This window comes from Streptomyces shenzhenensis (assembly GCF_021462265.1).
Classification (GTDB): domain Bacteria; phylum Actinomycetota; class Actinomycetes; order Streptomycetales; family Streptomycetaceae; genus Streptomyces; species Streptomyces shenzhenensis.
The window spans coordinates 57,339-113,426 of the sequence record NZ_JAJONF010000030.1; the positions used below are offsets into that span (position 1 = coordinate 57,339).

The window sequence follows — 56,088 nt, forward strand, 5'->3', positions numbered from 1 at the left end:
GATCGCGGCGACCGTCTCCCCCGGCAGCTCCGGGAGCCTCGCCGCGGCCGCGTTGGCGCGGGCCTGCTCCGGGTTGCGGGCGCCCGGGATCACCGTGGTCACGCCGGGCTGGCCGATGATCCAGCGCAGGGCGAGCTGGGCCGGGGTGTATCCCTCGGGGGCGAGGGCGGCGAACTCGGCGGCTGCCTCGACGCCCGTGGCGTAGTCCACGCCGGAGAAGGTCTCGCCCTGGTCGAAGGCCTCGCCGTGCCGGTTGTAGGTGCGGTGGTCGTCGGCCGCGAAGACGGTGTCCTTGGTGTACTTGCCGGACAGCAGCCCGGAGGCGAGCGGCACGCGCGCGATGATGCCGACGCCGGCCTCCTGGGCGGCCGGAAGCACCTCGTACAGCGGCTTCATGCGGAACGGGTTGAGGATGATCTGCACGCTGGCCACGCCCGGGCGGCCGATCGCGGTGAGCGCCTCGGCGCTGGTCTCGACGCTGACGCCGTAGGCCGCGATGCGCTCCTCCTCGACCAGGGTGTCCAGGGCGTCGTACACCGCGTCGGACGAATAGACCGGGGTGGGCGGGCAGTGCAGCTGCACCAGGTCCAGGCGGTCCACGCCGAGGTTGCGGCGCGACCGGTCGTTCCACGCGCGGAAGTTGTCCAGGACGTAGTTCTCCGGGATCTGGTCGACCCGGCGGCCCATCTTGGTGGCCACCAGCACATGCAGGTCCGGCCTGCCGCGCAGGAACGTGGCGATGGTCTGCTCACTGCGCCCGTCGCCGTACACGTCGGCGGTGTCGAAGAAGGTCACCCCCGACTCCGCGGCCGTCTCCAGGACGGCGAGCGCCTCCTTGTCGTCCACCTCGCCCCAGTCGGCGCCGAGCTGCCATGTGCCCAGGCCGACGACCGATGCCCGCTGTCCCGACCTGCCGATTACGCGTTCTTCCATGGCGCCAGTCTGTCATCCGCCACCGACATCGGTGTCAGGGGCCGGTTCGTCGGCGTGCGCCCTGGGGATCCTTCACTCCGTCCACCGGCCGGGGTGGGGAGGGTCGTGCCGGTCAGGCCGAGGCGAGCCACGTGGTCCCGGCGGCCCGCGCCGCGGGACCGTCACCGGCCGCCGGCGTCCTCGGCAGGCCGCCCCGGCCCTGCTGACGGACCCGGAGCCGGGTCAGGGCGTCAGCTGGGCCTGGACGGCGGGGCCGTAGCGGTCGGCGATGTCGGCGGCCTCGGAGTCGCGCAGCCGGGGGCCGCGGGCGATGCCGTACATCACGCCCAGGCCGATGAGCTGGGCGACGGCGAGTTCGGCGCGCAGGCCGGGATCGGGGCCGGTGAGCCGGGCGGCGAGGGCGTCGACCACGTGGGCGCGGAAGTTGGCGCGCAGGATGTCTCCGTGGTCGCCGTGCAGGGGGGCGAAGGCGATCCGCAGCAGTGGGTCGGCGCCGCGGTCGCGCTGACTTTCCAGGACGTGCCGGACCATGTGCCGGCCGAGGTCGTCCAGGGGGGCGTCGAGCAGGGCGGCCGCGTCGGTGTCGAAGGACATGACGCGGGCGAACAGGCTGTCCTTGTTGCCGAAGTACTTGAGGATCAACGGCGCGCTGACCCCGGCGCGTTCGGCGACGTCCTTGAGGGTGATGTCGGCGTGCGCGTGCCGGGCGAGGAGGTAGCGGGCGGCCCTGAGAATGGCCGCCTTGGTGGCCTCGGCGTCCCGGCGGGCGGGGGCGGACGCCGGGACGGACGGGGTGCCGGGTGGGGTGCTCACGGCACTCATGCTCCCTCCAGTGCGTCGTCCCTCGCACTCTCGGCACGGCCTCCGGCGCGCGGGCCGCTGCCGGGGGCCTTGTCGCCGGGTATGGAGAGGGCCGCGGCACTGGCGGCGAGGGCGACGGCGCCGGCCATCGCGAAGGCCAGCAGGTAACCGTGGAGCGTGGCGATCGGGACGCCGCCGACCAGGCTGGTGTGGTGGGTGAGGACGGCGGCCACGGCGGCGCTGGAGGTGGCCTGGCCGATGGTGCGCATGAGGACGTTGACGCCGTTGGCGGAGGCGGTCTGGCCCGCCGGGACGGCCCGCAGGATCAGCGTGGGCAGCGCGGAGTAGGCGAGGGTGGTGCCGGTGGCGACGACGGTGGCGCCCAGGATGATCATCCAGAGGTCGCGGCTGTCGGCCATGCGGACCAGGTATCCGCAGGCGATCACCGCGGCGCCGAGGGCCAGGGTGACGCGGGGGCCGCGGGAGGCGGAGATCCGGGCCGAGACCGGCGAGAACAGCAGCATGGTCACGCCGCCGGGGAGCAGGCACAGGCCGGTGGCCACGATCGACAGGCCGAGGCCGTATCCGGTGGCCTTCGGGGCCTGCACCAGCTGGGCGGTGACGAGGGAGTTGGCGTAGAAGGCGAAGCCGGTCAGCAGGGCGGCGACATGGGAGAGGCCGACCCGTGGCCGGGTCACGAGGCGCAGGTCGACCAGCGGCTGCGCGGTCCGCAACTGCTGCCACCACCACAGGGCCAGCACGAGGACGGCGGCGCCGAACAGTCCGAGGACGCGCGGGCTGCCCCACCCCCACTGCCCGCCCTGGGAGACGCCGAGCAGCAGCGAGGTCAGCCCGGTGGCCAGCCCGAGGGTGCCGAGCACGTCGAACCGGCCGGGCTCACGCACCGGCGACTCCCTCACCGCCCACCAGACGGCCGCGACGCCCAGCGCGCCGAGGAGGCCGGTCAGCCAGAACATGGTGTGCCAGTCGTAGTACTGCACGACCAGCGCGGCCAGCGGCAGGCCCAGGGCGGCTCCGATGCCGACGGTGGAGCTCATCAGCGCCACCGCCGATCCGCGGTGCTCGGGCGGGAGTTCATCGCGCAGGATGCTGATCGAGAGCGGTACGACGGAGGCGGCGGCGCCCTGCAGCGCGCGGGCGGCGATGAGCACGGCGATGTCCGACGACAGGGCGCACATCACGGAGCCCACGGTCATCAGCGCGAGCGCCCCGGTGAGCACCCGGCGCTTGCCGTACATGTCACCGGCCCGGCCGAGCACGGGGGTGAGGACCGCCCCGGCGAGCAGGGTCGCGGTGACCGTCCAGGAGACGGCGCCGGCCGAGGAGTGGGTGAGCCGGGGCAGGTCCGGCAGGAGCGGGACGACCACCGTCTGCATGACGGCCATGAGGATCCCGCCGAAGGCCAGCACCGGGATGGTCAGCCGTTCCCGCAGCGGGGGCGGTGCGGCGGGCGGTCCCGGGCGGCCGGCTGTCGGGGCGGGCTGGTCCATCGGCACTCCTGCGGGCGGCGCGAATAAACAGGTGAATATCAATTCACCCTATCGGGTGAATTGCCTTTCACCCAAGCCGTTCCGCGGCCGTACCGGGCCTACGACCGCACGTGCAGGGCGCGCGCCGCCCGGGGACCCAGCCACCGCTTGAACCTGCGCAGCACCTCCAGCCGCCCCGCGGCCCTGTCCAGGCCGTAGTAGAGCTGCGGCGGGACGTACGGCAGCAGGGGCGAGTGCCGCTGGCCGAGCAGGGCGAACATGCGGTGCGGGGGCAGGCCGATGTAGCGGGGCAGGTTCTCGTACCACTGGGCGCTGAGGCGGGCGGCGCTCTGGGCGGGCACCAGTTCGGCCCTGCGCCGCCGTTCGTAGGCGGCGAGCGCCTGTGGCAGGGCGGCGTGCTCGCGCAGTGCGTCGGCGAGGCACATCGCGTCCTCCAGGGCGAGGGTGGTGCCGGCGCCGATGGAGTAGTGGGTGGTGTGGGCGGCGTCGCCGAGCAGGACGAGGTTGCCGTGGTGCCAGGTCCGGTTGGTGAGGGTGCGGAAGGCGGGCCAGGCCGCCGAGGAGCCGCCGGTCAACGGGTGGCCGTCGAGGATACCGGCGAACAGCTTCTCCAGCAGGGCCAGTTGGCCGGCCTCTTCCATCGCGTCCAGGCCGAGGCCGGCGAGGGTGTCCGGGGCGCACTCGATGACGCAGGTGCTGTGCCCGGCGTCGTACGGGTAGCCGTAGCACCAGACCCAGCCGTGGCCGGTCTCGACGAAGGCGAAGGTGAAGGAGTCGAAGACCTGGGTGGTGCCGAGCCACACGTAGCGGTTGCGGCCCACGGTGACCTCGGCGCCGAACTGGTCGGCATGGTGGCCGCGCAGGGCGCTGTGGACGCCGTCCGCGGCGACCACCAGGTCGGCGTCGGGAAGGGCCTCGGGCGTGATCTCGCTCTCGAACTCCAGCCGCACACCGAGGGCACGGGCGCGTTCGGCGAGGATCTCCAGGAGGCGGTGGCGGCCGATGCCGTGGCCCGCGTCGCCGGGCTGCCGCGTCACCAGGTCGCGGACGTGGGCGACGCCCTGGGTCCAGTGCACCGAGCTGTCCTCGACGGCCCGCGCCGACTCGGGGTCGTACGTGTGCAGCCGGTCGAGCAGGGCGCGCCAGTAGGTGACGCCCCAGCCGTAGGTGGAGCCCTCGGCGTCGCGTTCGTGGACGGTGACGTCGTGGGACGGGTTCTGTCGCTTGAGCAGGATCGCGAGACACAGGCCGGCGGGCCCGCCTCCGACGCAGACGACCTTCACGCACACACCTCTGGAATTCACCGAAAGTGATCAATTGGCATCGGAGGGTAGCAGCGCCGGGGTGTCCGGCCGGGCTCTCGGATCGCGCCGGTCCGGCGCCGTGAGCCACGCCACCCGGACGGCGGACGGCCGCGGGCGATCCCCGGGAGGCCGCGTACCGGTACCGAGCTGACAGCGCCTCGGACGGCTTCCGGAATCATCTGAAGGGCTGGCGCGGGGCCGGCCTGCGCAAGGCCCGCACAACCGGGTCGGCGGCCAGACGGCCGCCGGGGTTCCCCCCGACGGCCCGGTGTTCCGGCGGCACCACGCCTTCCTCGACGAGCTGTGGGCCCGGTGGCGGCGCCGGCGCCCGGAGCCGCCCGCGGGCCGGGCGCCCGACGCCGGACGCGGTGGACCGACGCCGGACGCGGTGGACCCTGGATGAGACGACGAAGCCGGTGGAACGACGTGCGGCCGGCGGATCCGCTCGACCACACGTGGCTCCGCACGTTCGCCACCCTGGAGCCCTGATCGGGCCCCGGCCTCAGGCCCCAGGCCTCAGACCTCAGCCATACGGCATTCCGGGTGGCCCCAGCCCTGCGCGTTCTTGGTGATCGGCTCGCCGGCCGCGTAGGAACGGCCGCACAGGCAGCGGCCGGGGAACTTCGCCTTGATGGTGCGGGACGAGGAGCCGCCCGCCGCGCTCTTGCGGGGCGCGGACTTACGGCGCGGGGCCGTGGCGGAGGCGGCGGGCGTCGGCGACGGCGGCGGTGCCGGAGAGCCGAGCGCGCTGCCCGCGGCCTCCTGGACCGTGGCCGCCTGGCTGGCCGCGCGGTCGGCGAAGTCGTTCAGCGGGTCGCCGTCGACCTGGTGGGCGGGGACGTACCGGAAGTCGACAGTGCGGCCGTCGAGGAGTTCGTCGATGCGGACGACCAGGTCCTGGTTGGCGACCGGCTTGCCCGCGGCGGTCCTCCAGCCGTTGCGCTTCCAGCCAGGCAGCCAGGTGGTGACGGCCTTCATCGCGTACTGCGAGTCCATCCGCACCTCAAGCGGCACGTCCGGGTCGACCGCCGAGAGCAGCCGCTCCAGGGCCGTCAGTTCGGCCACGTTGTTGGTGGCCTTGCCGAGCGGCCCGGCCTCCCAGCGGGCCGGCGTCGCCGCGTCGTCGGACACCACCCAGGCCCAGCCGGCCGGTCCCGGGTTTCCCTTAGAAGCCCCGTCGCACGCGGCCACCACTCGTTCACGCATGGGCCCGATCATGCCACGGCCGGGCCGGGCGCCCGCCGCGGACCGGGATCCGCCCTGGTCAGAGCTCCGTGCTCGACGGCATCTCGCCTTCGGTGGGGGTGCCGCCGAGCACCCGAGCCGTCCGCGCCCCACCGGTGGGAGCCCCGCGATGCCGGCACCTCGCCGCCGTCCGCCCGGATCCCCTCGGCGACGGCGGAGCCGCCCGGCGAGGCGAGGCGAGGCGAGGCGAGGCGAGGCGAGGCAGAGAGAGGAAGAGGAAGGGGCGCCACTGCGAGTGCCCTCCTGACCGGCATGGGCGGTACGACGGCGCGACGGCCGTGCCGTTGGCGTGCGCCTGGGGGTGATCGCCTTGCTCCGATGCGCCGGCCACCAGGCGGTGCGCCCGCGCGCCGAACGCCGGACTCCGGCGGACACTGGGGAAGAGAGTCGGCGGCCTTCGGCGGACGGGGCGCGGTATGGCGGACGTGATGCGGGCGTGGTCGGTTCAGCGGCCCGGACCGGTCGAGGCGGATCCGCTGCGGCTGGTCGAGCGGCCGGTGCCGGTGCCCGGCGCGGACGAACTGCTGGTCCGGGTGCGGGCCTGCGGGGTGTGCCGCACCGATCTGCATGTGACCGAGGGTGACCTGCCGGTGCGGCGACCCGGGGTGACGCCGGGGCACGAGGTGGTCGGCGTGGTCGCCGGACTGGGCCCCGGGGTGGCGGACTTCACGGTCGGCGACCGGGTCGGGGTGGCCTGGCTGCGGCATACGGACGGGGAGTGCGCGTACTGCCTGCGGGGCGCCGAGAACCTGTGCCCGCGTTCGGAGTACACCGGCTGGGACGCCGACGGTGGTTACGCCGAGTACACGACAGTACCGGCCGCTTTCGCCTACCGGCTGCCCGGCGCCCTCGCCGACGTCGCGCTCGCGCCGCTGCTGTGCGCCGGGATCATCGGCTATCGCGCGCTGCGCCGGGCGTCGCTCCCGCCGGGCGGGCGGCTCGGGTTGTACGGCTTCGGGGGCAGTGCCCACCTGTGCGCGCAGGTGGCGCTCGCCCAGGGCGCGCGCGTGCATGTGCTCACCCGGGGTGCCGAGGCGCGGCGGCTGGCCGTGGAGCTGGGCGCGGCCTCGGCGCGGGACGCCTACGAGGCGCCGCCGGAGCCGCTGGACAGCGCGATCCTGTTCGCGCCGGTCGGCGACCTGGTGCCGGTCGCATTGCGCGCCCTGGACCGGGGCGGGGTGCTGGCGGTCGCGGGCATCCACCTCAGCGACGTACCGCCGCTGAACTACGAGCGCGAGCTCTTCTATGAGCGGGAGTTGCGCAGTGTCACCTCCAACACCCGCGCCGACGGGCGGGAGTTCCTCGCCCTCGCCGAGCGGCACGGCGTGCACGCGACCACCCACACCTACCCGCTGTCCCAGGCCCCGCAGGCGCTGCGGGACCTGAAGGCCGGGCGCTTCGACGGGGCCGCGGTGCTGGTGAACGACCTTTCCTGAGCCCCGGCGGCCGGCCCGGGCACGTGAGCGGGCGACCGGCGCGCGATCCGGGAACGCAACCCTTTCCACCCCGAACACGAGGTTTGCGCAACTACGCCACGCAACCGCCCCTTTCGCGCCGTACCCGTAGATCACGAAGGCTGTTTGGCTTGTCGGTGCGCACCACCACCCCGCACACCACCGACCTTCCCGGTCACCGTTGTTCACCTCTTAGCTGGAGGGAATGTGTCCACACCGGACAGCGTCATCGGTTCCGCCGTCGACGAGCCCGAGCCGGATCCCACCACCGACGGACAGCTCACCAGCCTGAGCACCCGGGCGGCACGCCAGCTCGCCACCACCACCAAGTCCGAACCGCAGATGCAGGCCATCACCTCCCGATGGCTGCTGAAGACACTGCCGTGGGTGGACGTCAAGGGCGGCGCCTACCGGGTCAACCGGCGCCTCCAACTGCGCACCGGGCGGGGCCGGGTGAGCTTCGAGCAGAACGGCGGGGACGACATCCGGGTCATCCCGCAAACCCTCACCGAACTGCCGATCCTGCGCGGTTACGACGACCTGGACGCGCTGACCCGGCTCGCCGACCGGTTCCTGCCCCGCGAGGTCCGCGCCGGGCAGGTGCTGTTCGAGGCGGGGCAGCCGGTCACCGAGACCTACCTGGTGGTGCACGGCCGGTTCACCCGGTACGCGGCCGGCAAGTACGGCGAGGAGGAGGTCGTCGGGGTCGTCACCGACGGCGACCAGATGGGCGACGAGGCGCTCGGCCAGACCGATCCGCTCTGGCTCACCTCGGTCCGGGCCGAGACGGCCGGTGTGGTCCTCGCGCTGCCCTGGGCGGTCGCCGAGGAGATCATGGACCGGGTGCCGTCGCTCGGTGCCCATCTGCAGGCCTATGTCGACCGGCAGCGGCTGCCGATGAACCGCAAGGGCGAGGCCGAGGTGCCGGTGCAGGCCGGCCACACCGGCGAGCCGACCCTCCAGGGCGGCTTCGTGGACTACGAACTCGCACCGCGCGAGTACGAGTTGTCGCTCACCCAGACCGTGCTGCGGGTGCACTCCCGGGTCGCCGACCTCTACAACCACCCGATGGACCAGACCCAGCAGCAGCTGCGCCTCACGGTCGAGGAGATCCGCGAGCGCCAGGAATGGGAGATGGTGAACAACCGGGAGTTCGGGCTCCTGCACAACGTCGACTACGGGCAGCGGATCAGCTCCTTCACCGGTCCGCCGACCCCGGACGACATGGACGAGCTGATCTCAATGCGCCGCAAGACGAAGGTGATCCTGGCGCACCCCAAGGCGATCGCGGCCTTCTTCCGGCAGTGCAACCGGCGCGGGCTCGTGCCCCCTTCCACCCAGGTCGACGGGCACGAGATCCCGGCCTGGCGCGGCGTCCCGATCTACCCGTGCAGCAAGATCCCGATCAGCGACGACCACACCAGCAGCATCATCGCGCTGCGCACCGGCGAGGCCGACCAGGGGGTCATCGGCCTCCACCAGACCGGTATCCCCGAGGAGTTCCAGCCCGGCCTGAACGTCCGCTTCATGGGCGTCAACGAGCAGGCCGTCATCAGCTACCTGGTCACCGCCTACTACTCGCTCGCCATCCTGGTCCCCGACGCGGCCGGGATCCTGGAGAACGTCCAGCTCGGCCGCACCGCCGACTGACGGCCTGGAGCACATCCATGAGCACAGCCAGCACCTCCTCCCACGCCCTGCCAGGGCCGCCGAACATCGCGGAGCGGCTGCGTCCGGCCCGACGCACCGGGGCGGTCCCCGCACTGCACTACCGGCCTGCCGTGCCCGCCGACCCGGAGAAGGCGGCCGAGCTCGACCGCCGGCTGGAGGCCTGGGCCCGCGAGCTGGACCTGTTCCCCGCGGCCTGGAAGGGGGACTTCTCCGGCTTCCAGTTCGGCCGGGCCGTGGTCCTGCAGCATCCGGGCGGCCTGGACCTCGACCGGCTCACCGTCGCCGGCAAGCTGCTGCTGGCCGAGAACATCGTGGACTCCTGCTACTGCGAGGAGGACGAGGGGCGCGGCGGATCCCGGCGGGGCCTCGGCGGCCCGCTGATCATCGCCCAGTCGGCGCTCGACCCCTACCACGGCATCCCGGAGCTGGAGGAGGAGTGGCGCGAGGGCATCCGGGCCGACGGTCCGCTGCGGTCGTACCACTTCGCCCTCACGGACTTCGCGAGCTTCGCCACGCCGAGCCAGACCGACCGGTTCGTGCACGACATCGCCCGGCTGCACCTCGGGTACCTGGCCGAGGCCGCGTGGATGGAGACCGGGTACCTGCCGCGGGTCTGGGAGTACCTGGTGATGCGGCAGTTCAACAACTTCCGGCCGTGTCTGTCGATCGTCGACGCGGTGGACGGCTACGAACTGCCCGAACAGCTCTACGCCCGCCCGGAGATCCAGCGGATCACGGCCCTGGCCTGCAACGCCACCACGATCGTCAACGACCTGTACTCCTTCACCAAAGAGCTGGCGAGCGACCCGGACCACCTGAACCTGCCCCAGGTGGTGGCCGCCAACGACCGGCGCGGGCTGAAGGCGGCCTATCTGAAGTCGGTCGGCATCCACAACCGGATCATGGACGCCTTCGAGGAGGAGTCGGCCGCGCTGGCCGCCACCTCGCCACTGATCGCGCGCTACGCCGAGGGGCTGGCCGCCTGGGTCTCCGGCAACCACGAGTGGCACGCCACCAACACCAACCGCTACCACCTGCCCGACTACTGGTAGCCACCGAGCCAATCCGAGACAACGTCAGACACACTTCGAGGAGAACCTGTTGACCACCGCCCCTGTCACTCGGAAGACCACCACGTCAGCCCCGGTGCCGACCCAGTCCAGGTACCAGAACAGCGTCGCGGAGTACTGGAACGCCGAGGAGAACCCGGTCAACCTCGAACTCGGAAAGATCGACGGCCTGTACCACCACCACTACGGTATCGGCGAGGCCGACTGGTCGGTGCTCGACGAGACGGACCCGGCGCTGCGCAGGGAGCGGGTCACCGCTGAGCTGCACCGCCTGGAGCACGCCCAGGCCGAGCTGCTCGCCTCCCACCTCGGCGCCCTCACACCGGCCGACCGGGTCTTCGACGCGGGTTGCGGCCGCGGCGGCGGCAGCATCGTGGCGAACCTGCGCTACGGCTGCCACGCCGACGGGGTGACCATCTCCGCCAAGCAGGCCGACTTCGCCAACGAGACGGCCCGCCGGCGGGAGGTCGGCGACAAGGTCCGCTACCACCACCGGAACATGCTGGACACGGGCTTCGAGACGGGCGCCTACGCGGCCTCGTGGAACAACGAGTCCACGATGTACGTCGAGCTGGAGCTGCTGTTCGCCGAGCACGCCCGGCTGCTGCGCCGCGGCGGCCGCTATGTGACGATCACCGGCTGCTACAACAACACCTACGGGCAGGCGTCCCGCGAGGTGTCCCTGATCAACGCGCACTACATCTGCGACATCCACCCGAGGTCGGAGTACTTCCGGGCGATGGCCGCCAACCGGCTGGTGCCGGTGCATGTGGAGGACCTCACCGAGGCGACGATCCCGTACTGGGAACTGCGCAAGCAGGCCGACCACCTGGTGACGGGGATCGAGGACGCGTTTCTCACCGCGTACAAGAACGGCAGCTTCCAGTACCTGCTGATCGTGGCCGACCGGGTCTGATCCGGGCGGAGCGGGGCGAGGGGCGGTGTCCGGGCCGGGTGCACCGCCTCTCGTCCGGGTGCGGGTCACTCACCCGCGTGGGCCTTCTTCAGTGCGGCGATGTCCAGCTTGCCCATGGAGTACATGGCCTGCGTGGTGCGCGTGGCCTTCTCCGGGTCGGCGTCGCCGATCATCTCGATCAGCCCGTCCGGGATGACCTGCCAGGACACGCCGTACCTGTCCTTGAGCCAGCCGCAGGGTCCGGGCTCGCCGCCGTTCTCGGTGAGCTTGTTCCAGTAGTGGTCGACCTCCTCCTGGCCGTCGCAGTGGATCTGGAAGGAGATCGCCTCGCTGAACCTGAACTGGGGGCCGCCGTTGATGGCGACGAACTTCTGCCCGTTGGCCGTGAAGTCGACGGCGAGCACGGAACCCGCCTCCCCCGGCCCGGCCTCGTTGTACCGGCCGACGCGCCCGATGCCGGAGTTCTTGAAGATCGACACGTAGTAACGGGCGGCCTCCTCGGCCTGTCCGTCGAACCAGAGACACGTGGTGAAACCCTCGGTGGCCATGGGCACCTCCTGGAAGCGGGGAACGCGGTCATGTGTACCGACCGGTGCTCGGCAGGAAACTCATCGGTCGGAGTTCGACGGGGGCGGGCACGTCGCGGCGGGCCCGCGAAAAGCGCTGGCCCTGCGGGCGGGGCGTCGGCATCCTGCCTGCGTGGACGCACGGGAATTCAGGGTGGACGACCCGAAGCTGCGGGACATCTTCGATCAGGACGCCGAACGGTACGAGCGGGCCCGGCCCCGCTACCCCGCCTCGCTCATCGAGGAGCTGGTGCAGGTCACGGGGGCCGGGCCCGGTGTCCGGGTGCTGGAGATCGCCCCGGGCACCGGCAAGCTCACCGTGGATCTGGCGGGATCCGGCTGTTCGATCACCGCCGTGGAGATCGGCCCGGGCATGGCCGCCGTGGCCCGCCGGCGACTCGCGGCGTACCCCGGGGTGGACGTGGTGGTCGCGGCCTTCGAAGAGTGGCGGCTGCCGCCGGAGCCGTTCGACGCGGTGGTGTGCGCGACCGCCTTCCACTGGCTCGACCCGGCCCTCCGGACGCCGAAGGCGGCGCGGGCGCTGCGCCCCGGCGGGCTGCTGGGTGTGGTAGCCACCCACCATGTGGCGGGCGGCACCGAGGACTTCTTCGCCGAGGTCCAGGAGTGCTACGAGCGCTGGGATCCGGCCACGCCGCCGGGGCTGCGACAGACCCGCGAGTCGGAGCTCGCGACCGACACCAGCGAGTTCACCGGCTCCCCGCACTTCACCGACGTCGCCGTGCACGGGCACGGGCAGGAGATCACCTACACCACCGACCAGTACCTCGACGTGCTGCTCACCTACTCCAACCACCGTGCGCTCCCGGCGACCGCCCGGAGCGGGCTGCTCGCCTGTGTCCGGGAACTGATCGACTCCCGGTACGACGGTGTCGTCACCAAACGGTACTGGCACGAGCTGATCACGGCCGTGCGCGTCGGAGCGTAGCCGCCTCCTGAACGGGCCCCACCGGCTCTTTTCCGCCACGTCGGGAAACGGGACGCATGCGTCGCGTCACCCCGGGTACCCGGGCTCCGAGGCACGCATGACACGTCCGGTTCGGGGTACCCGGGCCCGGGCGATACCTGGACAGGGCCGGGGCGATCCCGGCCGAAGAGGCAGCGCCTAACGTGAGTGACCTGGGAGAGGACATGAACACCGCCGGGATCCGGTCGGAAGCAGTGAAAACCGCTCACCCCGTCGAAGCGCGGACGCCGGAGGGGGCACTGCCGGGAATCGAGGATCCGAGGACCGTCGCCCCGCGTGACGCACGTGAGTTGTCCCGTCAGTTCTTCCAGCGGCTCGGTGAGCTGGAGGAAGGCACAGCCGAGTACCAGTACGCCCGGAACACGCTCATCGAGATGAACATGTCGCTGGTGCGGTTCGCGGCCGGACGGTTCCGCAACCGGGGCGACGACATGGAGGACATCGTCCAGACCGGGATGATCGGGCTGATCAAGGCCATCGACCGGTTCGAGCTGTCGCGCGAGGTCGAGTTCACCTCCTTCGCGCTGCCGTACATCGTGGGCGAGATCAAGCGGTTCTTCCGTGACACCACGTGGGCGGTGCACGTACCGCGCCGCCTCCAGGAGCTGCGCGTGGAGCTGGCCAAGGCGCGCGAGGAGCTCTCCAGCCGCCTGGACCGGGACCCGACGGTGGCCGAACTCGCCACGCTCATGAACCTGTCCGAGGAGGAGGTGGTCGAGGGCCAGCTGGCCTCCAACGGCTACAACTCCTCCTCCCTGGACGCCGCGCTGACCGGGGAGGGCCCGGAGGACGGCGAGGCGGTGCTGGCCGACTTCATCGGGGTCGAGGAGGAGGGGCTGCGGCTCGTGGAGGACTTCCAGTCGCTGGCCCCGCTCATGGCCGAGCTGAGCGAACGCGACCGGGAGATCATCCATCTCCGGTTCGTGGAGGAGGCCACCCAGGCGGAGATCGGCGAGCGGCTCGGCTGCTCCCAGATGCATGTCTCCCGCCTGATCAAGCGGATCATCACACGGCTGCGTCAGGGGATGCTGGGCGAGCTCGGCTGCGCCTGACGACAGGATCACGGGCGCTGCCCCGCACCGGCGCGTGGGGCGGCGCCCGTGGTGTCCCACCGCCTCGCCGGGGAATTCACAGGGGGGCGGCTCACCGGGGGAAGCGCACCAGGGCGCGCACCCGCTTGCCGACCGGCACCCGTTCGGCGCTCACCTCGGCGGCCAGGGCGTGGACTATCTCCAGTCCGTGCCGGCCGATCCGCTGGGGGTCCTTGGGGAAGCGCCGGGGCAGGGCGACACTGCTGTCGTACACGGAGACCAGGACCGCGCTGTCCGTGCCCTCCAGTTCGAGGATGTACGGGCCGTTGCTGTGCCGGTCCGCGTTGGTGACCAGCTCGCTCACCACGAGGAGAAGCTCGCCGTCGGCCCGCGGGTCGATCGCGGCACACCACTCCGTCCTGAGCTGCTCCAGGAAGCGGGCCGCGAAATCCCGTGCCTCGGCGATGCAGCCGGGCTCGCCGGTGTAGTGGGCCGCTCGTCGCAGCGGCTCCACGGGTACGTCGAAGCCAGTCGGTATCACTGCCCCGCCCAGGTGTTCGATCATGCGTTTCTCTCCAGGAGGCCGGCCCCGGCCGGTCGGGTTGCATCCATGCTCGTACCCCGAGTGCGGTCCGGCAGTCCCCAGGAGTGTTCGCCGACCGCGCACACAAACGTCGCGCCGGTCACATCGCCGGCGAGCCGGCGGACGGCCCGCCCGGCGGGCGGGGTGTGCGGGTGTTGCCTAGCGTGACAGCGTGCGCCCCAAAATCGCCTTCGCGCGGCCGGTGGCCGCGCCGGCCGGCCGGTCGTCGGCCCGGCACGGCTGGCCGGCGGCCCTGGCCGTGGTGCTGGCCACGTCGGTCGCCATGCTCGTGGTGGCCGCCGCGGGGCTGTGGGCGGCGGGCGCGGCGGACCTGCCGAAGGGCGCGTTCCGGCCGGTGCTCCTGGCGACCGTGGTGACGGCGGTCGGCGGCACCGTCGAGTTGTCGGGGAACGCCGGGGAACTGGCCCGGACGAACGCCGGGCTGACGGTCGTACCGCTGTCGGTGACGCTGGTGGGGGCGCTGGTGGCGGCCGGCGGCTTCCTGCGGCCGCTGCGGCACCGGGCGGTGGCCGGCGCCGGGGAGCTGGCCGGGTGGGCGGCCCGGATCGCGGTGCTGTGGCTGCTCGCGTCGACCGGCCTCGCGTCCGGGGCCCGGCACACTTTCGCGGTGGACGTCGGCAGCGGCGTGCTCAGTGATCTCGCCGGCGCGCTCGACGCGGCACCGCGGGTCGGCTTCACCACGGACGTGCCGGGGACGGCCGGGGTCGGGCTGCTGTGGCTGGCGGGCATGCTGCTGCTGGCGCTGCTGGTGTCGCGCGGGGCGCCGCTGCCGGGGCGCCTGCTGCGCTTCCAGGCCTCGGTGCGCCCGGCGGCCTACGCGATGGTCGCCCTGATGCCGGCGTACGTCGCGCTCGCCCTGGTGATCGCCCTGGTCACGATGGTGACCCGCGGGCATGCCCGGGAGACCCTCGCGGTGATCCTGCTCGGGCTGCCCAACCTGGCCTGGCTGGCTCTCACGCTCGGGCTCGGCGCCACCTGGAAGGGCAGGGGAGACGGCCCGTTCGGGCTGCCGGTGCCGAAGGTGCTCACCGAGGTGCTGGGCAGCCGACAGCACCACCAGCATGACCATGTTGCGCAGCCACACGCCCTCCGAGTGCCGGAAGAAGGGGTCGGCGGTGAGGGTGCCGGGCACGATCCGGTGCAGTTCGACGGTGCCGGCCATGGCGCCGAGCCCCCACCGCGAGGGCACCAGCCAGGCGACCTGTTCGAGGCCCGGGACGCGGTTCAGTTTCAGCAGGGCCCCGCAGAAGACGACCTGGACGACCGTGAGCAGCACCAGCAGCGGCATCGTCACCTCCTCCTTGCGGACCAGCGCGGAGATCAGCAGGCCGAGCATCATCTGACGAAGGGCAGCCCGGTCATGATGGCGAGGAAGGTGCGGTCGGCGGCGAGCGCGGCCGTGTAGCGGCGCACCAGGGTCGAGAACTGCGCGCCCCAGCCGCGGGGCCGGGGCGGCGGGGCCGCGGCCATCGGCCCGGAGCGCGGCACCGTCGGCTGCGCGCTGGCGTTCACGATGTACTTCCGGTGGAACGAGGAGGCGCGGTACTCCTCCGCCCAGTCCCGGCCGGTGTTCCGCTCGAACGCCTCGAAGGCCTCGGGCCACTCGTCGAACCCGAAGAAGCCGAGGGCGGCGCCGGGAGGCGCGAAATAGGCCGTCCGGCCGCCCGGTGCGAGGACCAGGAGCCGGTCGCACCCGTCGAGGCTGAGGACGCTGTGGGTGACGACGATGACGGTACGGCCGTCGTCGGCGAGTCCGCGCAGCATGGTCATCACCGTGCGGTCCATCCCGGGGTCGAGTCCCGAGGTCGGCTCGTCGAGGAAGAGCAGGGACGGTTTGGTCAGCAGCTCCAGGGCGACGCTGACCCGCTTGCGCTGCCCGCCGGAGAGGCTGTGCACGGGCTGCTCGGCGCGCTGTTCGAGGCCCAGTCCCCGGATGACCTCGTCGACCCGCCGCCGGCGCTCGGCCTTCGCGGTGTCCTCGGGGAAGCGCAGTTCGGCCGCGTAGGTGAGGGCGCTGCGGACGGTCAGCTGGACGTGCAGGATGTCGTCCTGCGGTACGAGGCCGATGCGCTGACGCAGTTCGGCGTAGTCGCGGTAGAGGTCGCGGCCGTCGTAGAGGACGGTGCCGTGTTCGGCGGGGCGCTGGCCGGTGAGGGCGTTGAGCAGGGTGGACTTGCCGGCGCCGCTCGGTCCGACCACGGCGAGCAGGGACTTCTCGCCCACCGGGAAGGAGACGTGGTCGAGCAGGATCTTGTGGCCGTGGTCGACGGCGACGGTGAGGCCCTGGACGTCGAGGGAGACCTCGCCGGTGTCGACGTACTCCTGGAGCCGGCCGTCGACCAGGCAGAACGCGAAGTGGCCGATGCCGACGACGTCCCGCGGGCCGAGCAGGGCGTGGGTGACGGCGCGGCCGTTGAGGTAGGTGCCGTTGTGACTGTCGAGGTCGACGATCTCGTGGCTGCCGTCGGGGCGGACGCGCAGTTCGGCGTGGTGGCGGGAGACGATCAGGTCGTCGACGACGACGTCGTTGTCGGCGGCACGGCCGATGCGGACCGTGCGGGCCGGGAGCCGCCGTACCGAGGAGGGCTGCCGGAAGGTGCCGGTGCGGCTGGGCATCGAGACGACGGAAGGCCCGTCCGCGGCGCGCGGCGGGCGGCCGCTCAGGACGGCGGACGGCCCGTCGGCGGGGCTGCCGAAGCGGATCACCGTGCCCGGTCCGACCTCCCACTCCCGGATGCGGCGGCCGTCGGCGTAGGTGCCGTTGGTGCTCTGCTCGTCCTCCAGCGTCCAGTGGTCCTCGACGGGCCGCAGCACCGCGTGGTGCCACGAGACCCGGGCATCGTCGATGACGATGTCGCTCAACGGGTCCCGCCCGACGTGGTAGTCACGGCCCGGGCTCATCACGGTGGATCCCGTGTCGGTCTCCAGGACGAGTTCGGGCGCGGTCGAGGCGACCGGCCACTCCACCATGACCAGAATTCTACCGATCCGACCTGTTGTATGCCTGGTCAGTGCCGTCCGGGCGGCGGCTGTCGCGGATCAGGCGACGGGGACGACGAGGGCCGGGATGGTGCGCTGCATCCGGAGGGCGTCGACGGACTCGGCGAGCAGTTCGTACTCGGTGGTGTCGTCCTGGACCGCGATCCGCACCAGCCGCCCGCCGGCCAGCTCGTCGGCGACCAGTTCCTGTCGGGTCACGTCGGCACACCAGGCGCGGAGCAGTCCGGGTACGTCGGAGACGGATCCCGCGACCGGGACGAGCGCCCCCTGCGGGAATCTGGGGTTCTCGGGTAAGGGGTCGAGCCGTTCCGCGATCCAGGAGGCCCGGTCCCGTAACCACCACAGCGCCAGTGCCAGGGTCGGCGCGCGGTAGGTGCCGAGCGGGACGCCGATGCGTTGCCCGCCGCACGTGCCGTAGGCCGTGACATGGCACAGGAATTCGTCGTGCACGATCACTCCCCCGTAGCTCGCCGGTGTGCCGTCGCGGCCGGGTTTCCGTGCGGCTCCTGTGCGGTGAAGTGCTCCTTGCATTCGAGTATGTTCACTTTCGAAACACTGTCACCACATCTTTCCGGCCAGTCTCCTGGCATATTCCCGTTGCCGTTTGGCCGAAATGCGCGAGCTGTACCGGCCGGCCTTCATTACCCGAGGGGTAATCGACCCGTCGCACGGAGCGGGGCATGGTTGTCCAGGCGGGTCGCCGCGAGCCGCGATCCACCGCCTGACCAGCAACGACAACCTCAATGGAGGCTGATTCACCATGTCCGTGAACACCGACCGTCACCAGACCGCCGCCGTCCGCTACTTCGAGGCATGGAACGCCACCGAGCCCGAGGCGCTCGCCAAGGCGGTCGCCGAGGCCTGGGCCCCGGAGGGCAGCTACACCGACCCGCTCGCCGATGTCACCGGACACGCGCAGATCACGGCCGTGATCGCGGCGGCGCACGAGCAGTTCCCCGGTTTCGTGTTCCGTCCGCTCGGGGCCGTCGACGGCCACCACGACACGGCCCGCTTCGGCTGGGAGCTGGTGAACGAGGCGGACGGTTCGGCTCCGGTGGCCGGTTTTGACGTGGTCACGCTCAGTGAGGAGGGGCGGATCCTCCGGGTACTGGGCTTCCTGGACCGGGTTCCGGCCGGGGCGTGAACCGCCGCACGCGACGAGTCCGCGCGCTCGCGGTGGCCTCTCCCCGACGGGAGGGACCACCGCGAGCGGCGGACCGGCATCCGGTCACCGGTTGGTGATCGCGTCGATCCGGGCCAGTTCCTCCGCGTCGAAGTCGAGGTTCCGGATGGCGCCGACGCAGTCCTCGACCTGCTGCGGGCTGCTCGCGCCGATCAGCGCCGAGGTCACCCGGCCGCCGCGCAGCACCCAGGACAGGGCGAGCTGGGCCAGGGTCTGGCCGCGTTCCTTGGCGACCCCGTCGAGGTCGCGCAACTGGGCGACCAGGTCCTCGGTGACCGCGTCGGAGTTCAGGAACGGGCTGTCGCTCGCGGCCCGCGACCCCTCCGGGATGCCGTCGAGGTAGCGGCCGGTGAGCAGACCCTGCTCCAGCGGGGAGAAGACGATGGAACCGACCTGGAGTTCGTCGAGGGCGTCCAGGAGGCCCCCCGTCTCCGGGCGCCGGTCCAGCATCGAGTAGCGCGGCTGGTGGATGAGGAGCGGGGTGCCCAGCCCGCCCAGGATCCGGGCGGCCTCGCGGGTCTGCTCGGCCGAGTAGTTGGAGATGCCGACGTAGAGCGCCTTGCCCTGCTGGACCGCCGAATGCAGGGCGCCCATCGTCTCCTCCAGAGGAGTCTGCGGGTCCGGGCGGTGCGAGTAGAAGATGTCGACGTAGTCCAGGCCCATCCGGGTCAGGGACTGGTCCAGCGAGGACAGCACGTACTTGCGCGAACCCCACTCGCCGTACGGGCCGGGCCACATCAGGTAGCCCGCCTTGGTGGAGATGACCAGCTCGTCGCGGTAGCCCGCGAAGTCCGCTTTGAGGGCCTCCCCGAACGCGGACTCGGCGGCGCCGGGCGGCGGGCCGTAGTTGTTCGCCAGGTCGAAGTGGGTGACGCCGAGGTCGAAGGCGCGGCGCAGGATGGCGCGCTGGGTCGTCACGGGCCGGTCGGGCCCGAAGTTGTGCCACAGGCCGAGCGACAGCGCGGGAAGCTTCAGGCCGCTGCGGCCGCTGCGGCGGTAGGGCATGTCGGCGTAGCGGTCGGGGTGTGCGGTGTACAACGCGGCTCCAGAGGGGTTGGCACAGGATCTACCGGCTCCACTCTTTCCCGAGCCGCGGGCAGTGGTCCAACAGGAGAATGCGATGGAATTGTGCCGCTACCCTTCTCAATCATGGAACTGCGCCACCTCCAGCATTTCGTCGCGGTCGCCGAGGACCAGCACTTCACCCGGGCCGCCGAACGGCTGATGGTGTCCCAGTCCGGTCTGTCGGCGTCGATCCGGGCCCTGGAGCGGGAGCTGCGGGCGCCGCTGTTCGTGCGGACGACCCGCAGGGTGACGCTGACCGAGGCGGGCCGGGCGCTGCTCGGTGAGGCGGAGCGGATCCTCGCCCAGGTGCGTTCCGCGCACGAGGCGGTGGCCGCCGTGCAGGGCGTGCTGCGCGGGACACTCGCCCTGGGCACCGAGCAGTGCATCGCCGGGGTGCGCGTGGCGGGGCTGCTCGCCGCGTTCCGGCGCCGGCACCCCGATGTGGAGATCCGGCTGCGGCAGGCCGGTTCGGGCGCGCTCGCCGAGGAGGTGGCGGCGGGCCGTCTGGACCTGGCCTTCGCCTACCGCACCCAGGACGACACCGACCAGTTGCGCTCGGTGTCCCTCACCGGCGAGCCGATGACCGTGCTGTGCCATCCCAGCCACCGGCTGGCGACGGGCGGCGCGGCCGTGACCCCGCAGGACCTCGGCGGCGAGGTGTTCGTCGACTTCCACCCCGACTGGGGCCCGCGCCGCACGACCGACGCGGCCTTCGCCTCGGCGGGCGTGCGGCGGACGGTCGCGCTGGAGGTCAACGACGTGCACAGCCTCCTCGACCTGGTCGACGAGAACCTCGGCGTCGCCGTCGTCCCCCGCCACTTCCGTCACAAGCGGCCCGCGCTGGCCGCGCTCACGCTCAAGGACACCGACGAGACCGCGTACGAGACGGTCGCCCTGCTGCCGCCCGAGACGGCCACCAGCCCGGCGGCCCGGGCACTGATCACCCTCCTCGAAACAGAGGGCCTGGTCACACCCCCGGACGGGCCCTGCCCCTCCTGACCCCGTCCTTCTGCCGGACCGGCCTCGTGAACGACCACGAAACGGCGGGAGTACGGAACCGTGACCACCCGGCGCGGACGGGCGTGCCGCCCCGGTCCGGGGGCGCACTCCGGTGGTTCGGCCTCGCCCCGGTCTTCTGCTTGCACCCGTTCGGCGCCTGCGCCGAGGGCGCGTCCGTGGTGATCGATCCGACGGCGTGTCCGCCCGCGTCCGCCGTCCCGACCGCGGCGCCGCCGGTCCGCTCTGCCGGCCCTCGCCGCGCAGGACTTCGCGGGCGAGCCGCCGGCCTCGGTGCGCCTGCCGGGCCGGGCGCCGCTCGGGTTTCAGGGAAGTTGGATTCCGGACGCATGACGACCGCCGATGAGCGATCGTGGTCGTATGCATGCAAGGGACATCCTCATCGACGGCTTCGGCCGCATCCAGGAAGAAGTCCACGCCGCCCTCGACGGCCTCGACCCCGACCTGCTGAACAGGCGCCCGGCGCCCGACGCCAACTCCATCACCTGGCTGGTCTGGCACCTCACCCGGATCCAGGACGACCACGTCGCCGGCGCCTTCGACCTCGACCAGGTGTGGCTGACCCAGGGCTGGGAGAAGCGTTTCGGCCTCGACCTGCCGCCCCGTGACCACGGGTACGGCCATACGCCCGCCGACGTCGCCAAGGTCACGGTGGACTCCGCCGGGCTGCTGACCGGCTACTACGACGCGGTGCACGAGCAGACCCTGGGGGTGCTGCGCGAGCTTCCCGCGAAGGACCTCGAACGGATCGTGGACACCCGCTTCGATCCGCCGGTCACGCTGGGCGTACGGCTGGTGAGCGTCCTGTCCGACGACCTTCAGCACGTCGGGCAGGCCGCCTACCTGCGGGGGCTGGTTCAGAGCGCGGAGGCGTAGCCCGGCAGCACCACGTCCTCGATGAGGGCCCTGCGCTCGTCGAACGGGATGAACGCGCTCTTCAGGGCGTTCACCGTGACCGTGCGCAGGTCCTCGACGGTCCAGCCCGCCTCGGCCACGAGGAGGGACATCTCCCGGGTCATCGTCGTCCCCGAGACCAGCCGGTTGTCGGTGTTGAGGGTGATCCGGAACCCCAGCTCCCGCAGCGCGGTGATCGGGTGCTCGGCGATCGAGGTGGCGCAGCCGGTCTGGAGGTTGGAGGTGGGGCACATCTCCAGGGCGATCCGGCGGTCGCGCACCCAGCTCGCGAGGCGGCCGAGCTTGCCGTCCACGATGTCCTCGGTGATGCGGACGCCGTGCCCGATGCGCTGGGCTCCGCACGCCTGGACCGCCTGGTGGATGCTGGGCAGGCCGAACGCCTCACCGGCGTGGATGGTGAACGGCACGCTCTCGCCGCGCAGCAGCTCGAAGGCTTCGAGGTGGTCGGCGGCCGGGAAGCCGTCCTCGGCGCCGGCGATGTCGAAGCCGACGACCCCGGCGTCCCGGTAGGCGACGGCCAGCTCGGCGGCCTCGCGGACCCGGTCGAACATCCGCATGCCGCAGAGCAGGGTGCCGACGCGGACGGGCGTGCCGGCGGCGGCGGCCTTCGCCATACCGGCGGCGAGCCCCTCCTGCACGCTCTCCACGACCTCGCGCGGCATGAGGCCGCCCTGCACGTTCAGCTCGGGCGCGTAGCGCACCTCGCCGTACACCACCCCGTCGGCGGCCAGGTCGAGGACGTACTCCTCGGCGACACGCCGCAGCCCCTCCTTGGTCTGCATCACCGCGAGGGTGTGCTCGAAGGTGGCTATGTAGCGGACCAGGTCGCCGGAGCCGGCGGCCTCGACATACCAGGCGGCCAGCTCGTCCGGGTCGCTGGTGGGCAGGGTGTGACCGATCTCGGCCGCGAGTTCGACGAGGGTGGCGGGGCGCAGGCCGCCGTCGAGGTGGTCGTGCAGGACGGCCTTGGGGAGGCGTCGGATCACGTCTGCGTCTACGCGCGTAGCGTTCATGGTGGAGCTGTCCTCGGCAGGTGGTTCGGAGCGGTCGGGTCAGGCGGCGGGCTGGAGCAGGTCCCAGCGGTTTCCGTAGAGATCCTGGAAGACGGCGACACTGCCGTACGGCTCGTGGCGCGGCTCCTCCAGGAAGGTCACACCGGCGGCGGTCATCCGGGCGTGCTCGCGGGCGAAGTCGTCGGTGTACAGGAAGAACCCCACGCGGCCGCCCGTCTGGTCGCCGACCCGGGCGCGCTGGTCCTCGTCCTTGGCGCGGGCGAGCAGCAGCCCGGTGCCGTGTCCTTCCGAGCCGGGCTCCACGACGACCCAGCGGGAGCCGTCGGGCCGCGGCGCGTCCTCGGTGAGCCGGAACCCGAGGGCCTCGGTGTAGAAGCGGATCGCCTCGTCGTAGTCGGCGACGACAAGGGTGACCAGGGCGACGCGTCGCATGGGGGCCTTTCGGTGGGGCGGTTAGCGGGAGAGGTTATACGTAAAACGCAGGGGATGCCAATCCCTTCTTCGTGCAGTCCCTTCTTCATGAAGGCGCCTCCTGGCAGGCGTCCGCCGCAGCGCCCCGTCAGGGGGTGCTGCGGCAAGCCGTGCCGCCGCCCGGCCGCGACCGGCCTCGACGCGCCCGCTCCTGCCCGGCGCCCGGAACTACCGCTCCGCTTCCCCCTGCGCGACCTCCACCCGATGATGAAAGTCGATCATCCCGGTCGCGGCGGCGGCACACGACAACCCGGCGCACGCCACCAACAGCGCCGCGGCCCACCCCCCGGCCCGCCGCCGCCCACGCTCCACCGCCAGCAGCGCCTGCACCCGCCGCGGCACCGGCCCGGACGCCGCGCCCGACACGAACGCCGGCCGCTCGGCGGCCCCGCCCTGTCCCGCCAGCGCCGCCCGGGCGATGGCACGGGCCGTCAGCCGCCGGTCGCCCACCGCGCTCGCCGCGGCCTCGTCGGCGGCCCGCTCCACGGCCAGCCGGACGACGTCCCGGACCCGCCGCAGCGCCGGGTGGCAGTGCGCCGCGAGCTCTGCCGCGGCGAGGAAGAAGTGGTGGCCGCCCCTGTTGTGCGCCCGTTCGTGCGCGAACAGCGCCTCCCGCTCGGCCGCGTCGAGGCTGCGCAGCATTCCGGTGGTGACGACGATCCGGTGCGGGCGGCCGGGCAGCGCGTACGCGTCCGGGCTCGGCGAGTCGACGACGCACAGGTCGCCCGCGGCCGGCCCCCGCCCCGCCTGGGTGCGGGCCGCGCGGAAGGCGCGCGTCTGCCGGAGCACCGACCGCGCGAGGGACCAGCCGCACACCGCGAGAGCGCCGATCGAGAGGGCCGCGAGCGGCAGCACGAAACCGTCGGAGGCGGTGTGCAGGGGCCGGACCAGCTCACCGAGCGCGGCGAAGAACGGCAGCGTGAGCAGCCCGGTGAGGAAGAACGCGCCGAGCGCGGCCAGGGAACAGCCCGCGAGGGTGACGGCCGAGACGGTGACCGCCCAGAGCGCGGCGACGGGCGCCAGCCGGTCGAGGGCCCGCCGGGCGAGGGCCGGCAGGGCGAACGGCAGCAGCAGGGGCAGGATCAGCAGCGCGGTCATGACGTACTCGGTTGCTCACCGGATTCGAGCAAGGTCCTCAGAACGCGCTCGTCGTCGGGGCTGAGCTGGGCGACGAACCGGGCGAGCACGGTCTCCCGGTCGTTGTCCCGGTCCAGTTCGGTGTGCATCCGCTTCGCGGTCAGGCCCTGTGCGTCCTGGACGGGGACGTAGGCGTAGCCGCGCCCCTGGCGGTGCCGTTCGACCACGCCCTTGTCGTGCAGCCGGGTCAGGATCGTGGTCACCGTCGTGCGGGCCAGGTCCGTGCCGAGGCTCCGCTGCACCTGTCCGGGAGTCTGGGGCGCACCGGCGGCCCAGAGAGCCGCCATGACGCTCGCCTCCAGTTCGCCGGCGGGCCGGCGTTCGTCCTTCCCGTCGGCCATGGAAGGTTCCTCACTCTTCTTCGTCCTCGGTCCGCAGACCGTCTACGGCAGTGTAGTCAGCGCGGTGGCGGCCGCCAGCCGTGCGCCCATTATGCGAGGGGCCCGCGTCGCCGGCCGGGGAGCCTCCCACTGGGCGCGGGGCCGGAGACCTAGGACGCGGGCCCGAGGCGCGGCACGGGTCCGGCCGGTAGGTTCGCGGCCATGAAGATCACCAATCCGGCCCGCTCCCCCGGGCGGCGCAAGCACGACGTGCTCTCCCGCCTGGAACAGGAGACGGACATCTGGGTGGCCACGGCGGACGGCGCAGGGCTGCCGTGTCTCGTTCCGCTCTGGTTCGTCTGGCACGCGGACGCGGTGTGGCTGTCCACCCGGATCACCAGTGCGACCGGCCGCAATCTGCGCGACGGCGGCCGGGCCCGGCTCGCGTTCGGCGACACGGGGGACGTCGTGCTGCTCGACGGGGAGGTGACCGTCTTCTCCCCGGCGGACGTGCCGGAGCCGGCGGCCGAGGCGCTGCGGGCGAAGACCGGCTGGGACCCGCGCGGGGACAGCCCGTCGTACGCCTTCTTCCGGATCCGGCCGCACGCCGTGCAGGCCTGGCACGGGGAGCACGAACTGCGCGGCCGGCATGTGATGCGGGACGGGGTGTGGGCGGCCTGAGCCGGAGCGTCAACCGGCGCTGGTGCGGAGGGCGTCGAGCCGGGTCAGCTCGTCCTCGGTGAGCCGGATGGCGCCGGCCGCCACGTTCTCGGCCAGGTGGTCCGGGTTGCCGGTGCCGGGGATGGCGAGGACGTGCGGGCCCTGGTGCAGGGTCCAGGCGAGGCGGATCTGGGCGGCACCGGCGTCGTGGGCGCGCGCGACGGCGAGGACCTCCTCGTCGTGGTTCCCGGTGGCGCCGAGCGCCCCGGCGTCGCCCGCTACGGCGAAGAACGGTACGAAGGCGATGCCCCGTTCGCCGCAGACGCGGACCAGTTCGCCGGTGGCCGGGTCCGCCGAGTCGAGTCCCCAGCGGTTCTGTACGCACACCACGGGGGCGATGGCCAGCGCCTCGTCGAGATGGCGCACCTCGACGTCGGAGACGCCGAGGTGCCGGATCAGCCCGGCCTCGCGCAGTTCGGCGAGGGCACCGAAGTGCTCGGCGATCGAGTCCTGGCGCATCCGGCGGAGGTTGACGACGTCGAGATGGTCGCGGCCGAGCTGGCGCAGGTTCTCCTCGACGTGCCCGCGCAGCTGGTCGGGCCGGGCGGAGGTCGCCCACTCCCCCGAGTAGTCGCGGTGGGGGCCGACCTTGGTGACGATGACGAGGTCGTCGGGGTACGGAGACAGGGCGGTGTTGATGAGTTCGTTGGCCGAGCGCAGGGCGGAGAAGTAGAAGGCCGCCGTGTCGATGTGGTTCACGCCGAGTTCGACGGCCTTGCGCAGGACGGCGATCGAGCGGTCGCGGTCGCTCGGGGTGCCGTGGTGGAAGGCGGCGCTGCCGGTCAGCCGCATCGCGCCGAAGCCGAGGCGGTGGACGGGCAGGTCGCCGAGCTTCCAGGTGCCGGAGGCGTCCGCGGTGATCGTTTCGGAGGTCATCGACGGAGTCTGGCACACGGTCCTGAGGAGGGTCGGCGGAAGCAGGAAGGGGCCGCCTTGCTCGCCCGGGGCAGCCACGAGACCCGGCGGCCTCGTCCGGAGCACAGCGGCTCCCCTTGCGAGGGGCGCGGCCGCGGTGGGGAGGTGTGAGGCACACTCGACCGATTTGGTCTGTGCCCGTCACGCTGCACCGGTCACGGATGTGGCCGGTCAACCGGTCCTCGTCCGGTGACCGGCATGGTGCACACCCGGTCAGCCGGTGAGTTCGGCTCGCCGTCTGGTCAGGTGGGCCCGTTCGGGCAGGCTGTCGGTGAGCGCGATGGCGGCGTCGTACTCCGCCACCGCCTCGGCGTCCCGGCCCAGCCGGCGCAGCAGGTCGGCGCGGACGGCGTGCAGCACGTGGTATCCGGGCAGGTCGAACGCGTCGACCAGGTCCAGCGCCGCGGCCGGGCCCGCGACCTCGGCGACCGCGACCGCCCGGTTCAGCGCGACGACCGGGCTCGCGGCGACGGCCATGAGCTGGTCGTACAGTCGCAGGATCTGCCCCCAGTCGGTGGCCTCGGCAGCGCGCGCGTCGCCGTGCACGGCGTTGATCGCGGCCTGGATCTGGTAGGGCCCGGGCCGGTTGCGGCGCAGGCACCGCCGCATGAGGTCCTGCCCTTCGGCGATCAGCTCCCGGTCCCAGAGCCCGCGGTCCTGCTCGGGCAGCGGCACCAGCTCGCCGCCCCCGGCCGGCTCCCGGGCGGGCCTGCGGGCCTCGACGAGCAGCATCAGCGCGAGCAGCCCGGCGACCTCGGGCTCGTCCGGCATCAGCTCGTACAGCAGCCGCCCCAGGCGCACGGCTTCGGCGCACAGCGCAGGATCGCCGCCGTAGCCCTCGTTGAAGACGAGGTAGACGACGGCCAGCACGCCGTTCAGCCGGTCGGGGAGGTCGGCGTCCTTCGGCACCCGGTAGGGGATCCCCGCGTCGCGGATCTTCGCCTTGGCGCGCACCAGGCGCTGGGCCAGGGTGGGCTCGGGGACCAGGAAGGCGCGGGCGATCCGGGCCGTGCTGAGCCCGCCGAGCAGGCGCAGGGTCAGGGCGACCCGGGACTGCAGGGCCAGCGCGGGGTGGCAGCAGGTGAAGATCAGCCGGAGCCGTTCGTCGCGCACTGGGCCCTCCTCGGCCGGCGGGTCGGGCGCGTACAGCCGGGCGGCCTCGGCGTGCCGGGCGTCCCGGGAGGACTCGCGGCGCAGCCGGTCGAGCGCCCGGTTGCGCGCGGTGGTGATGATCCAGCCGGCCGGGCTCGGCGGCACGCCGGTGCCGGGCCACCTGTCGAGCGCCGTCGCGAAGGCGTCCTGGACCGCTTCCTCGGCGAGGTCGATGTCGCCGAGGAAGCGGACGAGGACCGAGACCGCGCGCCCGTACTCGGCGCGGAAGACGGCCTCGACATCGGCGGCGTCCGCCATCAGGGCCGGTCCACGAACGGCCGTACCTCGATGGGGAGGGTGGTGGCGAGAGCGGCCTTGCGGCCCCACTCCAGGGCGGCGTCGAGGTCCTCGGCGCGGATCAGGCAGAGCCCGCCCAGGTACTCCTTGCCCTCGGCGAAGGGCCCGTCGGTGATCAGTACGTCGCCGCCCTCGGGCCGCAGCATCGTGGCCGTCTCCGGCCCGTGCAGTCCGCCCGCGAAGACCCAGGCGCCGGCCGCGCGCAGTTCGTCGTTGAACGCCTCCACGTCGCGCATGATCGCGGCGAGCGCGTCGGGCGGGGGCGGGGTGGCGCCGGCGGGCTGGACCACGCTGAGCAGGTAGTGCTTCATGATGTGCTCCTCGGTCGTCGTGAGGTGGCGGGTGTTCTCGCCTTCTACACGAACAGCAGTCCCCCGGATCGACACCGCGCGCCGGGAATCCGGAAGAACCTTCCGCATGACCATCGCCGCGCGTCCGCTCACCGCCCGCGCCCGGGGACTCGCCGGCTGCCTCCTGCCGCCCGCCGCCGGGCGCGCCGGCCAGGAGGGCGTGCCGGCCAGGAGGGCGTGCCGGCCAGGAGGGCGTGCCGGCGGGCAAAGGTGTTGCGTATCGCACATTGCGGTGCACCAAATAGAACACCTCCCCTTGACCTGTCGGCCACCTCGCCTGGACCATGTTGCGCATCACTCAAATCGTTGCGCGATGCGCATCCTGGGAGGGTGTCATGTCTCCTCGACCGCAGCCCGGCCGCGAGTTCGTCCTCACCCTTTCGTGCCCCGACCGGGCGGGCCTGGTCCACGCCGTCACCGGCTTCCTGGTCGCCCACGGCGGCAACATCCTGGAGAGTCAGCAGTTCGACGACCGGCTGCAGGACCGCTTCTTCATGCGGGTGCACTTCGACGTCCCGGACGGCGACGTCCTGCTGGAGGAGCTGCGCACCGGTTTCGTCCCGGTGGCCGAGGAGCACCGGATCACCTGGCGGCTGAACGACGCCTCGACCCCGACCCGCACCCTGATCATGGTGTCGAAGTTCGGCCACTGCCTGAACGACCTGCTCTTCCGCCGGTCCACGGGCGCGCTCAACATCGAGATCCCGGCGATCGTCTCCAACCACCGCGACTTCGAGCCGCTGGCCCGCACCTACGGCATCCCTTTCCACCACATCCCGGTGACACCCGACACCAAGGCGGAAGCCGAGGCCCGGCTGCTGCGTCTCGTCGGCGAGCTGGACGTCGACCTGGTGGTGCTCGCCCGGTACATGCAGATCCTCTCCGACGACCTGTGCAAGCGGCTCGACGGCCGGGCCATCAACATCCACCACTCCTTCCTGCCGAGCTTCAAGGGAGCCCGGCCGTACGTCCAGGCGCACCACCGCGGTGTCAAGCTGGTCGGCGCCACCGCGCACTACGTGACGCCCGATCTGGACGAGGGCCCGATCATCGAGCAGGACGTCGTCCGGGTGAGCCACTCGCACGCCCCGGACGAGCTGGTCGCGCTCGGCCGTGACGTGGAGGCCCAGGTGCTCGCGCGCGCCGTGCGGTGGCACAGCGAGAGCCGGGTGCTGGTCAACGGCCGCTGCACGGTCGTCTTCCGCTGACAGCCGGCGGACCGGACGGCGGACCGCGAACGGCGGGACGGCACCCCCTCGGGGTGCCGGCCCGCCGTTCGCGATTCCTCAGACGTACTCCACGGCCGCGTCCAGCAGCCAGTCGGCCAGGTAGCCGGCGAAGGAGGAGCGCACCAGGACCCAGAACCCGGCCCTGGTCTCGTCCCGCGCGACCAGGACGACCTGGGTGCGGGCCAGCGTGGTCTGGGCGCAGCGGCCGGGGCCGAAGGCGCGCGGGTGCAGGTCCAGGGCGCAGCCGTGGGCGAGCAGGTCGCGGGCGCGCGGGCCGCCGACCAGGAGGGTGGTGCGCTGGGCGGAGACGTCGGTGACGGCGACCGGCTCGTCCCCGGCGGCCGCGCGGATCCGGTCCTCCAGTTCCCGCTCGGTGCCGGGCCGGCCCACCACCAGCCATTCGTCGGGGCCCAGCCACACCGCGGTCACCTCTCCCGCGTGCACCACCGTGTTCGGGTCAGGGGGCAGCTGGAGCCCGAGGGCCGGCCCGACGGCGTCCGCCGCCGGGCTCTTGGCGTCGAGGCGGACGTTCACCTGGGCCAGGAAGGGGAGTTCGGCCAGGCGGAGCGCGCCCTTGGAGGAGCGGGTCACGGCGGCCAGGCGGGGGGCGGCGCCCGCCAGGGGGCTGCGCCGGCATGCGGTCGGGGCGGTGTCAGCCATCGCGGCGGGCTCCCTCGGGGTCGTAGAGGACGGGACCGGCGACGGTCACCGGCAGCAACCGGTCGCCGACCGGGGCGTACAGGCGCTCGCCGATGCGGTCCCGGCCGCCCTTGACCAGGGCGAGCGCGAAGGTACGGCCGAGCGCGGCGCTGCGGTAGCTGGAGGTGACGTGGCCGAGCATCGGGACGGGCGGGGCGGGCAGTTCGCCGTCGGCGACCAGGTGCGTGCCCTCGGGGAGGACGGCCCCGGGGTCGTCGGTGAGGACGGCGACCAGGTGCCCCCGGTCCGGGCGGACGGTGTCGGCGCGGGCGTAGGAGCGCTTGCCGATGAAGTCGGGCTTCTTCTTCGACACCGCCCAGCCCATGCCGAGGTCCTGCGGGGTGACCGTCCCGTCGGTGTCCTGGCCGACGATCGGGTAGCCCTTCTCCGCGCGCAGCACGTGCATGGTCTCGGTGCCGTAGGGGGTGATGCCGTACGGCGCCCCCGCCTCGTACAGAGCCTCCCAGAGCGCGACCGCCTGCCAGGGTGACACGTTGATCTCGTAGGCGAGTTCACCGGAGAAGCTGATCCGGCACACGCGGGCCCCGATGCCGGCGACGGTGGTCTCCCGCCAGGCCATGAACGGGAAGTCGTCGTTGGCCACGGCCAGTCCGGGCGCGAGCGAGCCGAGGACCGCGCGGGACCGGGGGCCGACCAGGGCGACGGTCGCCCAGTGCTCGGTGACCGAGGTGCAGTGCACCCGCAGGTCCGGCCACTCGGTCTGCAGCCACTCCTCCATCCAGTCCAGGACGGCCGCCGCGTTGCCGGTCGTGGTGGTGACGAGGAACCGGTCGGGGGCGAGCCGGATGACCGTGCCGTCGTCGAACACCATCCCGTCCAGGCGGCACATCACGCCGTAGCGGATCATGCCGACCTTCAGGCTGCTCATCATGTTCGTGTAGAGCCGGTCGAGGAAGAGCGCCGCGTCCGGGCCCTGGACGTCGATCTTGCCGAGGGTGGAGGCGTCCATGAAGGCGACGCCCTCGCGGGCGGCGCGGCACTCGCGGAGCACGGCGGTCTCCAAGTCCTCGCCGCCCCGCGGGTAGTACCAGGGCCGCTTCCACTGCCCGACGTTCTCGAAGAGCGCGCCGTGCTCGACGTGCCAGCCGTGCAGGGCGGTGGTGCGGACCGGGTCGTGCAGCGCGCCCCGGTCGCGCCCGGCCAGGGCGGCGAAGGAGACGGGGGTGTACGGCGGCCGGAAGGTGGGCAGGCCGAGCGCCGAGAGGTCCACGCCGAGGAGTTCGGCGACGACCCCGCTGGCCAGCACACCCCCGGTCTTGCCCTGGTCGTTGGCGGTGCCCGCCGTGGTGTAGCGCTTGGTGTGCTCCACCGAGCGCAGGCCCGCGCCGGTCGCACGGGTCAGGTCGGCCACGGTGACGTCGCGTTGGAGGTCGACGAAGCGGGGGGCGGCGGTGGCGGTGGGGACCGTGAAGACGTGCATGGACGGCGTGTACGGCTGGACGGTGACCGCGGGGAGCGCGGGCATGGGCGTCCTGGTGGTGTAGCCCTCGGCCTCGGCCGCGCGTGTTCCCGCCGCCGCGCCCTCGGCGAAGGCGGCGGCAAGGTCGGCGGTGCCGTTCGCGGCACCCGCGGCCTCGACCGCCTGCCCGCAGCTGTCGGGGACGAACGTGCCGAGCGTCTCGTCGTGACGGAGCCTGCCGCCCGCCTGGCTGAACAGGTGGGCGACCGGGTTCCAGCCGCCGGAGACCAGGAGCAGGTCGGCGGCGAACTCGCGCTGCGGGGCGATGGGTTCGGGTTCGTCCGCGGTGGCATTCACCGCCTGGTACGGGGCGGCGGTCACGGCCGTGAGACGGGCGCCGCCCGCCGTGCCGGTGACCGCGTGGCCGGTCAGCACCTCGATGCCGGCGGACCGGGCTCGTTCGGCCCACTCCCCCGGTGCGGGGCGCGTGTCGACGATCGCCGCGATGGTGACCCCGGCCGCGGCGAGGTCGAGTGCGGCGGCGTAGGCGGTGTCGTTGGTGGTGAACACGACGGCGTGGCGGCCGGGCAGGACGGCGTACCGGTGCAGGTAGGTGCGGGCCGCGCTCGCCAGCATCACGCCGGGGCGGTCGTTGTCGCCGAAGGCGAGGGAACGCTCGTGGGCGCCGGTGGCGAGGACGACGCGCCGGGCGCGGATCCGCCAGACGCGTTCGCGGGAGACGTGCTGCGGGGCGTCGGCGCCGAGGTGGGCGGTGCGGCGTTCCACGGCGAGGAGGTGGTTGTCGTCGTAGTGGCCGAAGACGGTGGTGCGGGGCAGGACGCGTACCTCGGGGGCGGCGTCGAGGCGGGCGCGGGTGGCAGCGACCCAGTCGAGGTGCTCGCCGGTGCCGAGCAGGCTGCCGCCGGGTTCCGGCTGGTCGTCGGCGAGGATGACGCGGGCGCCGCTGGTGGCCGCGGCGGCCGCGGCCGCGAGGCCGGCGGGGCCCGCGCCGACGACGAGTACGTCGCAGTGGGCGTGCACGGCGTCGTAGCGGGCCGGGTCGGGGGTGGTGGCGAGGCGGCCCTGGCCGGGGAGGCTGGTCGCCACCAGGCCGTCGTGGAGTTCCACGGTGGTGGCGGGGAGCATGGGTTCGGGGAACGGGGCCTCGATCTGGACGACCGCGTTGGGTTCCTCTGCGCCGGCGGAGAAGATGCCCCGGGGGCGGCCGAGTCTGATGCTGGTGGCGGCTTGGATGACGCCGTTGGCGAGGAGGGCGGAGGCGAGGGTGTCGCCTCGGTAGCCCTGGTACCGGATGCCGTCGAAGGTGAAGGTGAGGGGGGTGGTGCGGTCGATCCGGCCGCCGGTGGGGGTGCGGGTGGGAGGGGTCTCGCCCCCGCCGCCCCTGCCCGTCCCGTCCTGAAGGGGCGCCGCCCCTTCGACCCCGCCGGGGGCTGCGCCCCCGGACCCCCCTTCGGCCTGAACGGCCTCGTCCTCAAACGCCGGACGGGCTGAAGAAGAAGGCACCGCCGGACCCCCCGTCGAAGGAAGCGGCGCCGGCCGGGAAGGGGGCTCGGTGGGCTGCGGGCGGGGTTCGCCTGCTCCGTACACCGTCAGGAGCTCGTTCGTGGATGTGTCGCGCACCGCGTTGAACCACCGCCGACAGCCCGCGGCATGGCTCCAGCGTTCCGCGAACGGGCCCTTGGGATTGTCCCGGAAGAACAGATACCGTGCCCACTCCTCGTCGGTGAGGGACGCCGGGTTCTCGGGGTAGGGGACGTGGGCCTGGCCGCCGTAGTGGAACTCGGCCTCGTCGCGGGGCCCGCACCACGGGCAGGGGATGAGCAGCATGGTCGGGCTCCCTAGTGGGCCACCGCGGCGGCGCCGTGCTCGTCGACGAGCGCGCCGGTGGTGAAACGGTCGAGCGAGAAGGGGGCGTTGAGGGGGTGGGGGGCGTCCTCGGCGATGGTGTGGGCGTAGACCCAGCCGACCCCCGGGGTGGCTTTGAAGCCGCCCGTTCCCCAGCCGCAGTTGAGGTAGAGGTTGTCCACCGGGGTGCGGCCGACGATCGGCGACGCGTCGGGGCTGACGTCGACGATGCCGCCCCAGGTGCGCAGCACGTGGGCGCGGGCGAAGACCGGGAAGAGTTCGAGGGCCGCCGCCATCTGCTCCTCGATGATGTGGAACGCGCCGCGCTGGGTGTAGGAGTTGTACGCGTCGATGCCGGCGCCCATCACCAGTTCGCCCTTGTGCGCCTGGCTGACGTACACGTGCACCGCGTTGGACATGACGACGGTGGGGTGGACGGGCTCCAGGAGTTCGGAGACCAGGGCCTGCAACGGGTGGCTCTGGAGGGGGAGTTCGAAGCCCGCCATGGCGGCCAGGACCGAGGTGTGGCCGGCCGAGCACAGGGCCACTTTGCCGGCGGCGATGGGGCCGAGGGTGGTCTGGACGCCGACGACCCTGCCGTCCGCCACGTCCACTCCCGTGACCTCGCAGTTCTGGATGATGTCGATGCCGGCCGCGTCCGCGGACCGGGCGAAGCCCCACGCCACGTAGTCGTGCTTGGCGATGCCGGCCCGGGGCTGGTAGGTGCCGCCGAGGACCGGGTAGCGCACGTCGGGTGAGGTGTTGACGATCGGGCAGACCTCTTTGACGCCGTCCGCGTCGAGCCACTCGGCGTCGACACCGTTGAGGCGGTTGGCCTCGACCCGGCGGACGCTGTCGCGGACGTCCTGGAGGCTGTGGGCGAGGTTCAGGACGCCGCGCTGCGAGAAGAGGATCGGGTAGTCGAGTTCCTCCTCCAGGCCCTCCCAGAGCCTCAGCGCGTGTTCGTAGATGCCCGCGCTCTCGTCCCACAGGTAGTTGGAGCGGATGATCGTGGTGTTGCGGGCCATGTTGCCGCCCGCGAGCCAGCCCTTCTCCAGGACGGCCACGTCGGTGATGCCGTGGTTCTTCGCCAGATAGTGGGCGGTGGCGAGGCCGTGTCCGCCGCCGCCGACGATGACGACGTCGTACGACCGCCTGGGCTCGGGTGTGCGCCACAGGAAGTCCGGGTGGTCGGGGAGGTCGGCGCCGGGGGTGCGCGGGCTCATCGGGCGTCTCCGTCGTGCGAGAGGTGCGGGTAGAGCGGATGCTTCGCGGCCAGTGCCTCGGTGCGGGCGCGCAGGGCGGCTGTGTCCGGCTCGGGCCGGAGGGCCAGCGCGATGACGTCGGCGACCTCGGCGAAGTCCGCCGCCGTGAAGCCCCGGGTGGCCAGCGCGGGAGTGCCGATGCGCAGGCCGGAGGTGACCATGGGCGGGCGCGGGTCGAAGGGGACGGCGTTGCGGTTGACGGTGATGCCGATCGAGTGGAGCAGGTCCTCCGCCTGCCGGCCGTCGAGGGGCGAGTCGCGCAGATCGACCAGGACGAGATGGACGTCCGTGCCCCCGGTCAGCACCTTCACCCCCGACGCGGCCGCGTCGGGCCGGGTCAGACGCTCGGCGAGGATGCGGGCGCCGGCCAGGGTGCGGGCCTGGCGCTCGGCGAACTCGGGGGACGCGGCGACCTTGAAGGAGACGGCCTTCGCCGCGATGACGTGTTCCAGCGGGCCGCCCTGCATGCCGGGGAACACCGCCGAGTTGATCTTCTTGGCGAGGTCGGCGTCGTTGGTGAGGATGACCCCGCCGCGCGGTCCGCCGAGGGTCTTGTGGGTGGTCGTGGTGACCACGTGGGCATGCGGCACGGGGCTGGGGTGAAGTCCCGCCGCGACCAGGCCCGCGAAGTGCGCCATGTCGACCATGAGCAGGGCACCGGCCTCGTCGGCGATCCGGCGGAACTTCGCGAAGTCGAGCTGCCTCGGGTACGCCGACCAGCCCGCGATGATCATCTTCGGGCGGTGTTCCCTGGCCAGCCGCTCCACCTCGTCCAGGTCCACGAGGTGGTCGGTCTCGCCGACGTGGTAGGGCACGACATCGAGCATCTTGCCGCTGTAGTTGATGCGCATGCCGTGGGTGAGGTGGCCGCCGTGCGCGAGGTCGAGGCCGAGGATCGTGTCGCCGGGCCGGAGCAGGGCGAAGAAGACGGCGGTGTTGGCCTGGGCGCCCGAGTGCGGCTGGACGTTGGCGAACCCGGCCCCGAAGAGCGACTTGGCCCTTTCGATCGCCAGCCGCTCGGTGACGTCGACGTGTTCGCAGCCGCCGTAGTAGCGGCGGCCTGGATAGCCCTCGGCGTACTTGTTCGTCGCGACCGACCCCTGCGCCTCCATCACGGCGGTGGGCGCGAAGTTCTCGGAGGCGATCATCTCCAGGGTGGACTGCTGACGGTGCAGCTCGGCACGGAGCGCGGCGTGAACCTCGGGGTCGAGTTCGGCCAGGGGCGTGTTCAGGGCGTTCATGCGGGTGTCGCGTTCCTCTCGGTCACTGCCGGTGCTCCTTCCAAGAAACCGAACCGCGGCGCCCGGTGAGGGGCGCGGGGCCGTGCCGGTATCGCGGCTGCCGCCGGGTGGGCGCGACCAGCCACGGCGAGCCCGCACCCGGACGAGGACACCACTCGGATCCCTCACCCACGGAGACGGCTCATCGCCGGGTCGAACAACGGCTCCTCGGCCACCACGGCCTCCACTCGCTGATCGAAGTACCCGATCTGCACGCCGGTGCCGGGCACCGCCAGCTCCGCCGGGAGCCACGCGTACGCGATCCCCTTGCCGATCGTGTAGCCGTACGCCGCGCTGGTCACGTAGCCGACGGCGCGGTCACCGTCGAACACCGGCTCCTTGCCCATGACGACGGCCCGCGGGTCGTCCACGGTGAGGCAGCTCAGCCGGCGCCGTACCGCCGCCTTGCGGCGCTCCAGCGCGGCCTTGCCGACGAAGTCGCCCTTGTCGGGCCTGACGGCGAAGCCGACGCCGGCCTCGTAGGGGTCGTGCTCGTAGGTCATGTCGGTGCCGAAGGAGCGGTAGCCCTTCTCCAGACGGAGGCTGTTGAAGGCGCCGCGGCCGGCGATGATCCCGCCGAGGGGCTCGGCCGCCTGCCAGAGGGTGTCCCAGAGTTTCGCGCCCTGATCGGCGGTCGTGTACAGCTCCCAGCCGAGTTCGCCGACGTACGACAGCCGCATCGCGGTGACCGGCACCGAGCCGAGGTAGGCGCGCTTGGCACGGAAGTACTTGAGGCCCGCGTCGGAGAAGTCCTCGTCGGTGAGCGGCTGGAGGACCTCGCGGGCCAGCGGGCCCCACAGACCGACGCAGCAGGTGCCGGGGGTGATGTCGCGGACCTGGACCCTGCCGTCGGCGGGCAGGTGGCGGGTGAACCAGTCGAGGTCGAGGTTGCCGTTGGCGCCGACCTGGAAGAGGTCCCGGGCGAGGCGGGCCACGGTGATGTCGCTGCGGATGCCGCCGTCGTGGCCGAGCAGCAGCGTGTACGTCACCGAGCCGACGGACTTGGCGACCTTGCCGGTGACCAGGCCCTCCAGGAAGTCCGCGGCGCCGGGGCCGCTCACCTCCAGGCGCTTGAGGGCGGTCATGTCGTACATCGCGACGGTCTCGCGGGTGACCTGGGCCTCGGCGCCGACGATCGGCGACCAGTAGCGGGCGGCCCAGTCGTTGGGGGTGGGGATGGCACGGCCCTCGACCAGGCCCGCGTTCGCCTCGTACCACTGGGGGCGTTCCCAGCCGTTCGCCTCCAGGAAGAACGCGCCGTGTTCCCGCTGGCGGGCGTGGAAGGGGCTGGTGCGGATCGGGCGCGGCCTCCCGGACGGCTGGAGGGGGTGGAGGATGTCGTAGACCTCGACGAAGTTCTGGCAGTCGCGGGCGAGGACGTACTCGGGCGAGAGCTGGTGCGGCTCGAAGCGGTTGACGTCGCACTCGTGGAGGTCGAACGAGGAGCAGTGGCCGTCGACCAGCCATTCGGCGACCGCCCTGCCGACGCCCGCGGAGTGGGTGACCCAGACGGCCTCGGCGACCCAGAAGCCCTTGACGTCCGGGGACTCGCCGAGCAGCGGGTAGCCGTCGGTGGTGAAGGAGAACAGGCCGTTGATGCCTTCTTCGACCTTGGCCTCGCGGGTCGCGGGGAGCAGGGACCGGGTCTCGTTCCAGGCGTCCTCGAAGTCCTCCTCGGTGAACTTCAGGACGGAGGGCATCCGGTCGGCCTCGTCCACGGAGAGGATGTCGTCGGCGGAGACCGGCATGGGGCGGTGACCGTAGGAGCCGATGCCGAGGCCGTCGAAGCGGTCGCGGTAGTAGAGGTCGGCGTCCTGGTGGCGCAGGATCGGGCGGACGGCCTCCTCGGTCTGGCCGGCCAGCGCGGGGACCGGGCCGGTCCAGGCGAGCTGGTGGGCGAGCGGGGTGAGGGGCAGGTTCATGCCGACCATGCGGGCGATCCTCGGCCCCCAGATGCCGGCGCAGCAGACGACGATGTCGGCGGGGATCTCGCCCTGGTCGGTCACCACGGCGGTGACGGCGCCCTCGCTCTGCCGCACGTCGAGGACCTCGTGGCGGGCGAGGAAGCGGACGCCACGCCCGGTGGCCCGGCGGATCTGGGCCTCGACGGCGAGGACGGCCTTGGCGAGGCCGTCGGTGGGGACGAGCAGACCGCCGAGGATCCGGTCGCGGTCGACCAGCGGGTGCTGCTCGACGCACTCCTCGGGGGTGAGGATCCGCGCCTCGACGCCCCAGGCGGTGATCCAGCCGTGCCGGCGGTGGAGCTCGGCGAGGCGCTCCGGGGTGGTGGCCACTTCGAGGCCGCCGACCTGGAGGAAGCAGGGCTTGCCGTCGACGTCGAGGGAGCAGAACTTCTCGACGGTGTAGCGGGCCAGTTCCGTCATGGTCTTCGAGGGGTTGGTCTGGAAGACCAGGCCCGGCGCGTGCGAGGTCGAGCCCCCGGTCGCCGGGAGGGGGCCCTGGTCGACCACGGTCACCTCGGTCCAGCCGCGTGCGGAGATCTCGTCCGCGAGGGCCGCCCCCACGACGCCCGCTCCGATGATGACCACTCGGGGTCCCGCCATCGCCCAACCTCCGAACTTGAGACCGGTGCAGTTGCTTTGTGCGCAACGTGATTCAGGCTGCGCAACTCAATGTGCCTGCCTCCGACGAGGGGTGTCAAGGGGGTGGCGACCTAGCGGAACAGGCAGGGGAAGGGCCTGGGGAACGGCCCCGGCGGCGGCCGGGAAACGGCAACGCCCGGCGGGCGGCGCGCACAGCTGCGCACCGCCCGCCGGGCGTCCCGGAACGGCTCTCCTCGCGGCTCCGCTACTTCAGCCAGGCCTTCACCTTGTCGGGGTTGGCGTCGACCCATTTCTTCGCCGCGGCGTCGTCCGACAGCTTGTCCACCGCGATGTACTTGGCCACGGTGTTCTGGTCGTCGTTGGTCCAGTGGAAATTCTTCACCAGGTCGTAGGCCGGGCTGCCCGACTTGGCGAAGTTCGCGCTGACGATCTTGTCGAGGTCGTAGACGGGATAGTCGCAGGCGACCTTGGCCGCGTCGGCGTCGCAGCCCGTCGTGTACTTGGGCAGGTCGACCTTGACCAGCGGCACCTCGGACAGGAACCACTGCGGTTCGTAGAAGTAGCCGATCAGCCACTGCTTGTTCTTCTCGGCCGTTCTGAAGGCCTGGATGAGCGCGGTCTCGCTGCCCGCGTACACCACCTTGAAGTCCAGCTTCAGGTTCTTCACCAGGGCGGCGTCGTTGGTGACGTACGACGGGTCGCCGTCGAGCAGCTGGCCCTTGCCGCCGGACTCGGAGGTCTTGAACCGGGCGGCGTACTTGTCGAGGTTCTGCCAGTTCGTGATGTCGGGGTGCGCCTTGGCCAGCCACGGCGGCACGTACCAGCCGATGATGCCCTTGTTGCCGGTCGAGCCGGCCTCGACGGCCGTCTTCTGCCCGGTGATGTACTTCTTCTTCAGATCGTCGTGACCCCAGTTCTCCAGGACGGCGTCGACCTCGCCGGTCCCGAAGCCCTGCCAGGCGATCTCCTCCTTGAGGTCCTTCTTGTCGACCGTACAGCCGAGGTCGTGCTGTGCGACGTACGCGACGACCGCCGCGTCCGCCTCGTAGCCCACCCAGGGATTGACGGCCAGGTTGAAGGTGCCGCACTTGCCGCCCGAGGACGTCGAGCCGGCGGAACCGCTGTCGCCCACCTTCGCGCCGCCGCAGGCCGTGAGGGTGAGGCCGAGAACGGCCAGGCCGGCCGCGCCGGCTCGCCAGTGTTGTGCCATGGTGTAGAGCTCCTTATGCCCTGGTGCGTCGCGCCGCAGCCTGTGTGATCCGGTCGAACATGACTCCGAGCAGTACGATCGCCAGCCCTGCCGCCAGCCCCTTGCCGTACAGCTCGCCCTGCGAGAAACCGGCCACGACGTCGTAGCCGAGGGCGCCCGCCCCTACCAGGCCGCCCACCACAACCATCGACAGCACGTAGATCAGGCCCTGGTTGGTCGCGAGGGTCAGGGCGCCGCGTGCCATCGGCAGCTGGACCTTGGTGATGATCTGCCAGGTGTTGCACCCGGCCGAGGTGGCCGCCTCCACGGTGGGCGCGGACACGTTCCGCACCCCGTCCGCGATGATCTTGACGGCGACGGGTGCCGCGTAGACGACGGCCGCGACGATCGCCGTGAAGCGGGTGGCGCCGAAGAGCGCCAGGAACGGCACCAGATAGACGAACGGCGGCATGACCTGTGCCGCGTCCAGGGTGGGCCGGATCAGCCGGTCCACCAGCGTGCTGCGGCCCATCCACACGCCGAAGACGACGCCGACCAGCATCACCAGGGCGGTGGCCACGGCGGTGGAGGCAAGCGTGGTCATGCTGTCCGACCACAGGCCCGTGGCGACCAGCAGCCCGACGCAGACGGCCGCCGTCACGCCGGCCCGCCAGCCGCCGAGGACGGCGCCGAGCCCGACCAGGACGGCGCCGACCAGCCACCACGGGGAGTCGGTGAGCAGCGTCTGGAACGGGTTGAGCAGGCCGTTGGTGAGGACGTCCCGCAGGGCGTTGGTGAGGCCGGAGAGGTGGTCCTGCAGCCACGTGGTCGCGGTGTCGGCGGCGCTCGCGATGTGGCTGCCGGCGGTGCCGTCGCCGGGGAACTCGGCCGCCCAGACGTAGGTGTGGGAGAGGTAGACCAGGACGAGGGCCGCGACTCCGCCCGCCCCGAGCAGCGGGCGGCGCCACTTCAGGAACCGTCCGTCGCGGCGGGTCTCGGTGCGCGCGGCGGCGGCCGTGGTGACCCGGTCCAGCACGATGGCCATGACGACGATGGCGAGGCCGGCGTTGAAGGCGGTGCCGACGTCGAGCGACTGGAGGGCCTGGACGACGGTCTTGCCGAGGCCGGGCGCGTCGATCAGGGCGGCGATGGTGACCATGGCCAGGGCGGCCATGATGGTCTGGTTGACGCCCATGACGACCGTGCGCTTCGACATCGGCAGCAGCACCTTGACCAGTTGCTGGGTGCGGGTGGTGCCGAGCGAGTCGGCCGCCTCGACGGTGGTCTCGGGGACGGAGCGGATGGCGTGTGCGGTGATGCGGATGGCGGGCGGGGCCGCGTAGATCACCGTGGTGATGACGGCGGAGGCGCCGCCGATGAGGAAGATCAGGGTCAGCGGGGCGAGGTAGACGAAGGTCGGCATCGTCTGCATGAAGTCGAGGAAGGGCGTCATGACCCGGTTGAACCGGTCGGAGAGCCCCGCCCACACGCCGAGCGGGATGCCGATGAGCAGGGCCACCAGGACCGCCGACAGGGTCAGCGCCAGGGTGTCCATGCTCTCCTGCCACAGGCCCTGGAGCCCGAAGAAGGTGAAGCCGGCGACGGCCAGCAGGGCGACCCGCCAGTTCCCCACGGCCCACGAGACGTAGCCGGTGAGTCCGACGACGCCGAGCCAGCCGATCTGCGGGACCGGACGGCCGCCGGCGGGCTGGGAGATCACGGACTGGACGAAGGTGACCAGGTTGTCGATGGCCAGCCGGATCTCGTTGAAGAAGTAGAGGAAGACCGGGTTGGAGTTGCGGTTGGCGCCGATGCTGTCGTTGACGTCGTTCAGCCGGCGGTGCAGGCCGGTGAGGTCGGCGGCGGCCAGGGTGAGCGTCTGCCGCCCGCGGAACGCGGCGAAGAGCACCAGCCAGACGACCAGGATCGCCGCCACCACCATCGGGCGGCTGATCTTCTCGCGTATCGTCGCGGCCGGCGCGGTCGCGTCGGCTACGGCAGCCATCACGCGCCGCCTTCCTGCCCGGCGACGACGGCGAGGATCTCCTCGTCGCCGACGATGCCGAGCAGTTCGCCGTTCTCGACGACCTTGACCGGCTTCTCGGCGGCGAGCACCGCCCGGGTCGCCTCGCGGACCACGACGTCCGGTCCCAGCTCCGGTCCGTCGAGGGCGTCGTCGGGCCCGGCGGGCCGCATGATCCAGCGCAGGGTGAGGACGTCGCCGCGCGGCACGTCCTTCACGAAGTCCCGGACGTAGTCGTCCGCCGGGGCGCCGACGAGTTCGTCGCCGGTGCCGCACTGGACCGTCCTGCCGTCCCGCATGATCAGGATGCGGTCGCCGAGCTTGAGGGCCTCGGAGAGGTCGTGGGTGATGAAGACCATGGTCTTGCCGACCTCGTGGTGCAGGCGGATGACCTCGCTCTGCATGTCACGGCGGATCAGCGGGTCGAGTGCGGAGAACGGTTCGTCGAAGAAGAGGACGTCCGGGTCGCCGGCCAGCGCCCTGGCCAGGCCCACCCGCTGCTGCATGCCGCCGGAGAGCTGGTCGGGGTAGGAGTTCTCGTAGCCGGCGAGGCCCACCAGTTCGACGGTCTCCATCGCGCGTTTCACGCGGTCGGCCCTGCCCATGCCCCGGATCTCCAGGCCGAACGCCACGTTGTCGACGACCTTGCGGTGCGGCAGCAGGCCGAAGTGCTGGAAGACCATGGAGAACTTGCTGCGCCGCAGTTCCCGCAGCCGCCGGGCGTCGGCGCCCCGGATGTCCTCGCCCTCGAAGACGATCTCCCCGGCGGTGGGTTCGATCAGCCGGGTGAGACATCGCACCAGGGTGGACTTGCCGGACCCGGACAGGCCCATGACGACGAAGACCTCGCCGGGCGACACCTCGAAGTTCACGTCCCGGACGGCGGCGGTGCAGCCCGTGCGGTCCATCAGCTCGCGGCGGGTGAGCCCGCAGAGCTCCTCGGAGCCCGGCACCTCGTCGGCCTTCGGCCCGAACACCTTCCACAGCCGGCGCACGGAGATGACGGGGGTGCGGTCCTGAGGGTCCTGGGACGTGTCGCGCCGCTGCGACACCTCGGTCGGGGCTGGGGTCATGGTGGGGACCTCTCTTCGGCGTCAGCCGCGGAACCAGTGCTGCGGCCCGGGTTGGATGTTCTGCCAGACGTGCTTGGGCTCTCGGTACTCGTCCAGGCCGGTCGGTCCCAGCTCGCGGCCCACGCCCGAGTGCCCGAAGCCACCCCATTCCGCCTGCGGCACGTAGGGGTGGTAGTCATTGATCCACACGGTTCCGTGGCGCAGCCTGCGGGCGACCCGCTGGGCCTTGCCCGCGTCCTGTGTCCAGACGGCGCCGGCGAGGCCGTACTCCGTGTCGTTGGCGATGCGGACGGCGTCGTCCTCGTCCCGGAAGCGTTCGACGGTGAGCACGGGCCCGAAGGACTCCTCGTGCACCACGCGCATGTCCTGCCGGCACTCGTCGAGGACGGTGGGCGGGTAGTAGAAGCCGTTCGCGAGGGCGGGGTCGTCGGGGCGGGTGCCGCCGCAGCGCAGTACGGCGCCCTCGGCGATTCCGGCGGCGACGTACGCCTCGACCTTCTCGCGGTGCTGTGCGGAGATCAGCGCGCCGGTCTCGGCCTCGGGGTCGAAGGGGCCGCCGAGGCGGATCAGGCGGGCACGGCGGACGACCTCGTCGACGAAGGCGTCGTGGACCCGGTCCTCGACGATCAGCCGGGCGCCGGCCGAGCAGACCTGCCCGGAGTGCAGGAAGACGGCGGTGAGCGCGAAGTCGACGGCCGTGTCGAAGTCGGCGTCGGCGAAGACGACGTTGGGGTTCTTGCCGCCCAGTTCGAGGGCGACCTTCTTCACGGTCGCCGCGGCGGTGGCCATGATCCGCCTGCCGGTCTCCAGCCCGCCGGTGAAGGACACCATGTCGACGGCGGGGTGCTCCGAGAGCGCGGCGCCCGCCTCGGGGCCGGCGCCGAGGACTAGGTTGCCGGCACCGGGCGGGAGTCCGGCCTCCTCCAGCGCCTTCAGCAGCAGGATCGCGGTGGAGGGAGTGAGCTCGCTGGGTTTGAGGACGAACGTGTTGCCCGCCACGAGGGCGGGCGCGACCTTCCAGGAGGCCTGGAGCAGCGGGTAGTTCCACGGGGTGATCAGCCCGCACACGCCGACCGGCTCGTACACGACACGGCTGACGGCGTCGTCACGTCCGGTGTCGATCACCCGGCCGGCGTCGGTGCCGGCGATGCCGCCGTAGTAGCGGAGGCAGGAGACGACGTCGGCGATGTCGTACTCGCTCTCCACCAGGCGCTTGCCGGTGTCCAGGGACTCGGCGCGGGCGAATTCCCTGGCGTCGCGCTCGATGATGCCGGCGGTGCGCAGCAGCAGCGCGCCGCGCTCCCGCTCGGGGGTGTGCGGCCAGGGGCCTTCGTCGAACGCGCGCCGGGCCGCGGTGATCGCGGCCTCCGTGTCGGGGCGGGTGGCCTCCGAGACCGTCGCGACGAGGGTGCCGTCCGCCGGACAGCGGATCTCGCGGTGGCCGCCGGCCACCGCGGCACGCCATTTTCCATCCACATACAGGTCTGCCACGGCCGCGCCCTTCGAACCCGAATTCGTTGCGCATTGTGCATTGGATTGCTTTTGGTGGAACACCCTGACCGAATGTACTGACAGCCGTCAAGGGCTCCGCGTATCCCGATTCGGCCGCGAAAACGGCCCCCTCGGCGCGGGTCAGCCGCCCAGCCGGTCCAGCAGCGCCCGGCGCCACCGCTCCGTCTCGGCAACCTGGTTGAAGGTGAACAGGTGGAGGCCGGCCACGCCCGCCGACGGCGCGGTGAACGCCGCCGCGCCCCGGGTGAGCAGCCGCCGCGGGTCGTAGCCGCCGGGTGCCGCCAGGCGCAGGAACCAGGAGGCGTGCCCGGTGAGGAAGCGGGCGGACTCCCCCACCCCGATCTTCGTGGCCATGGCGAGCAGCCTGGCCCGCTGCACGGGCCCGGCGACGCCGACGTACACGGGCAGGGTGACGTCACGGCGGCGGATCCGGGTGAGCCAGTCGCCGAGCACGCGCGCGTCGAAGCAGAGATTGCTGACGATGTAGGTGGCGTGCGCCCGCTTGTCCCACATCGCCTGGATGGTGAGGTCGTCATGGATGAGGGGATGGCTCTCCGGATAGCCGGTGATCCCGGTTTCGGTGAAGGGTCTGCCCATCCCGGTCAGCCGCCGCAGCACCGGGAGTGCTCCCCCGTACGGCCCGGCGGGCGGATCGGCGTCGCCCGCCGGGACGAAGATGTCGTCGACACCCGCCCCGCCCAGCCGCTCCGCGACGTCCTTGAGGTGGGTGTCGTCGCGCAGCAGGCGCGCGGGCACGTGCGGGACGACGCGGTAGCCGTGCGCCGCGAGCCGTTCGGTGAGGGCGAGGGTGGGCTCCAGGCCCTTGACCGGCGACGCCGTGACCGCGACCGTGACGTCGCGGGGCACGTGGGCGAGGACCTTCTCCTCGGTCGCCCGTGCCGGCAGCACCTCGTAGCGGACCCGGGCGAGCAGCGCCCGCAGCGCCTCGGCGCCCACGGCGCGCTACCCGGCCTGCTTCTGGGCGTCGCGGAGCCGGTAGTAGACGGCCTTCGACGGTGGCAGCGGCTGCTTGCCGAGGATGAGGTCGGCCGCCTTCTCCGCGATCATCATCACCGGGGCGTAGATGTTGCCGTTGGTGACGTACGGCATCACCGAGGCGTCCACCACCCGCAGGCCCGCCACGCCGTGCACCCGCATGCTCGCCGGGTCGACGACGGACATCTCGTCGGTGCCCATCCTGCAGGTGCAGGACGGATGCAGGGCGGTCTCGCCGTCCTTGGCGACCCAGTCGAGGATCTCCTCGTCCGTCGCCACGGAGGGGCCGGGGGAGATCTCCCCGTCGTTGTAGGGGGCGAGGGCGGGCTGGTTGAGGAGACCGCGGGCGACTCTGACCGCCTCGGCCCACTCGCGGCGGTCCTGCTCGGTGGAGAGGTAGTTGAAGCGCAGGGCCGGGTGTTCGCGCGGGTCCCTGCTCCGGATCTTCACCGAGCCGCGGGCGTCGGAGTACATGGGGCCGACATGGACCTGGTAGCCGTGACCGCCGGCCGGCACCGAGCCGTCGTAGCGGACCGCGACCGGCAGGAAGTGGAACATCAGGTTGGGGTAGTCCACGTCCTCGTTGCTGCGGCAGAAGCCGCCGGCCTCGAAGTGGTTCGTCGCGGCCGGGCCCGTGCGGAACAGCCACTGCAGGCCGATGAAGGGGGCCCGCCACTTCGCCAGGTACGGCTGCACGGAGACGGGCTGTTTGCAGGCGTACTGGATGTACACCTCCAGATGGTCCTGGAGGTTCTCGCCGACGCCCGGCAGGTCGTGGACGACGTCGATGCCGAGGGCGCTCAGTTCCTTCGCGTTGCCGACGCCGGAGAGCTGGAGCAGCTGCGGGGAGTTGATCGCGCCGCCGCACAGGATGACCTCCTTGGCGCGGACCTGCTGGAGGGCACCCTTGCCCCGCCGGAACTCGACGCCGACCGCCTTCTTGCCCTCGAAGAGGACCCGGGTGACGAGGGCGCGGGTCCGGACGGTGAGGTTGGGGCGCTTCCTGGCGGGCTTGAGGTACGCCTTCGACGCGGACAGGCGGCGGCCGCGGTGGACGTTGCGGTCGAACTTGGCGAAGCCCTCCTGCCGGTAGCCGTTGACGTCGTCGGTGGGCGCGTGGCCGGCCTCCTCGGTGGCCTTGAGGAAGGCGGAGAAGAGCGGGTTGGTGGCCGGGCCGCGCTCCAGGACGAGGGGGCCGTCGTGGCCGCGGAACTCGTCGTCCGGGTCCGCGGCCAGGCAGTTCTCCATCCGGCGGAAGTACGGCAGGCAGTGGGCGTAGTCCCAGGTCTCCATGCCCGGGTCGGCGGCCCAGCGCTCGTAGTCCATCGGGTTGCCGCGCTGGAAGATCATGCCGTTGATGCTGCTGGAACCGCCGAGCACCTTGCCGCGGGCGTGGTAGATGCGGCGGCCGCCCATGTGGGGTTCGGGCTCGGACTCGTACTTCCAGTCGTAGAAGCGGCTGCCGATGGGGTAGGTCAGCGCCGCCGGCATGTGGATGAAGACGTCCCACGGGTAGTCGGGGCGGCCCGCCTCCAGGACGAGCACCCGGTTGCCGGGGTCGGCCGAGAGCCGGTTCGCCAGTGCGCTGCCCGCCGAGCCACCGCCGACGATGACGAAGTCGTACTGCAAGGGAGCCATGGGGCCTCGTCTCGCTCGCGCCGTCGATTGCGCGGCATGCTAGTACGGGTATCGCTATACGCACCAGGTTGCGAACAACGCAACTTGTAAGATCTTTGTTCACATCGCGTTACTTGGAGCGCGTTGTTTACTGCGCGTATAGTTTCGCTATGAGCAACTTCAGTCCGGAGACCGACACGAACGGCTCATCTTCTGGTGGCGTGCAGTCCGTCGACCGCGCCATCAGCGTCCTGGAGATCCTGGCCCAGCGCGGCGAGGCGGGGGTCAGCGAGGTGGCCGCCGAGATCGATGTTCACAAGTCGACCGCGTTCCGCCTGCTGGGCGCCCTGGAGGCGCGCGGTCTCGTGGAGCAGTCGGGCGAGCGGGGCAAGTACTCGCTCGGCTTCGGCATCGTACGCCTGGCCGGGGCCGTGACGGGTCGCATCGACGTCACCCAGCAGGGCCGGCAGGTGTGCGAGCGGCTGGCCGAGGAGATCGGCGAGACGGTCAACATCGCGGTGATGCAGGAGCACTACGCGATCAACCTCCACCAGGTGCGCGGCACGGCCGCCGTCACCGCGCACAACTGGGTCGGCCAGCTGACCCCGCTGCACGCCACCTCCAGCGGCAAGATCATGCTCGCCCACCGGCCCGCCGCGGAGCGCGCCGCCCTGATCTCGGACGGGGGTCTGAAGAAGCTGACCCCGCACACCATCTCCTCGAAGGCGAAGCTGGAGAAGAACCTCGCCGAGGCCCGGGAGCGCGGTTACGCCTGCACGCTGGAGGAGTTGGAGATCGGGCTGCACGCCATGGCCGCGCCGATCCGGGACCGGGAGGGGGTGGTCATCGCGTCGATCAGCGCGTCCGGGCCGTCCTACCGGTTCACCGAGGAGCGCATGCACGAGCTGGCCCCGGTGCTGGTCAAGGGCGCGGAGGAGATCAGCCACCGCATGGGGTACCTGGGCTGAGCCGCGCGCCGGACGACCGCCGCGGGGCCCGCTCGCGGACCGCCGCAGGGCCCGCTTCCGCCCCTTTCAGGCGCGGGCCACGGGCGTCACTGCGGCTGCCGGGTGCCGAGCCGCTCGTGGACCCAGTCGTGGAAGGCGCCGATGTGATGCTCGCTGGGCACCAGCACCCCGCCCTTGGCGTACAGCCGTGAGCTCATGCCGGGCTGCGTGCGTTCGCAGGCCTCGAAGTCCTGGCGGTTGACGCGGTCGAAGAGTTCCACGGACCGGCTGACGTCCTTGCCGCTCTCGACGACGTGCGGCAGGTAGAGCCAGTCGCACTCGACGATCGTGCGGTCGACGGCCACCGGGTACATCCGGTGGAATATCACGTGGTCCGGCACGAGGTTGATGAACACCTGCGGCTTGACGGTGATCGCGTAGTACCGCCGGTCCTGGTCCGCCGAGACCCCGGGGATGCGGTCGAGGCCCTCGGAGCCGTCGACGGTGAAGCCCTGGACGTCCGCGCCGAACTCGGCGCCGTGGCCGACGTAGTACTGCGCCGCGTAGCCGTCGGCGAACTCGGGCAGCACCTCGGTGAGTTCGGGGTGGATGGTGGCGCAGTGGTAGCACTCCATGAAGTTCTCGATGATGAGCTTCCAGTTCGCCTTCACGTCGTAGACGATCCGCCTGCCCACCGAGAGTTCCTCGATGCCGTAGTGCTCGATCGACTCGACGTCGCCGAGCCGCTCGACGGCTGCCCCGATCACGTCCTCCTCGAAGGACGGCGGGTGCTCCGCGAGGCACACCCAGACATAGCCGAGCCACTCCCGGACGGCCACGCCCACCAGGCCGTACTCGGTGCGGCCGACGTCGGGCATCTTGGTGAGGTTGGGGGCCGCGACCAGCTTGCCGTCCAGGTCGTAGGTCCAGGCGTGGTACGGGCACTGGAACGCCCGTCTGACCTCGCCCGCCTCCTCGGTGCAGAGCCTGGCGCCGCGGTGCCGGCAGACGTTGAAGTAGGCGCGGACCGACTGGTCCCGGGCCCGGGTGACGAGGATGCTCTCGCGGCCCACGTCGACGGTGCGGAAGGCGCCGGGCTTCGGCAGGTCCGCGGCGCGGGCCACGCAGAACCACATCGTCTCGAAGATGCGCTCCTGTTCCTGGGCGAAGATCCCGGGGTCGCTGTAGGCGGAGCCGGGGAGGGTGGCGATCAGGCTGTCCGGCAGGCTGGTCGAGGTCACGGTGCACTCCTCGGAGGACGTCGTGGATCGGTGGGGTGGGGCGGGCGCCGGGTCAGGGCGCGGCGGTGCCGAACTGCTTGCGGGCGCGGGTGAACAGCCGCGGCTGGTTCATCCCGAGCACGGCGACCTGCCGGCCCGCCCGCCGGTACACGGCGAGGAAGCTGCGGTCGTCGGTCGAGCCCTCCTCGACCGTCACGGTGTCGGCCCCGGCGGCGTGGCCGACGAACTGGATCTTCACGCCGTACTGGTCGGACCAGAAGTAGGGCGGCCGGGGCGTACCCGGTTCCCGAGCGCCGTGGGCGAGCAGCGTGGCGACGGCGGTGTCCGGCCGTTCCAGCGCGCCGGTCCAGTGCTCGACCCTGCGGTGGGTGCCGGTGTGCGGGTCGTACCAGTTGGCGCAGTCGCCGACGGCGACGACCCCGGCCACGCTGGTGCGCCCGTCGGCGCCGCACTTCACGCCGTTGTCGAGCGCGATGCCGGAGCCCTCCAGCCAGTCGACGCACGGGCGTGCCCCGACCCCCGCGACGACGGTGTCGGCGGGCACGCTGCGGCCGTCCTCCAGCAGTACGGCCGTCACCCGGCGCTCACCGCTCAGCCCCTTGACCCCCACCCCGCACAGCAGCCGTACCCCGTGGTCGGCGTGGAGGGCGGAGACGACGGCGCCCATGGTCTCGCCGAGCGGGCCGGCCAGCGGGGCCGGGGCCGCCTCGATGACGGTGACGTCGAGGCCGAGCGTGTACGCCGTGGCGGCGACCTCGGCGCCGACGAACCCGGCGCCGATCACCACCAGGCGGCCGCCCCGGGCGAGGTCGTCCTTCAGGGCGCGGGCGTCGTCGAGGGTGCGCAGCACATGGACCCCGGCGAGGCCCTCGGTGCCGGGCAGGGTACGGGCCGCGGCGCCGGTCGCGATGACCACGCCGTCGGCGCGGACCTCCCGGCCGTCGGCCAGCCGGACCGACCGCGCGGTGCGGTCGAGCCCGGTGGCCCGGGTCCCGAGCAGCCACTGTGCCTGCAGGTCCTCGTCGTCACGCTCCAGCGCCAGGTCCGCCTCGCCGAGGGTGCCGGTCAGGAACTCCTTGGACAACGGCGGTCTGTCGTAGGGGCGGTGGGGTTCGTCGCCGACGACGACCAGCCGGCCGTCGTACCCCCGCTGCCGCAGTGAGCGCGCGGCCGACAGTCCGGCCAGTGAGGCGCCCACCACGGCGACCGTCCTCACGCCGCGCCGCCGGCGAGGCGGGCGGAGACGCACGGCGGCAGGTTGGGGGCGTCGCCGGACAGCCGGACGTAGACCGTGCCGTCCGTCACGACGACCTCGTGGGTGCGGACCGGGAGCTTGGCCGGCGGCGCGTCCACGGCGCCGGTCCTGAGGTCGAACTTGGAGGCGTGCAGGGGGCATTCCACCTCGCAGCCCTCCAGCCAGCCGTCGGCGAGCGAGGCGTCCTGGTGGGTGCAGGTGTCGTCGATGGCGAAGAGCTCACCGTCATCGGTGTGGAACACCGAGACGGGCGGTTCGATGTCGAGCCGGTGGGCCTCGCCTCGCGGCAGATCCGCGAGACGGCACGCGGGAATCATCATGACACCTCGGTGCGTATAGCGAAACGGATTGCGATGAGCGCAACGTCAGTCTGCGGGCCGCCGCGAAGCGTTGTCAAGGAGTTCACGCGCCGGTTTGCCCGGGCCACCACGGCGGTTCCCCGGGCACGCCGAAGCACCCTCGAAACCGTGTGTGAGCAGGGCGGACACGCCTCGCGGGAGCTACGGGTACAGCCCTGCCCCGGTGCCGTCACCGGGGCAGGGCCGCTTCGTCGGCGGGGCGGTCAGAAACCGCGGTCGCGCGTCACAGGAGCACCACCGAGCGCAGGACGTCACCGTGGTGCATGCGCTCGAAGGCCTTCTCGACCTCGTCCAGGGCGATGGTCTCGGTGACGAACGCGTCCAGGTCCAGGCGGCCCTGGAGATGGAGATCGATGAGCATGGGGAAGTCGCGGGAGGGCAGACAGTCCCCGTACCAGGACGACTTGAGGGCGCCGCCGCGGCCGAAGACGTCCAGCAGCGGCAGTTCCAGCTTCATCTCGGGGGTCGGCACGCCGACCAGCACCACGGTGCCCGCGAGGTCGCGGGCGTAGAAGGCCTGCCGGTAGGTCTCGGGGCGGCCGACCGCCTCGATGACGACGTCGGCGCCGAAGCCGCCGGTCAGTTCGCGCACCGCCGCGACGGCGTCGGTCTCCTTGGAGTTGACCGTGTGGGTGGCGCCGAGACCGCGGGCCGTCTCCAGCTTGCGGTCGTCGATGTCGACGGCGATGACGCGCGCCGCGCCGGCCAGGTTCGAGCCGAGGACGGCGGCCGCGCCGACGCCTCCGCAGCCGATCACGGCGACGCTGTCGCCGCGGCCGACGCCGCCGGTGTTGAGGGCGGCGCCGATGCCCGCCATCACCCCGCAGCCCAGCAGGCCGGCGACCGCCGGGGAGACGGCGGGGTCGACCTTGGTGCACTGCCCGGCCGCCACCAGCGTCTTCTCGGCGAAGGCGCCGATCCCGAGGGCGGGCGAGAGCTCGGTGCCGTCGGCCAGGGTCATCTTCTGCCTGGCGTTGTGCGTGTTGAAGCAGTACCAGGGCCGCCCGCGCCGGCAGGCCCGGCACTGGCCGCACACGGCACGCCAGTTGAGGACCACGAAGTCACCGGGCGCCACGTCGGTGACCCCGTCGCCGACCGCCTCGACGACCCCCGCCGCCTCGTGCCCCAGCAGGAACGGGAAGTCGTCGCTGATCCCGCCGTCGCGGTAGTGCAGATCGGTGTGGCAGACCCCGCAGGCCTCGATCCTGACCAGCGCCTCCCCCGGACCGGGGTCGGGCACGACGATGGTCTCCAGGCTGACAGGGGCGCCCTTGCTCCGCGCGACGACGGCACGGACCTGCTGGGACATGGCCACTCCTCGGCTGCAGAGGTGGGCAAGATGTTGCCCTATACGGCACGCATCTCGCGTTTCGCAACACAGCATCGCGGAGGCCGCAGCAGGGGTCAAGGATCCGTCAGCAGGACCGCACACCGCGACCGCGACGCCTGAGCCGTCGGGTGCCCGAGGGAGCAGGTGCCGGCCCGGGTGCCCGGCGACGTCCTGCGGGCCCGGTGACGCGGTTGCCTGGGAGTGATTGGGCCAGGCTCACCGGGCGCCGGGTGGCTAGGCTCGGAGCATGTTGGAGAGCAACAACCTCGGAGCGATGCTGCGTCAGTGGCGCGATCGAACGACGCCTGGACAGGCAGGCGTTCAGAGCATCGGCCGCCGCCGGGTTCCCGGCCTCAGGCGCGAGGAGCTGGGGCGACTGGCAGGGGTTTCAGCCGACTACATCAAGCGCCTGGAGCAGGGCCAGGGCCATCCGTCCCGGGAGGTCCTGGAAGCACTTGCCCGGGCTCTGCGGCTGGGCCGCGAAGACTACGAGTACTTCTGCGTGCTCGCCGGCTACTCCCTGACTGGTGACGGCTACGTGCCGCAGCACATCGGTGGCGGCGCCCAGCGCCTGCTCGACCGGCTGACCGACGTTCCTGTGTGTGTCTGCGACGCGGCCTGGACGGTGATCGCATGGAACAACGTCTGGGGCTCCGTGATGGGTTGCGGGCCGGGGCCCGGCGCAGGACGTGACCGGAACGTGGCCTGGCGCCTGTTCGTCGGCACACCCGGCTCGATTTTCCGTTCCGCCGGACGGACAGCCCGCTTCGAGTCCACCGTCGTCGCCGATCTGCGCAGAGCGGTCGTCCGCTATCCGGCGGACGCGCGCCTGAGCAGTCTGGTGGGCGACCTCATCGCCGCCAGCAGCCGCTTCCGCTCACTGTGGGAAGGGCGGGCCGATGCGCCGGTCCGTGAGGAGCGCGTTTCGGTCCATCACCCTGACATGGGCGACATCGTGGTCGACTGCGACACGCTGTCCGTCGATGACGGCGACCTGCGCTTCATCCTCTTCACCGCGGAACCCGGCTCGGCCCAGGCCCGGCGCCTGGCCCTGGCAGGAACCGTACAGGCCCTTCCCCGGTCGGCACACGAACCGACCGACTGACATTCGCCGCCCACGGCGGGCCCCGGCGACACCCACCGATCTGCAGGAGATGCAATCCCTCGTGTCCATTGACGCTGTCGACATGCGCCCGGCGGGCGTGGAACCCGTAGCGCGCGCGGTCGCTCTCGCCACCACGCTCGCGGAGCACGCCGCCGAGACCGAGCAGTCCGGCCGCCTGGCGCCCGCCTCCGTGGCAGCCGTGCGGGAGGCTGGGCTGCTCGCGCTGACAGTACCCCGCGAACTCGGTGGTCTCGGTGCCGATCTGCGCACTCTGGCGCAGGTGGCCATGGCTCTGGGGGCGGCCTGCCCTTCCACCGCATGGGTGACGTCCTTGTCGTGCTTCTCTAAGAAGTCGGTCGGCGCCGGTCTGCGTGGTCCGGTCCGTTCGGCCTACTTCGCCGACCCTCACGCGCTGGTGTGCGCCACCGCGGTCGCCGAGGGGCATGGCAGGCAGAGCGCGGACGGCCTGCGGCTGTCGGGGCGCTGGCGGATGGCGTCCGGGTGCGAGGACGCGGCATGGGCCTTCCTCATCGTGCCCGTCCTGCGCCAGGACACTCCGGCAGGGGTGGGCACCGCCCTGGTGCCGGTAGGAGACCTGGTTGTCGAGCGGTCGTGGCGCAGTGCCGGGCTGGCGGGCACGGGAAGCCACACGCTCCTCGCCGAGGACGTCGTGGTGCCGCCCGAGTACACGACGTCACCTGCTGACCGGCGCACGCCTCCGCCCGCCGTCGTCACGGTCGGCGCTGTGGTGGCGCACCTTGCTCCCATGATCGGCGCGGCCCACGGTGCGCTCGCCGTACTTCAGGGGGTGCTGGCCGGCACGCGGGCCCCGTCGCAGACCACCTACTCCCGGCTCGTGGACTCGCCCTTGGCCCGGCACCGCTTCGGCCAGGCCAGCCACCTGATCGACACCGCGACCCGGCGCGTCCTCGATGTCGCCGGACAACTGGACGCGACGGATCCCGCACACCCCGTGCCGAGCCTGGAACGCGCACAGCTGCGCATGCGACTGGTTTCCGCAGCCGCGGAATGCCGACAGGCCGTGGAGTGGCTGCTCGACCTGCACGGCGCCGGCGGCTTCGACCCCGGCAACCCCCTGCAGCGTTTCTGGCGGGACGTGTCCGTGGGGACGCGCTATGCCGGGCTCAACCCCTATGTCACCGAGGAGGACCACGACCGTCTTCTGCTCGGCATCGAGCCCCCCGTCTCCCTGGCGCTCTGAGAGGGCATTTGCGGCGGACGTCCTCGGTGAGCGTTTCGATTCGCTGCACGCCGACAGGTCGTCACCTTCGGCGAACCGGCGGGCACCGGGCCCTTCGGTCCGGAACAGCGCACAGGCACCGCACGCGGCCCGCCGAGGACACGGAGAGGGCGGACCCGATCCCCGTCTCGGCACCCGGCTCGCGCAGCACCGGGGGACGCGGTACGGCGCGCGGGGCGGGACCGTCCGGGCCGGGCGGTCACTTCCCGGCCGACGCGCGCCCCGCGGAGGACGGCCGGTCGTCGTCCGCGCCGGGCACGACGACCAGGAAGGCGTCCGTGCTCAGATCCATCACCACGGTCGCCCGCCCGCCTTCGGCGCGGCACCTCGCCGCGTACTCCTCGGCCGGCCACGAGCCCCGGGGAGCCCCGGCGGGAAATCGCTCCAGCACCTTCGCACCCATAGCGGTCGTGCACCTCCCGCAGTCGGTTTTCGCCTTGTCATGGTGCGGCTGCCCGGGATCGACACGGACATGCCGGAAGCGCCGGACGACGCGGACCGCGGAGCCGTCCCGTGAACGACGTCCCGGTCGTCCTGCTCTCCGCCGACCCGTGCCCGCATGGCTGAGCGTGCCCGGGGAGCACCGAGAACTACACATAAAGAAGAAATAAGAGCAGAATGTCATCTAGCGGTGTATACCGCACGCACCAGACGCGGTCAGGCCTGTAAGTCAAAGGAGACGAGTCATGGCCAACGTCTCGCACGGCAGAAGTGACATAACCAGCCACCCCGATGTCTCCGAGATGCGGGAGCGCTACGCCCGCATGCTCGGCGGCCGTGATGTGGCGCTCGTGGACGGGCCGGTGTTCCTGCTCGGCCTGTACTGCGCGGCGTCCCCGTGGATCGTCCACTACACGGCGAGCCAGCCCGCACTCATGACCCACAACCTGATCATGGGCATAGCGATAGGCCTGCTGGCACTGGGCTTCACCAGGGCACCGGAGCGCATGTACGGCCTGAGCTGGGCCATGTGCGCCATGGGCATCTGGATGATCATCGCCCCCTGGGTGGTCGGCACCAGCCCTGACGCGGGCGTCATCATCAACAACGTCGTCATCGGCGCGCTGGCCCTCTGCCTCGGGCTGGTGTGCGCCGCCTCGGCTGCCAAGCGGACGCCGGCGACCTAGAGCAACCGCGCATCCCCTGGAAGGGAGGACGCGGGGCCGGTCCGATGACGGCGGACCGGCCCCGCCGCGCGCCCGCTCAGCGGCCGGGGACCGGCCGGGGCTCCCGCGGGACCGGGCCGCGCTGATCGGACCGGCGGCCTCCAGGACGGCCGGGCGCCGGGCCACCGCCTGCTGCCGGGCCGTCGCGACGCGCCCGCACGGCTCGGACGGCGTCCTGCAGGCAGGTGCTCGCATGTCCACGCCGGCCGCCCGTCCCGTGCGGTCAGGGAGCCGTGCCGAACGAGATCCACACGTCCGGCGGCAGCTCCGGCAGGCCCGGCACCGGCCTGGGCTCCTCCGTCCAGGCGTCGCCCGCGACCTCGGCCGCGACCCGCCGCCAGAAGGCGACGGCGCCCGGGTTCTCGTACTGGAAGGCGATCTCCCAGCGGCCCGGATGACGGGTGAGGACCTCGCTGGCGGCGGTCAGCCCGATGCCCGCGCGCCGCGCGCCGCGGGTCACGAAGAAGCTGTTGAGCACCCGCACCGGTGCGCCCAGCGCCCGGACGAACGCGAAGCCGACCGGGTGCTCGCCCCGCACGAAGAGGTAGGCCGCCCAGTCGGGTGAGGAGAAGGCGTCCTCGACGCGCTCGCTGCGGAACGAGCCGTCGGGCCCCGGCAGGAGTCCGCGGAACTCGGACAGGTCGTGGCGGAACATCAGCCACAGACGATCGACGACGGGGCGGTCCCCGGGAACGGCGGGGCGGACTACGACGTCCGCTTCGATGAGTTCGGTCATGAAAAAAGCCTCATCCGGCGGGAGTTGCCCGCGCCGGATGAGGCTGACGTGTACTGGTGACACTACACCACGGCCGGCTCCTCCGGCGTCAGATACTCCTCCCCGATCTCCTTCACCCCGAACGGCCACACCTTCTCCAGCCGCGCCCAGACCAGGAACGCCACGCAGCCGAGGGCGAGCCAGGCCAGGGACCACTCGATGGGGTGGCGGCCCGGGGAGTTCCGGTCGGCGTAGCCGTAGATCACGCACCAGCCGGCGAAGGCGACGATGCTCGGCAGCGGGTAGAGCCACATGCGGTACGGCCGCTTC

At 72.1% G+C, this 56,088-nt stretch carries 50 protein-coding genes and 2 pseudogenes (2 of these 52 running past the window's edge); 17 read left to right on the forward strand and 35 right to left on the reverse strand.

The annotated features are described in order from the left end of the window. From LQ326_RS31315 to LQ326_RS31330, 4 genes are all read right to left on the reverse strand, one after another. On the reverse strand, nt 1-933 hold the 5' portion of the coding sequence (locus LQ326_RS31315) for an aldo/keto reductase (RefSeq protein WP_234542416.1). It extends 51 nt beyond the left edge of the window; the window shows 933 of its 984 coding nt (coding positions 1-933); its start codon is at nt 931-933; its stop codon lies beyond the left edge, outside the window. Between the two features lie 222 nt (nt 934-1,155). Then, nucleotides 1,156-1,755, reverse strand: coding sequence for a TetR/AcrR family transcriptional regulator (locus LQ326_RS31320; protein ID WP_234542417.1), 600 nt, complete (start codon nt 1,753-1,755; stop codon nt 1,156-1,158). Then, nucleotides 1,752-3,245, reverse strand: coding sequence for an MFS transporter (locus tag LQ326_RS31325; RefSeq protein WP_234542418.1), 1,494 nt, complete (start codon nt 3,243-3,245; stop codon nt 1,752-1,754). The genes LQ326_RS31320 and LQ326_RS31325 overlap by 4 nt, the downstream gene beginning before the upstream one ends. Nucleotides 3,246-3,343: 98 nt before the next feature. Then, a complete protein-coding gene (locus LQ326_RS31330; RefSeq protein ID WP_234542470.1) occupies nt 3,344-4,534 on the reverse strand; it encodes an FAD-dependent monooxygenase in 1,191 nt (396 codons plus the stop codon). 202 nt (nt 4,535-4,736) lie between these two features. Here LQ326_RS31330 and LQ326_RS48835 point away from each other — a divergent pair, with 202 nt between their 5' ends. Then, nucleotides 4,737-4,952 carry a tyrosinase family protein gene (locus LQ326_RS48835; RefSeq protein WP_372497004.1) on the forward strand — a complete coding sequence of 72 codons (216 nt, stop codon included), beginning with the start codon at nt 4,737-4,739 and terminating at the stop codon, nt 4,950-4,952. Between the two features lie 113 nt (nt 4,953-5,065). Here LQ326_RS48835 and LQ326_RS31340 read toward each other — a convergent pair whose 3' ends face one another. After that, a complete protein-coding gene (locus tag LQ326_RS31340; RefSeq protein ID WP_234542419.1) occupies nt 5,066-5,767 on the reverse strand; it encodes a ribonuclease H family protein in 702 nt (233 codons plus the stop codon). A gap of 455 nt (nt 5,768-6,222) precedes the next feature. On the opposite strand from LQ326_RS31340, the gene LQ326_RS31345 reads away from it, so the two are divergent. From LQ326_RS31345 to LQ326_RS31360, 4 genes are all read left to right on the forward strand, one after another. Continuing rightward, nucleotides 6,223-7,230 carry a zinc-binding alcohol dehydrogenase family protein gene (locus tag LQ326_RS31345; protein WP_234542471.1) on the forward strand — a complete coding sequence of 336 codons (1,008 nt, stop codon included), beginning with the start codon at nt 6,223-6,225 and terminating at the stop codon, nt 7,228-7,230. Nucleotides 7,231-7,455: 225 nt separating this feature from the next. Further along, nucleotides 7,456-8,898, forward strand: a complete 1,443-nt coding sequence (locus LQ326_RS31350; RefSeq protein WP_234542420.1) for a family 2B encapsulin nanocompartment shell protein — start codon at nt 7,456-7,458, stop codon at nt 8,896-8,898. A gap of 17 nt (nt 8,899-8,915) precedes the next feature. After that, nucleotides 8,916-9,971, forward strand: coding sequence for a family 2 encapsulin nanocompartment cargo protein terpene cyclase (locus LQ326_RS31355; RefSeq protein ID WP_234542421.1), 1,056 nt, complete (start codon nt 8,916-8,918; stop codon nt 9,969-9,971). A gap of 49 nt (nt 9,972-10,020) precedes the next feature. Further along, entirely contained in the window at nt 10,021-10,905 is an 885-nt protein-coding gene (locus LQ326_RS31360; protein ID WP_234542422.1) for a geranyl diphosphate 2-C-methyltransferase, read from the forward strand. Nucleotides 10,906-10,970: 65 nt separating this feature from the next. Here LQ326_RS31360 and LQ326_RS31365 read toward each other — a convergent pair whose 3' ends face one another. Next, nucleotides 10,971-11,453 carry a VOC family protein gene (locus LQ326_RS31365; RefSeq protein WP_234542423.1) on the reverse strand — a complete coding sequence of 161 codons (483 nt, stop codon included), beginning with the start codon at nt 11,451-11,453 and terminating at the stop codon, nt 10,971-10,973. Between the two features lie 151 nt (nt 11,454-11,604). Here LQ326_RS31365 and LQ326_RS31370 point away from each other — a divergent pair, with 151 nt between their 5' ends. Continuing rightward, nucleotides 11,605-12,417 (forward strand): class I SAM-dependent methyltransferase, encoded by an 813-nt coding sequence (locus tag LQ326_RS31370; protein WP_234542424.1) that lies wholly within the window; start codon nt 11,605-11,607, stop codon nt 12,415-12,417. Between the two features lie 203 nt (nt 12,418-12,620). Beyond that, the gene (locus LQ326_RS31375) at nt 12,621-13,508 is read left to right on the forward strand and encodes an RNA polymerase sigma factor SigF (protein WP_234542472.1); all 888 of its coding nucleotides are present in this window, start codon (nt 12,621-12,623) and stop codon (nt 13,506-13,508) included. A gap of 91 nt (nt 13,509-13,599) precedes the next feature. Here the strand turns inward: LQ326_RS31375 and LQ326_RS31380 are convergent, their stop codons facing one another. After that, nucleotides 13,600-14,052, reverse strand: a complete 453-nt coding sequence (locus LQ326_RS31380; protein ID WP_234542425.1) for an ATP-binding protein — start codon at nt 14,050-14,052, stop codon at nt 13,600-13,602. A 301-nt stretch (nt 14,053-14,353) separates the two neighbouring features. On the opposite strand from LQ326_RS31380, the pseudogene LQ326_RS48840 reads away from it, so the two are divergent. Next, nucleotides 14,354-15,130, forward strand: a pseudogene (locus tag LQ326_RS48840) (streptophobe family protein); the annotation flags it as partial. A 6-nt stretch (nt 15,131-15,136) separates the two neighbouring features. Here the strand turns inward: LQ326_RS48840 and LQ326_RS31390 are convergent. Further along, nucleotides 15,137-17,061: pseudogene (locus tag LQ326_RS31390) on the reverse strand (FHA domain-containing protein); the annotation flags it as partial. A gap of 69 nt (nt 17,062-17,130) precedes the next feature. Next, nucleotides 17,131-17,541 carry a hypothetical protein gene (locus LQ326_RS31395; protein ID WP_234542428.1) on the reverse strand — a complete coding sequence of 137 codons (411 nt, stop codon included), beginning with the start codon at nt 17,539-17,541 and terminating at the stop codon, nt 17,131-17,133. A gap of 310 nt (nt 17,542-17,851) precedes the next feature. On the opposite strand from LQ326_RS31395, the gene LQ326_RS31400 reads away from it, so the two are divergent. Continuing rightward, nucleotides 17,852-18,235 carry a nuclear transport factor 2 family protein gene (locus tag LQ326_RS31400; protein WP_234542429.1) on the forward strand — a complete coding sequence of 128 codons (384 nt, stop codon included), beginning with the start codon at nt 17,852-17,854 and terminating at the stop codon, nt 18,233-18,235. An 84-nt stretch (nt 18,236-18,319) separates the two neighbouring features. On the opposite strand, the gene mgrA is transcribed toward LQ326_RS31400, so the two are convergent. Continuing rightward, the gene (gene mgrA / locus LQ326_RS31405; RefSeq protein WP_268207786.1) at nt 18,320-19,312 is read right to left on the reverse strand and encodes an L-glyceraldehyde 3-phosphate reductase; all 993 of its coding nucleotides are present in this window, start codon (nt 19,310-19,312) and stop codon (nt 18,320-18,322) included. Between the two features lie 111 nt (nt 19,313-19,423). On the opposite strand from mgrA, the gene LQ326_RS31410 reads away from it, so the two are divergent. Both LQ326_RS31410 and LQ326_RS31420 read left to right on the forward strand, forming a co-directional pair. Further along, nucleotides 19,424-20,338: a LysR family transcriptional regulator gene (locus tag LQ326_RS31410; RefSeq protein WP_234542430.1), complete on the forward strand. Its 915-nt coding sequence runs from the start codon at nt 19,424-19,426 to the stop codon at nt 20,336-20,338. A 378-nt stretch (nt 20,339-20,716) separates the two neighbouring features. Next, nucleotides 20,717-21,232, forward strand: a complete 516-nt coding sequence (locus LQ326_RS31420; RefSeq protein ID WP_234542431.1) for a mycothiol transferase — start codon at nt 20,717-20,719, stop codon at nt 21,230-21,232. Here the strand turns inward: LQ326_RS31420 and LQ326_RS31425 are convergent. The 4 genes from LQ326_RS31425 to LQ326_RS31440 form a co-directional block, all read right to left on the reverse strand. Then, a complete protein-coding gene (locus LQ326_RS31425) occupies nt 21,214-22,284 on the reverse strand; it encodes an adenosine deaminase (RefSeq protein ID WP_234542432.1) in 1,071 nt (356 codons plus the stop codon). The two genes, LQ326_RS31420 and LQ326_RS31425, sit on opposite strands and share 19 nt — an antisense overlap. A gap of 39 nt (nt 22,285-22,323) precedes the next feature. Then, a complete protein-coding gene (locus LQ326_RS31430; RefSeq protein WP_234542433.1) occupies nt 22,324-22,716 on the reverse strand; it encodes a VOC family protein in 393 nt (130 codons plus the stop codon). A gap of 207 nt (nt 22,717-22,923) precedes the next feature. Then, entirely contained in the window at nt 22,924-23,853 is a 930-nt protein-coding gene (locus tag LQ326_RS31435; RefSeq protein ID WP_234542434.1) for a M48 family metalloprotease, read from the reverse strand. Next, nucleotides 23,850-24,233 carry a BlaI/MecI/CopY family transcriptional regulator gene (locus tag LQ326_RS31440; RefSeq protein WP_234542435.1) on the reverse strand — a complete coding sequence of 128 codons (384 nt, stop codon included), beginning with the start codon at nt 24,231-24,233 and terminating at the stop codon, nt 23,850-23,852. Before LQ326_RS31440 ends, LQ326_RS31435 begins: the two co-directional genes overlap by 4 nt. 201 nt (nt 24,234-24,434) lie before the next feature. Here LQ326_RS31440 and LQ326_RS31445 point away from each other — a divergent pair, with 201 nt between their 5' ends. Further along, entirely contained in the window at nt 24,435-24,893 is a 459-nt protein-coding gene (locus LQ326_RS31445; protein ID WP_234542436.1) for a pyridoxamine 5'-phosphate oxidase family protein, read from the forward strand. 9 nt (nt 24,894-24,902) lie between these two features. Here LQ326_RS31445 and LQ326_RS31450 read toward each other — a convergent pair whose 3' ends face one another. The 3 genes from LQ326_RS31450 to LQ326_RS31460 form a co-directional block, all read right to left on the reverse strand. After that, entirely contained in the window at nt 24,903-25,808 is a 906-nt protein-coding gene (locus LQ326_RS31450) for an aldo/keto reductase (protein WP_234542437.1), read from the reverse strand. Between the two features lie 252 nt (nt 25,809-26,060). After that, a complete protein-coding gene (locus LQ326_RS31455; protein ID WP_234542438.1) occupies nt 26,061-27,257 on the reverse strand; it encodes an RNA polymerase sigma factor in 1,197 nt (398 codons plus the stop codon). After that, entirely contained in the window at nt 27,257-27,607 is a 351-nt protein-coding gene (locus LQ326_RS31460) for a YciI family protein (RefSeq protein WP_234542439.1), read from the reverse strand. The genes LQ326_RS31455 and LQ326_RS31460 overlap by 1 nt, the downstream gene beginning before the upstream one ends. A 374-nt stretch (nt 27,608-27,981) precedes the next feature. On the opposite strand from LQ326_RS31460, the gene purU reads away from it, so the two are divergent. Continuing rightward, a complete protein-coding gene (purU, locus tag LQ326_RS31465; protein ID WP_234542440.1) occupies nt 27,982-28,854 on the forward strand; it encodes a formyltetrahydrofolate deformylase in 873 nt (290 codons plus the stop codon). A gap of 78 nt (nt 28,855-28,932) precedes the next feature. Here the strand turns inward: purU and LQ326_RS31470 are convergent, their stop codons facing one another. The 11 genes from LQ326_RS31470 to betA all read right to left on the reverse strand — a co-directional run bounded on the left by LQ326_RS31470 (nt 28,933) and on the right by betA (nt 46,400). Then, a complete protein-coding gene (locus tag LQ326_RS31470) occupies nt 28,933-29,535 on the reverse strand; it encodes a sarcosine oxidase subunit gamma (protein ID WP_234542441.1) in 603 nt (200 codons plus the stop codon). Next, nucleotides 29,528-32,842: a sarcosine oxidase subunit delta family protein gene (locus tag LQ326_RS31475; protein ID WP_234542442.1), complete on the reverse strand. Its 3,315-nt coding sequence runs from the start codon at nt 32,840-32,842 to the stop codon at nt 29,528-29,530. Before LQ326_RS31475 ends, LQ326_RS31470 begins: the two co-directional genes overlap by 8 nt. Before the next feature lie 11 nt (nt 32,843-32,853). Continuing rightward, nucleotides 32,854-34,086, reverse strand: coding sequence for a sarcosine oxidase subunit beta family protein (locus LQ326_RS31480; RefSeq protein ID WP_234542443.1), 1,233 nt, complete (start codon nt 34,084-34,086; stop codon nt 32,854-32,856). Then, complete coding sequence (gene glyA / locus LQ326_RS31485; RefSeq protein ID WP_234542444.1) at nt 34,083-35,366, reverse strand: serine hydroxymethyltransferase; 1,284 nt, start codon at nt 35,364-35,366, stop codon at nt 34,083-34,085. The genes LQ326_RS31480 and glyA overlap by 4 nt, the downstream gene beginning before the upstream one ends. Before the next feature lie 164 nt (nt 35,367-35,530). Continuing rightward, nucleotides 35,531-37,969 carry a GcvT family protein gene (locus LQ326_RS31490; RefSeq protein ID WP_234542445.1) on the reverse strand — a complete coding sequence of 813 codons (2,439 nt, stop codon included), beginning with the start codon at nt 37,967-37,969 and terminating at the stop codon, nt 35,531-35,533. Nucleotides 37,970-38,213: 244 nt separating this feature from the next. Beyond that, the gene (locus tag LQ326_RS31495; protein WP_234542446.1) at nt 38,214-39,179 is read right to left on the reverse strand and encodes an ABC transporter substrate-binding protein; all 966 of its coding nucleotides are present in this window, start codon (nt 39,177-39,179) and stop codon (nt 38,214-38,216) included. A gap of 13 nt (nt 39,180-39,192) precedes the next feature. Continuing rightward, entirely contained in the window at nt 39,193-41,163 is a 1,971-nt protein-coding gene (locus tag LQ326_RS31500; RefSeq protein ID WP_234542447.1) for an ABC transporter permease, read from the reverse strand. Then, nucleotides 41,163-42,254 carry a quaternary amine ABC transporter ATP-binding protein gene (locus LQ326_RS31505; RefSeq protein WP_234542448.1) on the reverse strand — a complete coding sequence of 364 codons (1,092 nt, stop codon included), beginning with the start codon at nt 42,252-42,254 and terminating at the stop codon, nt 41,163-41,165. Before LQ326_RS31505 ends, LQ326_RS31500 begins: the two co-directional genes overlap by 1 nt. A gap of 21 nt (nt 42,255-42,275) precedes the next feature. Further along, nucleotides 42,276-43,745 (reverse strand): aldehyde dehydrogenase family protein, encoded by a 1,470-nt coding sequence (locus LQ326_RS31510; protein WP_234542449.1) that lies wholly within the window; start codon nt 43,743-43,745, stop codon nt 42,276-42,278. A gap of 141 nt (nt 43,746-43,886) precedes the next feature. Beyond that, nucleotides 43,887-44,723: a methylenetetrahydrofolate reductase gene (locus LQ326_RS31515; RefSeq protein ID WP_234542450.1), complete on the reverse strand. Its 837-nt coding sequence runs from the start codon at nt 44,721-44,723 to the stop codon at nt 43,887-43,889. 6 nt (nt 44,724-44,729) lie between these two features. Next, nucleotides 44,730-46,400 (reverse strand): choline dehydrogenase, encoded by a 1,671-nt coding sequence (gene betA / locus LQ326_RS31520; protein WP_234542451.1) that lies wholly within the window; start codon nt 46,398-46,400, stop codon nt 44,730-44,732. A gap of 149 nt (nt 46,401-46,549) precedes the next feature. Between betA and LQ326_RS31525 the strand changes: the two genes are divergently transcribed. Then, on the forward strand, nt 46,550-47,347 hold the full coding sequence (locus LQ326_RS31525) for an IclR family transcriptional regulator (protein WP_234542452.1): 798 nt from the start codon (nt 46,550-46,552) through the stop codon (nt 47,345-47,347). Between the two features lie 86 nt (nt 47,348-47,433). On the opposite strand, the gene LQ326_RS31530 is transcribed toward LQ326_RS31525, so the two are convergent. From LQ326_RS31530 to LQ326_RS31545, 4 genes are all read right to left on the reverse strand, one after another. Beyond that, the gene (locus LQ326_RS31530; RefSeq protein WP_234542453.1) at nt 47,434-48,567 is read right to left on the reverse strand and encodes an aromatic ring-hydroxylating oxygenase subunit alpha; all 1,134 of its coding nucleotides are present in this window, start codon (nt 48,565-48,567) and stop codon (nt 47,434-47,436) included. 52 nt (nt 48,568-48,619) lie between these two features. Further along, entirely contained in the window at nt 48,620-49,783 is a 1,164-nt protein-coding gene (locus LQ326_RS31535; RefSeq protein ID WP_234542454.1) for an NAD(P)/FAD-dependent oxidoreductase, read from the reverse strand. After that, entirely contained in the window at nt 49,780-50,142 is a 363-nt protein-coding gene (locus LQ326_RS31540) for a bifunctional 3-phenylpropionate/cinnamic acid dioxygenase ferredoxin subunit (protein ID WP_234542455.1), read from the reverse strand. Before LQ326_RS31540 ends, LQ326_RS31535 begins: the two co-directional genes overlap by 4 nt. A gap of 262 nt (nt 50,143-50,404) precedes the next feature. Next, nucleotides 50,405-51,490, reverse strand: coding sequence for an S-(hydroxymethyl)mycothiol dehydrogenase (locus tag LQ326_RS31545; RefSeq protein WP_234542456.1), 1,086 nt, complete (start codon nt 51,488-51,490; stop codon nt 50,405-50,407). A 268-nt stretch (nt 51,491-51,758) separates the two neighbouring features. Between LQ326_RS31545 and LQ326_RS31550 the strand changes: the two genes are divergently transcribed. After that, a complete protein-coding gene (locus LQ326_RS31550) occupies nt 51,759-52,616 on the forward strand; it encodes a helix-turn-helix domain-containing protein (RefSeq protein WP_234542457.1) in 858 nt (285 codons plus the stop codon). 61 nt (nt 52,617-52,677) lie between these two features. After that, nucleotides 52,678-53,838, forward strand: coding sequence for an acyl-CoA dehydrogenase family protein (locus LQ326_RS31555; RefSeq protein WP_234542458.1), 1,161 nt, complete (start codon nt 52,678-52,680; stop codon nt 53,836-53,838). Between the two features lie 238 nt (nt 53,839-54,076). On the opposite strand, the gene LQ326_RS31560 is transcribed toward LQ326_RS31555, so the two are convergent. After that, nucleotides 54,077-54,280, reverse strand: coding sequence for a DUF8839 family protein (locus LQ326_RS31560; protein WP_234542459.1), 204 nt, complete (start codon nt 54,278-54,280; stop codon nt 54,077-54,079). 283 nt (nt 54,281-54,563) lie between these two features. Here LQ326_RS31560 and LQ326_RS31565 point away from each other — a divergent pair, with 283 nt between their 5' ends. Continuing rightward, the gene (locus tag LQ326_RS31565) at nt 54,564-55,004 is read left to right on the forward strand and encodes an SPW repeat protein (protein ID WP_234542460.1); all 441 of its coding nucleotides are present in this window, start codon (nt 54,564-54,566) and stop codon (nt 55,002-55,004) included. A gap of 262 nt (nt 55,005-55,266) precedes the next feature. On the opposite strand, the gene LQ326_RS31570 is transcribed toward LQ326_RS31565, so the two are convergent. Further along, a complete protein-coding gene (locus tag LQ326_RS31570) occupies nt 55,267-55,779 on the reverse strand; it encodes a GNAT family N-acetyltransferase (protein WP_234542461.1) in 513 nt (170 codons plus the stop codon). A gap of 62 nt (nt 55,780-55,841) precedes the next feature. Next, nucleotides 55,842-56,088, reverse strand: the end of a protein-coding gene (locus LQ326_RS31575; RefSeq protein ID WP_234542462.1) for an APC family permease. The gene runs 1,223 nt beyond the window's last position; the window shows 247 of its 1,470 coding nt (coding positions 1,224-1,470); its start codon lies off the right edge, out of view — the gene reads right to left on this strand; the stop codon is at nt 55,842-55,844.

Bases quoted from the DNA above. Each gene is read 5' to 3' on its own strand.
- LQ326_RS31565 (WP_234542460.1), top strand. From the start codon at position 54,564: ATGGCCAACGTCTCGCACGGCAGAAGTGACATAACCAGCCACCCCGAT.
- LQ326_RS31345 (WP_234542471.1), top strand. From the start codon at position 6,223: ATGCGGGCGTGGTCGGTTCAGCGGCCCGGACCGGTCGAGGCGGATCCG.
- LQ326_RS31340 (WP_234542419.1), bottom strand. From the start codon at position 5,767: ATGATCGGGCCCATGCGTGAACGAGTGGTGGCCGCGTGCGACGGGGCT.
- LQ326_RS31455 (WP_234542438.1), bottom strand. From the start codon at position 27,257: ATGGCGGACGCCGCCGATGTCGAGGCCGTCTTCCGCGCCGAGTACGGG.
- LQ326_RS31445 (WP_234542436.1), top strand. From the start codon at position 24,435: ATGAAGATCACCAATCCGGCCCGCTCCCCCGGGCGGCGCAAGCACGAC.
- LQ326_RS31435 (WP_234542434.1), bottom strand. From the start codon at position 23,853: ATGACCGCGCTGCTGATCCTGCCCCTGCTGCTGCCGTTCGCCCTGCCG.
- LQ326_RS31460 (WP_234542439.1), bottom strand. From the start codon at position 27,607: ATGAAGCACTACCTGCTCAGCGTGGTCCAGCCCGCCGGCGCCACCCCG.
- glyA (WP_234542444.1), bottom strand. From the start codon at position 35,366: ATGAACGCCCTGAACACGCCCCTGGCCGAACTCGACCCCGAGGTTCAC.
- LQ326_RS31425 (WP_234542432.1), bottom strand. From the start codon at position 22,284: ATGAACGCTACGCGCGTAGACGCAGACGTGATCCGACGCCTCCCCAAG.
- LQ326_RS31500 (WP_234542447.1), bottom strand. From the start codon at position 41,163: ATGGCTGCCGTAGCCGACGCGACCGCGCCGGCCGCGACGATACGCGAG.
- LQ326_RS31490 (WP_234542445.1), bottom strand. From the start codon at position 37,969: ATGGCGGGACCCCGAGTGGTCATCATCGGAGCGGGCGTCGTGGGGGCG.
- LQ326_RS31450 (WP_234542437.1), bottom strand. From the start codon at position 25,808: ATGACCTCCGAAACGATCACCGCGGACGCCTCCGGCACCTGGAAGCTC.
- LQ326_RS31375 (WP_234542472.1), top strand. From the start codon at position 12,621: ATGAACACCGCCGGGATCCGGTCGGAAGCAGTGAAAACCGCTCACCCC.
- LQ326_RS31540 (WP_234542455.1), bottom strand. From the start codon at position 50,142: ATGATGATTCCCGCGTGCCGTCTCGCGGATCTGCCGCGAGGCGAGGCC.
- purU (WP_234542440.1), top strand. From the start codon at position 27,982: ATGTCTCCTCGACCGCAGCCCGGCCGCGAGTTCGTCCTCACCCTTTCG.
- LQ326_RS31570 (WP_234542461.1), bottom strand. From the start codon at position 55,779: ATGACCGAACTCATCGAAGCGGACGTCGTAGTCCGCCCCGCCGTTCCC.
- LQ326_RS31560 (WP_234542459.1), bottom strand. From the start codon at position 54,280: ATGGGTGCGAAGGTGCTGGAGCGATTTCCCGCCGGGGCTCCCCGGGGC.
- LQ326_RS31320 (WP_234542417.1), bottom strand. From the start codon at position 1,755: ATGAGTGCCGTGAGCACCCCACCCGGCACCCCGTCCGTCCCGGCGTCC.
- LQ326_RS31550 (WP_234542457.1), top strand. From the start codon at position 51,759: ATGTTGGAGAGCAACAACCTCGGAGCGATGCTGCGTCAGTGGCGCGAT.
- LQ326_RS31410 (WP_234542430.1), top strand. From the start codon at position 19,424: ATGGAACTGCGCCACCTCCAGCATTTCGTCGCGGTCGCCGAGGACCAG.
- LQ326_RS31525 (WP_234542452.1), top strand. From the start codon at position 46,550: ATGAGCAACTTCAGTCCGGAGACCGACACGAACGGCTCATCTTCTGGT.
- betA (WP_234542451.1), bottom strand. From the start codon at position 46,400: ATGGCTCCCTTGCAGTACGACTTCGTCATCGTCGGCGGTGGCTCGGCG.
- LQ326_RS31420 (WP_234542431.1), top strand. From the start codon at position 20,717: ATGCATGCAAGGGACATCCTCATCGACGGCTTCGGCCGCATCCAGGAA.
- LQ326_RS31325 (WP_234542418.1), bottom strand. From the start codon at position 3,245: ATGGACCAGCCCGCCCCGACAGCCGGCCGCCCGGGACCGCCCGCCGCA.
- LQ326_RS31355 (WP_234542421.1), top strand. From the start codon at position 8,916: ATGAGCACAGCCAGCACCTCCTCCCACGCCCTGCCAGGGCCGCCGAAC.
- LQ326_RS31400 (WP_234542429.1), top strand. From the start codon at position 17,852: ATGTCCGTGAACACCGACCGTCACCAGACCGCCGCCGTCCGCTACTTC.
- LQ326_RS31475 (WP_234542442.1), bottom strand. From the start codon at position 32,842: ATGCTGCTCATCCCCTGCCCGTGGTGCGGGCCCCGCGACGAGGCCGAG.
- LQ326_RS31365 (WP_234542423.1), bottom strand. From the start codon at position 11,453: ATGGCCACCGAGGGTTTCACCACGTGTCTCTGGTTCGACGGACAGGCC.
- LQ326_RS31505 (WP_234542448.1), bottom strand. From the start codon at position 42,254: ATGACCCCAGCCCCGACCGAGGTGTCGCAGCGGCGCGACACGTCCCAG.
- LQ326_RS31470 (WP_234542441.1), bottom strand. From the start codon at position 29,535: ATGGCTGACACCGCCCCGACCGCATGCCGGCGCAGCCCCCTGGCGGGC.
- LQ326_RS31495 (WP_234542446.1), bottom strand. From the start codon at position 39,179: ATGGCACAACACTGGCGAGCCGGCGCGGCCGGCCTGGCCGTTCTCGGC.
- LQ326_RS31380 (WP_234542425.1), bottom strand. From the start codon at position 14,052: ATGATCGAACACCTGGGCGGGGCAGTGATACCGACTGGCTTCGACGTA.
- LQ326_RS31440 (WP_234542435.1), bottom strand. From the start codon at position 24,233: ATGGCCGACGGGAAGGACGAACGCCGGCCCGCCGGCGAACTGGAGGCG.
- LQ326_RS31480 (WP_234542443.1), bottom strand. From the start codon at position 34,086: ATGAGCCCGCGCACCCCCGGCGCCGACCTCCCCGACCACCCGGACTTC.
- LQ326_RS31545 (WP_234542456.1), bottom strand. From the start codon at position 51,490: ATGTCCCAGCAGGTCCGTGCCGTCGTCGCGCGGAGCAAGGGCGCCCCT.
- LQ326_RS31430 (WP_234542433.1), bottom strand. From the start codon at position 22,716: ATGCGACGCGTCGCCCTGGTCACCCTTGTCGTCGCCGACTACGACGAG.